General features: G+C 63.9%; 48 protein-coding genes (1 of these 48 running past the window's edge). 31 read left to right on the plus strand and 17 right to left on the minus strand.

Annotated elements, in window-relative coordinates; genetic code table 11:
• Positions 1–2 precede the first annotated feature (2 nt).
• Positions 3–2,210, minus strand: coding sequence for a catalase/peroxidase HPI (katG, locus tag ACTJKX_RS07530; protein ID WP_440724876.1), 2,208 nt, complete (start codon positions 2,208–2,210; stop codon positions 3–5).
• Positions 2,211–2,534: 324 nt separating this feature from the next.
• Between katG and ACTJKX_RS07535 the strand changes: the two genes are divergently transcribed.
• Positions 2,535–3,494 carry a LysR substrate-binding domain-containing protein gene (locus ACTJKX_RS07535; protein WP_440724877.1) on the plus strand — a complete coding sequence of 320 codons (960 nt, stop codon included), beginning with the start codon at positions 2,535–2,537 and terminating at the stop codon, positions 3,492–3,494.
• Between the two features lie 43 nt (positions 3,495–3,537).
• Here ACTJKX_RS07535 and ACTJKX_RS07540 read toward each other — a convergent pair whose 3' ends face one another.
• The gene (locus tag ACTJKX_RS07540) at positions 3,538–4,704 is read right to left on the minus strand and encodes an aminotransferase class V-fold PLP-dependent enzyme (RefSeq protein ID WP_440724878.1); all 1,167 of its coding nucleotides are present in this window, start codon (positions 4,702–4,704) and stop codon (positions 3,538–3,540) included.
• A gap of 309 nt (positions 4,705–5,013) precedes the next feature.
• The gene (locus tag ACTJKX_RS07545) at positions 5,014–5,388 is read right to left on the minus strand and encodes an SPW repeat domain-containing protein (RefSeq protein ID WP_440724879.1); all 375 of its coding nucleotides are present in this window, start codon (positions 5,386–5,388) and stop codon (positions 5,014–5,016) included.
• On the opposite strand from ACTJKX_RS07545, the gene ACTJKX_RS07550 reads away from it, so the two are divergent.
• Positions 5,369–5,647, plus strand: a complete 279-nt coding sequence (locus tag ACTJKX_RS07550) for a hypothetical protein (protein ID WP_440724880.1) — start codon at positions 5,369–5,371, stop codon at positions 5,645–5,647. The two genes, ACTJKX_RS07545 and ACTJKX_RS07550, sit on opposite strands and share 20 nt — an antisense overlap.
• 132 nt (positions 5,648–5,779) lie before the next feature.
• On the opposite strand, the gene ACTJKX_RS07555 is transcribed toward ACTJKX_RS07550, so the two are convergent.
• The 3 genes from ACTJKX_RS07555 to ACTJKX_RS07565 form a co-directional block, all read right to left on the minus strand.
• Positions 5,780–6,583 carry a CDP-diacylglycerol diphosphatase gene (locus tag ACTJKX_RS07555; protein ID WP_440724881.1) on the minus strand — a complete coding sequence of 268 codons (804 nt, stop codon included), beginning with the start codon at positions 6,581–6,583 and terminating at the stop codon, positions 5,780–5,782.
• 85 nt (positions 6,584–6,668) lie between these two features.
• A complete protein-coding gene (locus ACTJKX_RS07560; protein WP_440724882.1) occupies positions 6,669–7,673 on the minus strand; it encodes an alpha/beta hydrolase in 1,005 nt (334 codons plus the stop codon).
• A gap of 14 nt (positions 7,674–7,687) precedes the next feature.
• Complete coding sequence (locus ACTJKX_RS07565) at positions 7,688–8,635, minus strand: MBL fold metallo-hydrolase (protein WP_440724883.1); 948 nt, start codon at positions 8,633–8,635, stop codon at positions 7,688–7,690.
• Between the two features lie 90 nt (positions 8,636–8,725).
• On the opposite strand from ACTJKX_RS07565, the gene ACTJKX_RS07570 reads away from it, so the two are divergent.
• From ACTJKX_RS07570 to ACTJKX_RS07595, 6 genes are all read left to right on the plus strand, one after another.
• Positions 8,726–9,742: a LysR family transcriptional regulator gene (locus ACTJKX_RS07570; protein ID WP_394313645.1), complete on the plus strand. Its 1,017-nt coding sequence runs from the start codon at positions 8,726–8,728 to the stop codon at positions 9,740–9,742.
• Entirely contained in the window at positions 9,739–10,368 is a 630-nt protein-coding gene (locus ACTJKX_RS07575; protein ID WP_394313643.1) for an SCO family protein, read from the plus strand. Before ACTJKX_RS07570 ends, ACTJKX_RS07575 begins: the two co-directional genes overlap by 4 nt.
• Positions 10,369–10,388: 20 nt before the next feature.
• Positions 10,389–10,838: a DUF411 domain-containing protein gene (locus ACTJKX_RS07580; RefSeq protein WP_440724884.1), complete on the plus strand. Its 450-nt coding sequence runs from the start codon at positions 10,389–10,391 to the stop codon at positions 10,836–10,838.
• Positions 10,839–11,258: 420 nt separating this feature from the next.
• Positions 11,259–13,205: a PrkA family serine protein kinase gene (locus ACTJKX_RS07585; RefSeq protein ID WP_311944017.1), complete on the plus strand. Its 1,947-nt coding sequence runs from the start codon at positions 11,259–11,261 to the stop codon at positions 13,203–13,205.
• Between the two features lie 21 nt (positions 13,206–13,226).
• The gene (locus ACTJKX_RS07590; protein ID WP_394313640.1) at positions 13,227–14,534 is read left to right on the plus strand and encodes a YeaH/YhbH family protein; all 1,308 of its coding nucleotides are present in this window, start codon (positions 13,227–13,229) and stop codon (positions 14,532–14,534) included.
• An 11-nt stretch (positions 14,535–14,545) separates the two neighbouring features.
• Entirely contained in the window at positions 14,546–16,108 is a 1,563-nt protein-coding gene (locus ACTJKX_RS07595) for a SpoVR family protein (RefSeq protein WP_367626002.1), read from the plus strand.
• A 32-nt stretch (positions 16,109–16,140) separates the two neighbouring features.
• Here the strand turns inward: ACTJKX_RS07595 and ACTJKX_RS07600 are convergent, their stop codons facing one another.
• The 3 genes from ACTJKX_RS07600 to ACTJKX_RS07610 are packed head-to-tail and all read right to left on the minus strand — an operon-like array spanning position 16,141 to position 18,037.
• Entirely contained in the window at positions 16,141–16,557 is a 417-nt protein-coding gene (locus ACTJKX_RS07600) for a hypothetical protein (protein WP_394313638.1), read from the minus strand.
• Positions 16,544–17,038 (minus strand): homoprotocatechuate degradation operon regulator HpaR, encoded by a 495-nt coding sequence (hpaR, locus tag ACTJKX_RS07605; protein WP_311944012.1) that lies wholly within the window; start codon positions 17,036–17,038, stop codon positions 16,544–16,546. The genes ACTJKX_RS07600 and hpaR overlap by 14 nt, the downstream gene beginning before the upstream one ends.
• Before the next feature lie 60 nt (positions 17,039–17,098).
• Complete coding sequence (locus ACTJKX_RS07610; RefSeq protein WP_440724885.1) at positions 17,099–18,037, minus strand: helix-turn-helix domain-containing protein; 939 nt, start codon at positions 18,035–18,037, stop codon at positions 17,099–17,101.
• A 57-nt stretch (positions 18,038–18,094) separates the two neighbouring features.
• On the opposite strand from ACTJKX_RS07610, the gene ACTJKX_RS07615 reads away from it, so the two are divergent.
• The 4 genes from ACTJKX_RS07615 to ACTJKX_RS07630 all read left to right on the plus strand — a co-directional run bounded on the left by ACTJKX_RS07615 (position 18,095) and on the right by ACTJKX_RS07630 (position 22,009).
• The gene (locus tag ACTJKX_RS07615) at positions 18,095–19,660 is read left to right on the plus strand and encodes a 4-hydroxyphenylacetate 3-hydroxylase N-terminal domain-containing protein (protein ID WP_440724886.1); all 1,566 of its coding nucleotides are present in this window, start codon (positions 18,095–18,097) and stop codon (positions 19,658–19,660) included.
• Positions 19,661–19,670: 10 nt separating this feature from the next.
• The gene (locus tag ACTJKX_RS07620; RefSeq protein ID WP_311944008.1) at positions 19,671–20,183 is read left to right on the plus strand and encodes a flavin reductase; all 513 of its coding nucleotides are present in this window, start codon (positions 19,671–19,673) and stop codon (positions 20,181–20,183) included.
• Positions 20,184–20,695: 512 nt separating this feature from the next.
• The gene (locus tag ACTJKX_RS07625) at positions 20,696–20,920 is read left to right on the plus strand and encodes a hypothetical protein (RefSeq protein WP_440724887.1); all 225 of its coding nucleotides are present in this window, start codon (positions 20,696–20,698) and stop codon (positions 20,918–20,920) included.
• Positions 20,921–20,998: 78 nt separating this feature from the next.
• Positions 20,999–22,009 (plus strand): OmpA family protein, encoded by a 1,011-nt coding sequence (locus tag ACTJKX_RS07630; RefSeq protein ID WP_440724888.1) that lies wholly within the window; start codon positions 20,999–21,001, stop codon positions 22,007–22,009.
• Positions 22,010–22,074: 65 nt separating this feature from the next.
• On the opposite strand, the gene ACTJKX_RS07635 is transcribed toward ACTJKX_RS07630, so the two are convergent.
• Positions 22,075–22,965, minus strand: coding sequence for an adenylate/guanylate cyclase domain-containing protein (locus tag ACTJKX_RS07635; protein WP_440724889.1), 891 nt, complete (start codon positions 22,963–22,965; stop codon positions 22,075–22,077).
• Between the two features lie 240 nt (positions 22,966–23,205).
• Here ACTJKX_RS07635 and ACTJKX_RS07640 point away from each other — a divergent pair, with 240 nt between their 5' ends.
• Positions 23,206–24,102 carry a DUF930 domain-containing protein gene (locus ACTJKX_RS07640; RefSeq protein WP_440724890.1) on the plus strand — a complete coding sequence of 299 codons (897 nt, stop codon included), beginning with the start codon at positions 23,206–23,208 and terminating at the stop codon, positions 24,100–24,102.
• A gap of 248 nt (positions 24,103–24,350) precedes the next feature.
• Positions 24,351–25,061: a L,D-transpeptidase gene (locus ACTJKX_RS07645; protein ID WP_440724891.1), complete on the plus strand. Its 711-nt coding sequence runs from the start codon at positions 24,351–24,353 to the stop codon at positions 25,059–25,061.
• 174 nt (positions 25,062–25,235) lie between these two features.
• On the opposite strand, the gene ACTJKX_RS07650 is transcribed toward ACTJKX_RS07645, so the two are convergent.
• Together ACTJKX_RS07650 and ACTJKX_RS07655 are read right to left on the minus strand one after the other, a co-directional pair.
• Complete coding sequence (locus tag ACTJKX_RS07650; protein WP_440724892.1) at positions 25,236–26,174, minus strand: hypothetical protein; 939 nt, start codon at positions 26,172–26,174, stop codon at positions 25,236–25,238.
• 126 nt (positions 26,175–26,300) lie between these two features.
• Positions 26,301–31,916 carry an autotransporter domain-containing protein gene (locus ACTJKX_RS07655; protein WP_440724893.1) on the minus strand — a complete coding sequence of 1,872 codons (5,616 nt, stop codon included), beginning with the start codon at positions 31,914–31,916 and terminating at the stop codon, positions 26,301–26,303.
• A gap of 407 nt (positions 31,917–32,323) precedes the next feature.
• Between ACTJKX_RS07655 and ACTJKX_RS07660 the strand changes: the two genes are divergently transcribed.
• Both ACTJKX_RS07660 and ACTJKX_RS07665 read left to right on the plus strand, forming a co-directional pair.
• Complete coding sequence (locus tag ACTJKX_RS07660) at positions 32,324–33,184, plus strand: helix-turn-helix transcriptional regulator (protein WP_394313623.1); 861 nt, start codon at positions 32,324–32,326, stop codon at positions 33,182–33,184.
• A gap of 179 nt (positions 33,185–33,363) precedes the next feature.
• Positions 33,364–33,807 (plus strand): SRPBCC family protein, encoded by a 444-nt coding sequence (locus ACTJKX_RS07665; protein WP_187829496.1) that lies wholly within the window; start codon positions 33,364–33,366, stop codon positions 33,805–33,807.
• Between the two features lie 58 nt (positions 33,808–33,865).
• Here the strand turns inward: ACTJKX_RS07665 and ACTJKX_RS07670 are convergent, their stop codons facing one another.
• On the minus strand, positions 33,866–35,344 hold the full coding sequence (locus ACTJKX_RS07670) for an aldehyde dehydrogenase (RefSeq protein ID WP_394313663.1): 1,479 nt from the start codon (positions 35,342–35,344) through the stop codon (positions 33,866–33,868).
• 272 nt (positions 35,345–35,616) lie between these two features.
• Positions 35,617–37,107: an APC family permease gene (locus ACTJKX_RS07675; protein ID WP_440724894.1), complete on the minus strand. Its 1,491-nt coding sequence runs from the start codon at positions 37,105–37,107 to the stop codon at positions 35,617–35,619.
• 286 nt (positions 37,108–37,393) lie between these two features.
• Here ACTJKX_RS07675 and ACTJKX_RS07680 point away from each other — a divergent pair, with 286 nt between their 5' ends.
• The 11 genes from ACTJKX_RS07680 to hpaH all read left to right on the plus strand — a co-directional run bounded on the left by ACTJKX_RS07680 (position 37,394) and on the right by hpaH (position 48,765).
• Positions 37,394–38,194, plus strand: coding sequence for an IclR family transcriptional regulator (locus ACTJKX_RS07680; protein WP_440724895.1), 801 nt, complete (start codon positions 37,394–37,396; stop codon positions 38,192–38,194).
• Positions 38,194–39,447, plus strand: coding sequence for a Tm-1-like ATP-binding domain-containing protein (locus ACTJKX_RS07685; protein ID WP_394313618.1), 1,254 nt, complete (start codon positions 38,194–38,196; stop codon positions 39,445–39,447). The genes ACTJKX_RS07680 and ACTJKX_RS07685 overlap by 1 nt, the downstream gene beginning before the upstream one ends.
• On the plus strand, positions 39,444–40,094 hold the full coding sequence (locus ACTJKX_RS07690) for an HAD-IA family hydrolase (protein ID WP_394313617.1): 651 nt from the start codon (positions 39,444–39,446) through the stop codon (positions 40,092–40,094). The genes ACTJKX_RS07685 and ACTJKX_RS07690 overlap by 4 nt, the downstream gene beginning before the upstream one ends.
• Positions 40,095–40,106: 12 nt before the next feature.
• On the plus strand, positions 40,107–41,465 hold the full coding sequence (locus tag ACTJKX_RS07695; RefSeq protein ID WP_440724896.1) for an aspartate aminotransferase family protein: 1,359 nt from the start codon (positions 40,107–40,109) through the stop codon (positions 41,463–41,465).
• Position 41,466: 1 nt separating this feature from the next.
• Positions 41,467–42,750, plus strand: a complete 1,284-nt coding sequence (locus ACTJKX_RS07700) for an aspartate aminotransferase family protein (RefSeq protein ID WP_394313613.1) — start codon at positions 41,467–41,469, stop codon at positions 42,748–42,750.
• Between the two features lie 162 nt (positions 42,751–42,912).
• A complete protein-coding gene (locus ACTJKX_RS07705) occupies positions 42,913–43,923 on the plus strand; it encodes a phosphotransferase enzyme family protein (RefSeq protein ID WP_394313612.1) in 1,011 nt (336 codons plus the stop codon).
• Between the two features lie 57 nt (positions 43,924–43,980).
• Positions 43,981–44,367 (plus strand): 5-carboxymethyl-2-hydroxymuconate Delta-isomerase, encoded by a 387-nt coding sequence (locus tag ACTJKX_RS07710; protein WP_440724897.1) that lies wholly within the window; start codon positions 43,981–43,983, stop codon positions 44,365–44,367.
• A 44-nt stretch (positions 44,368–44,411) separates the two neighbouring features.
• Positions 44,412–45,929 carry a 5-carboxymethyl-2-hydroxymuconate semialdehyde dehydrogenase gene (hpaE, locus tag ACTJKX_RS07715; protein ID WP_394313610.1) on the plus strand — a complete coding sequence of 506 codons (1,518 nt, stop codon included), beginning with the start codon at positions 44,412–44,414 and terminating at the stop codon, positions 45,927–45,929.
• Positions 45,930–46,014: 85 nt separating this feature from the next.
• Positions 46,015–46,995 carry a 3,4-dihydroxyphenylacetate 2,3-dioxygenase gene (gene hpaD, locus ACTJKX_RS07720; RefSeq protein WP_440724898.1) on the plus strand — a complete coding sequence of 327 codons (981 nt, stop codon included), beginning with the start codon at positions 46,015–46,017 and terminating at the stop codon, positions 46,993–46,995.
• A 92-nt stretch (positions 46,996–47,087) separates the two neighbouring features.
• On the plus strand, positions 47,088–47,960 hold the full coding sequence (locus ACTJKX_RS07725; RefSeq protein ID WP_394313607.1) for a fumarylacetoacetate hydrolase family protein: 873 nt from the start codon (positions 47,088–47,090) through the stop codon (positions 47,958–47,960).
• Between the two features lies 1 nt (position 47,961).
• Positions 47,962–48,765, plus strand: a complete 804-nt coding sequence (gene hpaH, locus ACTJKX_RS07730) for a 2-oxo-hept-4-ene-1,7-dioate hydratase (RefSeq protein WP_440724899.1) — start codon at positions 47,962–47,964, stop codon at positions 48,763–48,765.
• Between the two features lie 184 nt (positions 48,766–48,949).
• Here hpaH and ACTJKX_RS07735 read toward each other — a convergent pair whose 3' ends face one another.
• Positions 48,950–49,729, minus strand: a complete 780-nt coding sequence (locus ACTJKX_RS07735; protein WP_394313605.1) for an HAD-IIA family hydrolase — start codon at positions 49,727–49,729, stop codon at positions 48,950–48,952.
• A gap of 307 nt (positions 49,730–50,036) precedes the next feature.
• Here ACTJKX_RS07735 and ACTJKX_RS07740 point away from each other — a divergent pair, with 307 nt between their 5' ends.
• The 4 genes from ACTJKX_RS07740 (at position 50,037) to ACTJKX_RS07755 (ending at position 55,395) form a co-directional block, all read left to right on the plus strand.
• Positions 50,037–51,599 carry an ABC transporter substrate-binding protein gene (locus tag ACTJKX_RS07740; protein ID WP_440724900.1) on the plus strand — a complete coding sequence of 521 codons (1,563 nt, stop codon included), beginning with the start codon at positions 50,037–50,039 and terminating at the stop codon, positions 51,597–51,599.
• A gap of 79 nt (positions 51,600–51,678) precedes the next feature.
• Positions 51,679–52,659, plus strand: coding sequence for an ABC transporter permease (locus ACTJKX_RS07745; protein ID WP_105860342.1), 981 nt, complete (start codon positions 51,679–51,681; stop codon positions 52,657–52,659).
• Complete coding sequence (locus ACTJKX_RS07750) at positions 52,656–53,570, plus strand: ABC transporter permease (protein WP_440725152.1); 915 nt, start codon at positions 52,656–52,658, stop codon at positions 53,568–53,570. The genes ACTJKX_RS07745 and ACTJKX_RS07750 overlap by 4 nt, the downstream gene beginning before the upstream one ends.
• 1 nt (position 53,571) lies before the next feature.
• Complete coding sequence (locus tag ACTJKX_RS07755) at positions 53,572–55,395, plus strand: ABC transporter ATP-binding protein (protein WP_440724901.1); 1,824 nt, start codon at positions 53,572–53,574, stop codon at positions 55,393–55,395.
• A gap of 207 nt (positions 55,396–55,602) precedes the next feature.
• Here the strand turns inward: ACTJKX_RS07755 and ACTJKX_RS07760 are convergent, their stop codons facing one another.
• Both ACTJKX_RS07760 and ACTJKX_RS07765 read right to left on the minus strand, forming a co-directional pair.
• A complete protein-coding gene (locus ACTJKX_RS07760) occupies positions 55,603–56,829 on the minus strand; it encodes a Zn-dependent hydrolase (RefSeq protein WP_440724902.1) in 1,227 nt (408 codons plus the stop codon).
• Positions 56,830–56,836: 7 nt separating this feature from the next.
• Positions 56,837–57,473, minus strand: the final stretch of a protein-coding gene (locus tag ACTJKX_RS07765) for an amidase (RefSeq protein ID WP_440724903.1). The gene runs 764 nt beyond the window's last position; only the last 637 of its 1,401 coding nucleotides appear in the window; its start codon lies beyond the right edge, outside the window; the stop codon is at positions 56,837–56,839.

The raw sequence follows: 57,473 nt of genomic DNA on the forward strand, positions 1-57,473 counted from the left end.
GATCAGACGAGATCGAAGCGATCGGCGTTCATGACCTTGGTCCAGGCGGCGACGAAGTCGGCGACGAAGCGGGCCTTGGCATCGTCGCTGGCATAGACCTCGGCCAGGGCGCGCAGCTGGGAGTTGGAGCCGAACACCAGGTCGGCGCGGGTGCCGGTCCACTTCACCTCGCCCGTGGCGCGGTCGCGACCCTCGAACACGTCCTCGGCTGCCGAGGTCGCCTTCCAGGCCGTGCCCATGTCGAGCAGGTTGACAAAGAAGTCGGTGGTCAACACCCCCGGCCGGTCGGTCAGCACGCCGTGCTGGCTGCCGCCGGCATTGGCGCCGAGCACCCGAAGGCCGCCGACCAGCACGGTCAGTTCCGGCGCCGTCAGGCCCAGGAGCTGGGCCCTGTCGACCAGCAGCCCCTCGGCCGGCACGCTGTAGGTCGTCTTCAGATAGTTGCGGAAGCCGTCCGCCACCGGCTCCAGCACGGCAAAGGATTCCACATCCGTCTGTTCCTGGCTCGCATCGGTGCGGCCCGGCGCGAAGGGCACCGCCACGTCCTGCCCGGCCTGCCTGGCCGCCTGCTCGACCGCGGCATTGCCGCCCAGCACGATCAGATCGGCCAGCGAGACTTGTCTGCCACCGGCCTGCGCCGCGTTGAAGCCCTGCTGGATCTCCTCCAGCACGCCGAGCACCTTGGCCAGCTGCGCCGGCTGATTGACCGCCCAGTCCTTCTGCGGCGCCAGGCGGATGCGCGCACCATTGGCCCCGCCCCTCTTGTCGGAGCCGCGGAAGGTCGAGGCCGAAGCCCAGGCGGTGGAGACCAGCTCGGCGGTCGACAGGCCCGAAGCCAGGATCCTGGCCTTGAGCTCGGCCGCGTCCTTGTCGTCGATCAGGCCATGGTCGACGACCGGCAGCGGATCCTGCCAGATCAGCTCCTCGGCCGGAACCTCCGGGCCGAGATAGCGGGCGCGCGGACCCATGTCGCGATGGGTCAGCTTGAACCAGGCCCGGGCAAAGGCATCGGCGAAGGCGTCCGGGTTCTCGAAGAAATGCCGGGAGATCTTCTCATAGGCCGGGTCGAAGCGCAGCGCCAGGTCCGTGGTCAGCATGGAAGGAGCATGGCGCTTGGAGCGGTCATGCGCATCCGGCACCGAGCCGGCACCCGCCCCATGCTTGGGCTGCCACTGATGGGCACCGGCCGGGCTCTTGGTCAGCTCCCAGTCATAGCCGAACAGGTTCCAGAAGAAGTTGTTGCTCCATTTGGTCGGCGTCGAGGTCCAGGTCACCTCGAGCCCCGAGCCGATGGTGTCGCCCCCCTTGCCGCTGCCGAACTGGTTGTGCCAGCCAAGGCCCTGCAGCTCGATGCCGGCCGCCTCCGGCTCCGGCCCGACATTGGCGGCATCGCCGGCACCATGGGTCTTGCCGAAGGTGTGGCCGCCGGCAATCAGCGCCACCGTCTCCTCGTCGTTCATCGCCATGCGGGCGAAGGTCTCGCGGATGTCGCGCGCCGCCGCCAGCGGATCGGGATTGCCGTTGGGGCCTTCCGGATTGACATAGATCAGGCCCATCTGCACGGCGGCCAGCGGGTTCTCCAGATTGCGGTCGCCGCTGTAGCGCTTGTCGTCGAGCCAGACGTTCTCGCTGCCCCAGTAGACGTCCTCTTCGGGCTCCCACACGTCCTCGCGGCCGCCGGCAAAGCCGAAGGTCTTGAAGCCCATCGATTCCAGCGCGCAATTGCCGGTCAGGATCATCAAATCGGCCCAGGAGATCGCGTTGCCGTATTTGCGCTTGATCGGCCAGAGCAGGCGGCGGGCCTTGTCGAGATTAACGTTGTCGGGCCAGGAATTGAGCGGGGCGAAGCGCTGCTGGCCCGCACCCGCGCCACCGCGCCCGTCGCCGGTGCGGTAGGTGCCGGCGCTGTGCCAGGCCATGCGGATGAACAGCGGGCCGTAATGGCCGAAATCGGCCGGCCACCATTCCTGCGAATCCGTCATCAGCGCAAAAAGGTCCTGCTTCAGCGCCGCCAAGTCGAGCTTCTTGAATTCCTGCGCATAGTTGAAGCCCTTGCCCATCGGATTGGACAGGCTCGAATGCTGGTGCAGGATCTTCAGGTTCAGCTGGTTCGGCCACCAGTCGCGGTTCGAACGAACCTCAAATCCGGGCCGCGATCCATGCGCGACCGGACACTTGCCGGTGTTCGGCGTATCGCTTCCGTCCATCATTGCCTCCAATGGTTCTTGTGATGAAATTTGCCTGGCCGGGCACTATCGCGTCTGAGAACAACACGCGCGTGTCACGGCCACCGGGACGAATGGCACACGGGGCGCGGCATGATTTCATGCCAGCCGCTCACCGCAATGGAACACCTTGCAAACGACATTAATCGCGGCCACCCGGATTCTGTGCGCCCTCAAGGCGGCATTGGCGGGGTCACATGCGGGATACGAGTCGCCTTCGACTCACATCCCCATCCCCGTTTAGAGCTTTACTAGAGTCCGGCCATCAGTTTAAGTCAGCTTTTCCGATGGTCGCGATAAGGCTAGGTTATGAAAAATCTGACGTTGCGGCAACTGCGCTATGTCGAGGCCCTGGTGCGGCACAGCCATTTCGGCCGGGCGGCTGATGCGTGCGCGATTTCCCAGCCGGCCCTGTCGATGCAGATCAAGGAGTTGGAGGAAGGTTTGGGCCTGGCCCTGTTCGAAAGAGGCGCGCGCCAGATCCGGCTCACCAGTTTCGGCACCGAGTTCGCCTCACGGGCCCGTGACATTCTGCGCGCCGTCGAGGCGCTGGGAGACCTGGCCCAAGCCTGGCAGGACCAGTTGGTCGGGCCGCTGCGCATCGGGGTGATCCCGACCGTCGCGCCCTATCTGCTGCCGACCCTCGTCTCCAATCTCGCCCGCTCGCATGAGGGCCTGGATATCCATGTGCGCGAAACCGTGACCCCCAGACTGATCCAGGAACTCATCGACGGGCGACTCGACACGGCCATCGTCGCCCTGCCGGTATCGGAGCCCTCCTTCAACGAGGTCGCGCTGTTCACCGAAAGCTTCGTGCTGGTGCGCCCAAGCGAGGACGAGGGAAAGCCCGTGCCGGACCGGGAGATGCTCAGCGAAATGCGGCTGCTCCTGCTGGAGGAGGGTCATTGCTTCCGCGATCAGGCCCTGGCCTTCTGCAATGCCCCGTCCCTGCGGACACGCGAATTGCTGGACGGCAGCTCCCTGTCGACTCTCGTCCAGATGGTCGGGGCGGGCATCGGGGTTACCCTGATCCCTGAAATGGCCGTGCCGATGGAAACGCGCTCGGCACAGGTCTCCATCACCCGCTTTGCCAACCCCCAGCCCTCGCGCACCATCGGCATGATCTGGCGCAAGACAAGTCCCCTGGTCAAACAACTGCTCGAGATCTCGAAAGTGGTGCGGGATGCGGCCGAGCTCTTGAAACTACGCCACGACCAGAACACGTCTGATCTGCAGCGCCCGCCTGCCGCTCTTCACCAGCCTTCGTGATCTCTTCGGGGGACGGAGCGCTAGGCATATGCCCGCTTCGCAGCTACCTGATGTTGGCGGTACCCACGACCTCTCCCAAGGCCCGTTCGAGACTGCCCACGGTGCGGTCGATATCGGCCAGCTTGTCGAGGCCGAAAAGGCCGATACGGAAGGTCTGGAAGTCGGCAGGCTCGTCGCACATGAGCGGAACGCCCGCAGCCGCCTGCACGCCGACGGCAACGAACTTGGCGCCGGACTTGATGCCGGGATCGTCTGTATAGCAGACGACCACGCCGGGGGCTCCGAAGCCCGGCGCGGCAACGCTGGCAAAACCCCGCTGGGCGAAGAGCTGGCGCACGCGAGCCCCGAGCTCGAGCTGTGCCGCCTTCACCTTCTCGAAGCCCCTCGCCTCGGTTTCCAGCACGGCGTCGCGGAACCCGCGCAGGGCATCGGTCGGCAAGGTGGCATGATAGGCATGGCCGCCCTTCTCATAGGCCTCCATGATCTCGAGCCACTTCTTCAGATCGCAGGCAAAGGAGGAACTGGTCGTGGCCTTTACCTCGGCTTTCGCGGCTTCGCTCAGCATGACGATGCCGCTGCAGGGCGAAGCGCTCCATCCCTTCTGCGGCGCCGAGATCAGCACGTCGACGCCGACTTCCTTCATGTCGACCCAGACGCAGCCCGAAGCGATGCAGTCGAGGACGAAGAGCGCGCCGACCTTGTGCGCCGCATCGGCGATTGCCTTCATGTATCCGTCCGGCAGCATGATGCCGGAGGCGGTCTCCACATGCGGCGCGAAGACGACATTCGGGCGCTCCGCTTCGATGGTGGCCACGGCCTCCTCGATCGGCACGGGCTGGAAGGGCAGCTGGCGCACGCCCGATTCCGATTGCGTCTGGCGCGCCTTCAGCACGATGCTCTCGGCGGGAATGGCGCCCATCTCGAAAATCTGCGTCCAGCGATAGGAGAACCAGCCATTGCGGATGACCAGCACCTTCTTGCCCTGGGCGAGCTGGCGCGCCACCGCCTCCATCGCATAGGTGCCGCCGCCGGGCACCAGGGCCACGCCGCCGGCCTCTTCCGCGTTGTAGACGCGGCGCAAGGTTTGCGAGATGTCCCGCATGACGCCCTGGAAGACCTGCGACATATGGTTGAGCGCGCGATCGGTAAAGACCACCGAATATTCGAGGAGACCTTCGGGGTCCACATTCGGCAACAAGGCAGTCATCATCTCTTCCCTTCTGGCGCGACTCGCATTCGAAAGCCGAGACACTACAGCAATTGAACCTGCCGCCAAGCGGGCTCGAACTGGCGGCTCGCGGGCTTTCACCAAACACGGCGCGTCTCTTCCGGCATCGACCTCACGCCCGGCTCTTCAGCCTCCATGGACCAAGGACAGAGCCGGCCTTGGCGGTGCACAGCGCTTTCTTCGCTTTCTTGGATGGCGATCGAACTATGTTCGGCATCCGGCCGATGGCTGCCAAGCAAACAGGCCAGGCCTGAGCGAGAGGCCTGGCCATATCCGTCTGGTCAACCCAATCTATGCCGACATGTCGCGATTGCGGTCCTGCCAGAGTTCCAGGATCGCCAGGATCGCCACGAGTGCGCCAAGCACGATGTGCCAGATGCGCAGCGGTTGACCATAGGCGAACACGAATGGCTGGATTGCCAGCCACACGCCGCAGGCGAGCGCCAGGATTTCCTCCCAACGTCGCAGAAATACCACCTCCAGGCTGGCCAGCACCACGACGGCCGCGCCGACCAGCGCCGTGACCAGCATCACGGTCGGCGTTTCGGTGGTGCCGAGCCATAGCGGAGAGATGATGATTGCGGCGCCGAGGATCATCGAGGCGATGTCCTCCCAGCGTCGGTGCTGCAAGAGCCCCAAGGGCCCCATGACTTTGAACGTTGCCATAACGCGCCTCCTCTCAGGCTACGATGAGCTTGGCTCAAACGCCCTTGAGGACCACCGTGCGTTGCTTGAGAACATCCTCAGCCGGGCGTTCTTCGCACTGTCTGCATTATCTCAAGAAAACCTAGTGATTACAATGCGTCTTATCATGCTGAGCAGTTCATTCGACGTAGAGCGCAAGACGTTTGCCGATCGTGACTTGCAATCGGCCGGAGCCAGTCTTCATCGCATGATTTCCATCAGGGCATCGCTGGCTTATTAGCCAGTGTGCCGAAGTGTCGGCGTCTTGCGTCACGGATGACGCCGCATTGATTACCTTCCAAATGGAAGTCCTGTGACGGAACCGGAGCGTGGCCGTCAGCGTAGCAGCCTCCGGCCTCTGCTCCCAGCCAGTCTATTGCGACTGCCTGGCCAATTGGCAGGTCGGATCGATCAGGTCCTCGCCATGAGCCGGTGAGCCATCCTCCCGGCGTCGGCTGAGGATATAGAAGCCCTTGCTCTCGTCCCCGAAGACCGCGCCGACCACGACGACGGTCTGAAGACCCATCGCAGCCCTGGCGCCGGGAATGTCGTCGGCGATCTTTCGGAACGGGTCGAAGCCGGAGAGGCTGTCCTGCCTCAGCTTTAATGCGAGATAGGGACGATCGGAGGTCGGCAGCTCGAGGGGCGACCAGCCTTCCGAGAGCTTCGCTTCGCTGTTTTTCAGCGTATTGCGAATGTCCGGCCTAACGCAGCCGACATGGATATGAAGCTGGTTCTGGGATCGGTCCTTTGCCGAGTTCACGGCCAGCGCAACCATGCTCCAATCCAGGTTGCGCTTGAGGATCGCGCCGAGATGGAAGCGCGCGGCCCAGGCATGCTCGAAATAGTTCTCCGCATCCGGCGCCAGCAGGGCCTCGTCCTCGATGCCGGCTATGCGTTTCGTCGGGATGAGCAGGTAATTATAGGGTTTTGTCGGGGCATTGTCCTTGAGGATGGCAAACCCGCGATCGACACCCTTGCCGAGGTCGACCTCGATGCAATGCCGGCGCTCGGCCTGCTGCTGTTGTTCCGGCACGCATTGCCCGTCGACGATCTTCCACAGGGCATCGGGATCGAGAAAGCGTGCGAGGAAGAAAAACAAGGCGAGCCCGGCGAGTACGGCGGCGATGGCGAGAGCCATCACGGTCCTGCGCCAACCGATCGCGCGTGTCCTCATGCTTTCCTCTCCTTGGCTCCATCGATATCGAGGGTCCGCGCCGTAACCAAGAGCCATCAAAGCTCGGCATGCGCGAGCCCGCCTGCTATCGAGCCACGTAGTCGCCCCGCGTGAAGCCTTCATTAAGGAAGCCGATTACCGTATCGAAAGCCTGCGCCCGGTTCTTCTCCATGAGCACCATATGCGTTGCTTGCCCGATCTCGACGAACCGCTTGTAGGGCACGTTGGTAAGGCGAGTGAACAGATCGTGTGCCATGTCGAACCGGACATCGATATCCCATTCACCGCCGACCAGGAGCACCGGACAGCCTATGCCGGCGGGATCATAGAGCGGCCTGCCGGCGGTCCAATGCGCACGCACATCCTGGACGGCACCCGAAGGGGCCCTGATCGTGCCCGGCACGGGCGAACCCATATCGGTCGCCAGAGTCGCCTTCTCCCAGGCCTCGAACCAGCCCCTGGGTATCAGGGTTTCCCTCGCTTCTTCGGGCGCCGGTGCTTGCCATGCCGCCGAGAAAGCCCGCGGGCTCACCAGGCGATAGGCCCCGAGCGGCCCTCCCGCATCGATGCGCAACGGCTTCTCCGAGAGCCAGAGAGGTGTCACCAGTACCAGTTTCTCGACCGGCGCGTCGGGTTGGCTGGCAAGGATGCCGGCAATTGTCGCGCCCCATGACATGCCGAGCACACCGAGCCGAGCGATGCCACGCTCGCGGCGGATGAAGTCGATCGCCGCGGCAAGATCCCGCGCCGCCGTGAGGGCCGGAGTCAGCGGAACGCCGCCCTCGGGCGGCTGCTCCATCTCGATCATGCGCGTGGAGCCGCCATAGCCCCGCGCATCCACAGCCCAGACATCGTAGCCCGCACGCGCCAGCACATCCATGAACGAGCCCTCGCCGACTGGCACGTCGAACAGACTCGCCGAGGAGAAGGTTGCGCCATGCATCATCACCAGGGTCCTCTCGGGACTGAAGGCATTCATGCCATCCGGCCGTTTGTTGAGGAGCTGCAGCTGGACGTCCGGCGTGTCACTCGCGATCAGCTGGGTCCGGGCAATGATGCGGGGCATCGACAGGGTGTCGGCTAAAGTCATGACGGGCTCCTTGTTCAGACGAATTGCCAGCTGAAGGTCTTGCCGTCGCGACGGACGCGGCCGGCGGAGGTCTCGGCGAAATGCGTGGTCAGCACCAGGGCACCGGTCTCGGCCGCATGGTTCAGTGCCCAAAGGCGCGACGCGGCGGCTGCCTGCGGGAACTCGCAATAGGCCGAGTTCCAGTCCGGCCTGGCAATCTGGAGGGGATGATGCAGCACATCTCCCCAGAACAGGGCATATTCGCCTTCCGAACGAAAACCGATCGAGGCGTGATCGATGCTGTGGCCGGGACTGGGAAAGAAGAAGAAGCCTTCCTCCGCTTCCGAGCCGTCCACCGTGATTTCCCGGGTCAGCCCCGCCTCGATGATGGGATTCATGCTGTCTTCGAACACGCCAGGCAGCGGCAGGCGAGCCATGGCGCCCAGGTCCGCTTCGGCCCGGATCGCGGCGTCCGAGCCTGTCGCTGCCGCGAGCGCCGCATTATAGGCGCGTTCGCGGGCGGAAAAGACATGGCGGGCATTCGGAAAGGTTGGAACCCAGCGTCCTTCTACCCTGCGCGTATTCCATCCGACGTGATCAGCGTGAATATGGGTCAGCAGGACCAGGTCGACGTCATCAGGCCTGGCGCCCGCCACCTTCAGCCGCTCTAGGAACGGCTCGTCGAGGTGATGCAGCACTGCCAGGCCGGGACGCTCCTTGTCGTTGCCGGAAGCCGTGTCGACGAGAATGACCCGATCCGGTGTCATCACCAGCCAGGCGTGAACGCTCTGGCGCAACAGCCCCGTCTGCTCGTCGACCGATCCTCGTCCCAGTTTTCGTGCTTCCTCGGCTGCCGCGCCGGGATCACAATCGGGATAGAGGAGAGCGGCATCGACCCCGTCGAGTGCCAATTCCGGAATCTTGGTGATGGTGGCTGCGCCGACCCGATAGGATCCGAGGGCTTGTTCCGTGTCCTGCTTCATGTCCTGCTCCACATCTGCCGGCTCGAAGAACGGCATTGTTCAGTGCAGGATTTAGCGCTATCGAGACCATATTAGAAATCGATACGGCTCATGTCGCGCATCAACCATTTCGATCTTCGTTCCTTCGACCTCAACCTCCTGGTGGCTTTCGATGCCTTGATGCAGGAGCGCAGCGTCACGCGTGCGGCGACACGCCTCAAGATCGGGCAGCCGGCGATGAGCCATACCCTGTCGACCTTGCGCGCGCTGCTGCTGGATGAGCTCTTCATCCGCGTGGGAACCGTGATGCAGCCGACTGCCTATGCCTTCGCACTGGCCGAACCCGTCCGCGTCGCCCTGGCACAGATTCAGGCTGCCCTCCATGCACCCTCGACCTTCGACCCGGCAACGGAAGAGCGCACGTTCCGCCTGGGCTTCTCCAGCGAAGTGGAGCTCTTGCTGATACCCGAAATCACGGCACGCCTGCGCCAGGCCGCCCCCGGCGTGAGGCTGCTCAGCCGACAGGCGGGAAGCGACGAGGTTCATCGCCTGCTGGATGAAGGCACTCTGGATCTGGCCGTCGGTTGCTTCCAGGCCGTTGCCCAGCGTCACAAGGCGCAATTCCTGTTCGAGCAGGCCTTGAGCTGCGTCTTCAATCCTGGCCGGCTTGATATTGCCATGCCGATCGGCCTGGCCGACTATCTGGCGCTGCCACATGCGCTGGTCACACTGACCGACAGCCTGCAAGGTTGCCTTGAAGCCGCCCTCGATGCCATCGACGCCAAGCTCAACGTGGTGTCGGCATCGTCCGAATTTCTGAGTGTGCTGGCGACGGTGGCCGCCTCCCCGACGATCACGACGATACCGACGCGCATGGCACAGCTTTACGGGCCACGCTTCGGCCTGGCGGCGGGGCCTGCTCCCCTCGACCTCGCGCTGCCGGCCGTCTCGATGGTCTGGTCGGCCCGTCTCGACCAGGATCCGGCTTCGTCCTGGTTCAGGACCGAAGTTGCCGATACGCTCCTTGCCTTCGAGGAAGCGGCCGAGAATCCACCAAAACAAACGAGACGAACGGAATTGACATTGGAATTGGCAGGGCAAGGCCTGCGCAAGGAGCGGGCACGATGATAGCTCTGAAAATCGTCCGTATCGCCGCTTGGAGTGCCATCGCGGTCGCCGCGCTGCTGCTCGCGGCGAACGCCCTGTTGCCGGAGACATGGAAAGGCGCCGCCGGGCCGGCGACCGACAAACCCGTCATCGACATGGCCAGGGTCGGTGGTCCCTTCCGGCTGACCTCCCACAAGGGAGAGACGATCGACAATGCACGTCTTGCCGGCAAGCCCTATCTCGCCTTTTTCGGCTTCACCCATTGTCCAGACGTCTGTCCGACCACCCTGTCCGATCTCACCGATCTGATGAGCACCCTCGGCCCTGCCGCCAATGCTTTCAACGTCCTCTTCATCACTGTCGATCCCGAACGGGACAGCCAGGACCTGTTGGCGCAATACATGAGCTCGTTCGATGCGCGCATCCTCGCCTTGCGCGGCAGCCGGGCGGAAACCGACGCCATGGTGAAGGCCTTCGCCGCCTATGCCCGCAAGGTTCCGATGGAAGGCGGCGAGTACACCATGGATCATACCGCCGGCGTCTATGTGATGGATGCCGATGGCAAGTTTGCCAGTATGCTCGACATGCATGAGCCGCGTGAGACCAAGCTTCAGAAATTACGTCGGATTATCGATACAAAGGCCTGAAGATGAAAATAAACTCAGTCGTGAAAGTCCTTCGCGGCCTTTCGGTTGCGACGCTGGTTTCCCTGCCCGGCCTTGCCCATGCGGCCGGCCCCGTCATCGAGATCCTCACCAATGAGGGGTGCAGTTGCTGCGTCGGCTGGGCCCGTCATCTGCAGGAGCAGGGCTATGCAACCGACGTCCGGCAACTCCCGTCGGACGAATTGCAGCGGCGCAAGCTGCAATTGGGCGTGGAGCAGAGCCTCGCCTCCTGCCATACCGGCCTGATCGGCGGCTACGTCATCGAAGGCCATGTTCCGGCCCGCGAGATCGCGCGCCTGCTCGCCGAACGTCCCGACGCGGTCGGGTTGGCGGTACCCGGCATGCCCATCGGTTCGCCCGGCATGGGTGAAGGCAGAGCCGATGCCGAGCCCCATGACGTCCTCTTGCTGCGTAAGGACGGCACCACCCAGGTCTTCGCTCGCTATCGCTGATCCTCCCTTCGAGAAAACACACATCAGGCGGCCTCGACGCCGGTCGCGTCGCTTTGCCGCGGCTTGCCAGCCATGGCCATGCCCGCCTCCGCATCACGTGCCCTTCCGGGCTGCCGGCAGTGTATTTTGGCTGTGAACGGTGCGCACATGCACGGACGAATCAACGATGATGCGTTAGATTGGTCCTTGTTGATCAGCCGATTCATACTTGCGGCGAGGGCCACAAGCGTGAGGTGGCTGAGCGACGAACATTAATTTTTCGATCGCACTCTAGATAAAAATACTTATCGGCACCAGACTACCATAATCTGCCGCAATCTTAGCGGATGTTCTTTGTGAGTCACTCGGAACTCTACGGGTTTCCTGCAGTTGAGTGAGCAAGGGCGCAGTCAACCCGATCAGCCACCATGGGAGGCTGCCATGACTGAGAGAAGCGACGTTTTCGACCTGTTTGCGGAACATTATACCAGCGCGGCGCAGGAGGAGATGAGCCTCCAGCAATATTTGCTCGCATGCCGCGAGGACCAATCGATGTACGCCTCGGCGGCCGAGCGGATGATTGACGCGATCGGCGAGCCGAGACTGGTCGATACCAGCAAGGACGAGCGCCTCGGGCGGATTTTCGCCAACCGCACGGTCAAGACCTATCCTGCCTTCGCCGATTTTTATGGCATGGAGGATACGATCGAGCGGCTCGTCGGCTATTTCCGCTATGCCTCCCAGGGCCTGGAAGAGCGCAAGCAGATCCTCTACCTCCTCGGTCCCGTCGGCGGTGGCAAGTCTTCCCTAGCGGAACGGCTGAAGAAGTTGATGGAAGAGCGCCCCATCTACACGCTCAAAGTGGGCGGTAAGATAAGCCCGGTTTTTGAGTCGCCGCTCGGCCTGTTCAATCCGGATCGGATGGGCGAGCTCCTGGAAGACAAATACGGCATCGCGCGGCGGCGCCTGAATGGCCTGATCTCCCCATGGGCGGCCAAGCGTCTCGATGAATTGTCCGGCGACATCTCCAAATTCAGTGTCGTCAAGCTGGTGCCCTCGCGGCTGCGCCAGATCGGCATCGCCAAGACCGAGCCTGGCGACGAAAACAACCAGGACGTTTCAGCCCTGGTCGGCAAGGTCGATATCCGCCAACTCGAACATTTCAGCCAGTCGGACCCGGACGCCTATTCCTACAGCGGCGGGCTCAACCGCACGACCCAGGGGCTGCTCGAATTCGTCGAGATGTTCAAGGCACCGATCAAGGTTTTGCATCCCCTGCTGACCGCCACCCAGGAAGGCAGCTATAATGGCACCGAAAATTTCGGCGCCTTCCCCTATCAGGGCATCGTCGTGGCCCATTCCAACGAGTCGGAGTGGCTGCAATTCAAGAGCAACAAGAACAACGAAGCCTTCCTCGACCGCATCCTGGTGGTCAAGGTGCCCTATTGCCTGCGCGTCACCGAGGAAAGGCAGATCTACGAAAAACTGCTGCGCGAAAGCGAACTGGCCAGCAGCCCCTGCGCGCCGGAGGTGCTCGATATCCTCAGCCGCTTCTCGGTGTCGACCCGGCTGGCCGAGTTCGACAATTCGCCGCTCTACACCAAGATGCGCATCTATGACGGCGAAAATCTCAAGGAGCTGGATCCCAAGGCGAAGGCTGTCCAGGAATATCGCGATGCCGCCGGCGTCGATGAGGGCATGACCGGCGTCAGCACGCGCTTTGCCTTCAAGATCCTGTCGCAGACCTTCAACTACGATACCCAGGAACTGGCCGCCGATCCCGTGCACCTGATGTACATCCTGGAGGAGGCGATCAAGCGCGAGCAGTTCGCGAAGGAAACGGAAACCACCTATCTCGACTTCATCAAATCGGAGCTGGCCAGCCGCTACGCCGAGTTCATCGGGCACGAGATCCAGAAGGCCTATCTGGAATCCTACTCGGAATATGGCCAGAACCTGTTCGACCGCTACATCGCCTATGCCGATGCCTGGGTGGAGGATCAGGATTACAAAGATCCCGATACCGGCCAGGTCCTCAACCGCGAGGTGCTCGACAAGGAGCTATCCCAGATTGAAAAACCGGCCGGCATCGCCAATCCCAAGGATTTTCGCAACGAGGTGGTTAAATTCACCCTGCGCGCCAGGGCCAGGAACAACGGCCGCAACCCGGCCTGGACCAGCTATGAGAAGCTGCGGGAAGTCATCGAGAAGCGGATGTTCGGCCAGGTCGAGGATCTCCTGCCGGTGATCAGCTTCGGCTCCAAGCAGGACAGCGTGACCGAGAAGCGGCATACGGAGTTCGTGCAGCGCATGGAGGCGCGCGGCTACACCAAGCGGCAGGTGCGTCGGCTGGTGGATTGGTATATGCGTGTAAACAAGGCGGGTTGATCCCGGCCGGGTGGTGTTCCCATGCCAATCTTTATCGATCGCCGCCTCAATCCCAAGGACAAGAGCCTTGGCAATCGTCAGCGCTTCCTGCGTCGGGCGCGCGCCGAGCTGAAGCAGAGCATCCGCGACCAGATCAAGACGGGCAAGATCGCGGATGTGGATGCCAAGCATTCCGTCTCGATGCCGGTGCACGGCACGAGCGAGCCGACTTTCCGCGAGGCCAGGGACAGCGGCGGTCGCCATCACGTCCTGCCCGGCAACAAGCAGTTTGCGCCGGGCGACAGGGTCTCCAAGCCCAATCAGGGAGCAGGGTCAGGCTCGGCTCCGGGCTTGGCCGACTCGGAAGACGATTTCCGCTTCGTGCTGACCCGCGAGGAGGTACTCGACCTCTTCTTCGAGGATCTCGAGCTGCCCGATATGGTAAAGCTCAACCTCAAGGAGATCCTGATCGTCAAGCCGCGTCGGGCGGGTTTTTCGGTGAGCGGCTCGCCGACCAATATCAATGTCGGGCGCACCATGCGCAACAGCCATGGCCGCCGCATTGCCCTCAAGCGCCCGAAACAGGAGGAGCTGGACGCAATCCTCCGGGAATTGCAGGAGATCGATACCGGCGCGGCGGGTCCCGCAGCGCACCAGCGCATCGCCGAGCTGCGCGCGGAGCTCGACCGGCTGGAACGCCGGCGCCGGGTGATCTCCTATATCGATCCGGTCGACATCCGCTTCAACCGCTTCGACGCACAGCCGCTGCCGAACGCCAATGCGGTGATGTTCTGTCTCATGGACGTGTCCGGTTCGATGGGGGAACGGGAAAAGGACCTGGCCAAGCGCTTCTTCGTCCTGCTGCATCTGTTTCTGAAGAGGCGCTACGAGCGCACCGACATCGTCTTCATTCGCCATACCCATGAGGCGCAGGAAGTTGACGAGGAGACCTTCTTCTACTCGACTCAGAGCGGCGGCACCGTGGTCTCGACCGCCCTTGAGGAGATGCAGCGCATCATCAAGGAGCGCTATCCTTCCAATGAATGGAACATCTACGCCGCCCAGGCTTCGGACGGCGACAACATCGCCACCGATTCCGGGCGTTGCATCGCGCTGCTCGATGGCGAGATCATGCGCCTGTGCCAGTATTTCGCCTATGTCGAGATCATCGACGAGCGCGAGAGTCATATCTTCGGCGGCACCGAGAACGGAACCTCGCTCTGGCAGGCCTATGCGGCCGTTACCGAGCGTTGGCCGAACTTCCAGATGAGCCGCATCGCCAAGGCTTCGGACATCTATCCGGTTTTTCGCCAGCTCTTCACCAGGCAGCCCGCCTCGCAGGGCGGGTGAAAGGAGCGCCGATGCCCAAGCCGACGCCCAAGCATGCGCCCAACGCCGACTTGCTGTTCTCAGGCTCGGACTGGAACTTCAAGACGTTGTCGCGGGCCTATGATGCCATCGAGGCGCTGGCGGTCGAGGAGCTCAATCTCGACACCTATCCCGTGCAGATGGAGATCATCTCCTCCGAACAGATGCTCGACGCCTACTCGTCCGTCGGCATGCCGCTGATGTATCGACATTGGTCGTTCGGCAAGCATTTCCTCCATCAGGAGCTGATGTACCGCAAGGGTGGACGCGGGCTCGCCTATGAAATCGTCATCAACTCCAACCCCTGCGTCGTCTATCTGATGGAAGAAAACACCATGGCCCTGCAGGCCCTGGTGACGGCCCATGCGGCGCTCGGCCACAATCACTTCTTCAAGAACAATTATCTGTTTCAGCAATGGACGGATGCGGGCGCGATCCTGGGCTATCTCGATTTCGCCAAGGGCTTCATCACCCGCTGCGAGGAACGGCATGGCGTCGCTGCAGTGGAGGCCATACTCGATGCCGCCCATGCACTGATGGAACAGGGCGTGTTCCGCTATCGTCGCCCGCCCAAACTATCCTCGGAAAAGCAGCGCGAGGGGGTGCGCGAGCGGCTGGAATATGAAGAGCGCACCTATAATGATCTCTGGCGCACGCTGCCGCCCTCCAAAGGCGGCGACAGGCCCGACGATGCCAAGGACGGCACGCCCGAGCGGAAGAAAGCTCTCAACCTTCCCGAGGAAAACCTGCTCTATTTCCTGGAGAAAAACAGCCTGATCCTCGAGCCATGGCAGCGGGAAATCCTCAGGATCGTGCGTGTCATCGCCCAATATTTCTATCCGCAGCGCCAGACCCAGGTGATGAACGAGGGCTGCGCCACCTTCGTGCATTATACGCTGATGAACGCGCTGTTCGACCGTGGCCGGATCAGCGAGGGCGCCATGCTCGAGATCCTGCGCAACCATTCCAACGTGGTGTTCCAGCCGGGCTATGACGATCCCCGCTTTTCCGGGATCAATCCCTATGCGCTCGGCCTCGACATGATGCAGGACATCCAGCGCATCTCGACCGAGCCGACGCCGGAGGATCGCGACTGGTTTCCGGAATTCGCGGGCAACGGCAATTGGCGCGAAGTCCTGCTCGACGCCTGGGCCAATTACCGCGACGAGTCCTTCATCCGCCAATATCTGAGCCCGACGCTGATCCGCAAATGGCGGATGTTCGTCCTGTCCGATGCCGCCAACGAATCCTTCTACAAGGTCGCCTCGATCCACAATGAGCGCGGCTACGAGAATATTCGCACCGCCCTCGCCCATAGCTACGATATCGGCGCCAACCGCTCGGACATCCAGGTCGTCGACGTGGATCTGCTGGGCGACCGGCATCTGCGCCTCCAGCACAAGGTCAATGACGGCATCGTGCTGGAGCCCAACAGCCGCGACGCGACGCTGCGCCATATCCGCAGCCTCTGGGGCTATGAGGTGAGCCTGGAAGGCATCGACGCCCGCACGGGAAACAGGATCTATGAATGTTCGACCCGCCAGGTAGGCGGGTGAACTGGTCGCGGCCTGACACGCGAGGCATGCCTTCAGGGCCTGCCCGGCTCCAGCGTGATGCGGGCCTGCCGCGCCGTGACGGCACCATCCACGCCATAGCTCGCGCTCCATTCGAAGCGTAGGCCCTCCTCCACCCGCGTGACATCCAGATCGAGGATGATGCCGGGCACCATGTCGAAATCTCTGCACTCGATGGTACTCACACCGTCCAGGGCGAAGGTGACGACGGCATGTCTGTCGGTGATCAGATGGCCTTGGTCATCGACCTTGTCCGTCAGGATCCAGGCATGGATGCGCATGAGCACCTGCCCCTTGCCGAAGAAGGCGATCTCCAGCAAATAGCCATCGCGGAAGCTCGGTACCCGGCCGAACCAGGCGAGCAGTTCCTCCCCACCGGGCAACTCGTGCAGGACTGAAGCGGGTGCGGTCATCGGCTCACGCAAGATCATCGGGCGTTTCGGATTCGTTGCGAAACGTCGCGAGTTCTCCCAGAAGGTCGACCAGCTGATCGATGCGCTCACGGCCGAAACGCTCTTCCAGCACGGCATAGATCTTGCGGCTGTCGGGCAGGACTTCGTGGATGACGTCTTCGCCGGCGGGCGCGAGCTTCAGGAGCACGCGGCGCCCGTCGCCCTTGTCCTTGTGCTTGGAGATGAAGCCGCGCTCCTCCAGCGAACGGATCATGCGGGTCAGGCTGGGCGCCAGGATGAAGGCGCGATCGGCGACCTCGGAGGCATCGAGCGTGCCAGCCTCGTTCAGGACACGCAGCACGCGCCATTGCTGTTCCGTCACGCCGTGATTGGCGAGCATGGGGCGAAAATGGCTCATGACGGCCTCGCGCGCCCGCAGGAGCGCGATCGGCAGGGAACGCCGCGTTTCCTTCAACCTTGCTTCCTCGATCACCGGCAGCGCTTCCTTCACTTCATCCATGCATCGTCCCCCGATAGCGGCTCAGGGAATTGAGCACTACTCGCATACATCGACGTTTGATCAAACCGTCGGCGATGGTTCTTTCGCCGCCCCCAGATGGGAAGGTTGCACCTGCCCGGCGCGCCATTGGCCCGGCGGCGCGCCGGCGTGCTTGCGGAAGAAGCGCGAGAAATAGGCTGGATCACGAAAGCCGATCTCATAGGCGACGTCTTCGACCGAGCGAATGGTGAAGACCAGGAGGCGCTTGGCCTCGATCAGGCGCCGCCTGTCGATGAAGGCCTTGACGGACAGGCCATGGGAGGTGCCGCAAGCCCTGGCGAGCAGATGCGGCGTGGTGCCGAGCGCCGCGACATAGCGCTCGACCGGCCAGGCATCCCGGAAATGCCGGTCCACCAGGCGCCGGAAGGCGAAAGCAAGGTCATGGCCCTCGCGTTCGCCGGTACGGCCGGTCCGGCCGAGCAGGGCGATGTCGTTCATCGCCACGGCCAGCAAGGCTGCCAGGGGTGCCCCCTGCCCCAGCTGATACTCCTCGAGCAGCCGCTGCATGGTCGCGGCCAGAGAAGGCCAGAAACGGCTCTCGGCCTGTCCGCGCACCATGAGCGGCTCCTCGATCGGCAGGGCCGAAAGCGCAGCGATCGGCGGCAGCGCACTGTCGGCAATCGAGGCGACGACGGCATCGCTTTCATCCGGCGCGACAGTGAAACCATGCACCACGCCGCTGGGAATGAAGCTGACAGCTGGTGCGATAAAGTCCAGCCGCCGATCTTCGATGAAATATTCGCCCCGGCCCCTGCTCCAGAAGGTGATCTGAGCCATCCTGTCATGTTTATGAGCGGAAACCTGGCCTGAATGCAGTGATCTGCGCTCCATCACCGTTTCCACATGCAAAAACCCAAGATCGATCGGGCGATCGGGCTCGCCATAGACGAAGAAACTGGGAACCTGATGAGCCATCAGCGCCGCCGAAAAAAGTACAAGCGATTTTGCCATTCTGTCCATGGCACACGCCGCCGGCAAGGCCTAGCCTCACCTCAACGAACATCAGGGAGGACGGCGATGCGATCAGAAGATTTTCGCGCCGATACAAAACGACCCTTCACGGGTGCCGAATATCTCGCTTCGCTGCGCGACGGGCGCGAGCTCTACATCAATGGCGAACGGGTAGCCGATGTCACCGCCCATCCGGCCATGCGCAATTCGGCGCGCTCGCTGGCCCGGCTCTACGACGCCCTGCATGACGAGAAGACCAAGCCGATCCTGACCGCGCCGACCGACACGGGCTCGGGCGGCTACACCCACAAATATTTCCGCGTCGCGCGCTCTTCGGCCGAATTGGTGGCGCAGAAGGACGCCATCACCCACTGGGCCCGCATGACCTATGGTTGGATGGGCCGCACCGCCGACTACAAGGCGGCGCTGATGAACACGCTCGGCGCCAATGCCGACTGGTACGGCCCCTTCAGGGACAATGCGCTGGCCTGGCACAAGCGCGCCCAGGAAGCCGTGCTGTTCATGAACCATGCCATCGTCAACCCGCCGATCGACCGCCACAAGCCGGCCGACGCGGTGAAGGACGTCTTCGTCCACATCACCAAGGAGACCGATGCGGGCATCTACGTCTCCGGCGCCAAGGTGGTCGCCACCTCCTCCGCCCTCACCCACTACAATTTCCTCGCCCAGAGCTCGGCCACCGTCACCGAGGACCCGTCCTTGTCCGTGATGTTCATCCTGGCGATGAACGCGCCAGGGGTGAAGATGTTCTGCCGGACCTCCTATGAGGAAACCGCCAACCGCACCGCCCAGCCCTTCGACTATCCGCTCTCCTCCCGTTTTGACGAGAACGACGCCATCCTGGTGCTCGACAATGTCTTCGTCCCCTGGGAGGACGTGCTGGTGCTGCGCGATGCCGGCAAGATCCTGTCCTTCCATCCCGCCTCCGGCTTCATGCATGGCTATTGCTTTCAGGGCTGCATCCGCTTCGGCGTGAAGCTCGATTTCCTCGCCGGCCTGCTCGCCAAGGCCCTGCGCGCCACCGGCGGCGATGCCTTCCGCGGCAACCAGGCCATGCTCGGCGAAGTCATCGCCATCCGCCACCAGTTCTGGTCCTTCGCCAATGCCATGGCCCACAACCCCATTCCCTGGGCTGATGGTGCCGTGCTGCCGAACCTGGAAGCGGCGCTCGCTTACCGCACCTTCATGTCGGAAGCCTATCCCAGGGTGATCGACATCGTCAGGCGCACCATCGCCTCCGGCCTGATCTATCTGCCCTCTTCGGCCCGGGATTTCGCCAACCCCGAGATCGACCGCTACCTCGCCCAATATGTGCGCGGCTCCAACGACATGGGCCATATCGAGCGCATCAAGATCATGAAGCTCTTATGGGACGCGACGGGCACGGAATTCGCCGGCCGCCACGCTTTGTACGAGCTCAATTATGCCGGCGCACCCGAGGAAGTCCGCTTGCAGGTGCTCAAGGGCGCCGAGCGTGGCGGACGCCTTCGGGAGATGGAAGCCCTGGTCGACCAATGCATGGCCGATTACGACGAGAAGGGCTGGACCGGGCAGACCTGGCTGCCGCCGCTCGGCGAGGTCAGCCCGGCACGCGCCGCCGCGGCCGAGTGAGGCCGCCGCCATGCCCGATCCCGTCTCCCGGACCCACTTTCGCGACGCCATGGCGCGGGTCTGCGCCAGCGTCAACGTGGTCACCACCAATGGCAGCGCCGGGCGCGGCGGCTTCACCGCCACCGCCATGTGCTCGGTGACCGACGAGCCGCCGACCCTGCTGGTATGCATGAACAGCCGCTCGGCCCAGACCGGCGTCTTCATCGAGAACGCCCGGTTCTGCGTCAACGTGCTGACACCGGACCACCAGGACCTCGCCGGCTATTTCGCCGGCCAGCGCGCCGACATGGACGCCCGCTACGCCGCCGCCGACTGGATCGACCTCCCCTCCGGCAACCAGGCGCTGGCCGACGCCATCGTCTCCTTCGACTGCCACCTGATCGACCGGCATCTGGTGGGCAGCCACCACATCTTCATCGGCGAGGTCGTCGACATCCGCAGCCGCAAGGACGGCCACGCCCTGCTCTATTTCGACAGAGGCTACGCGCATGTGTTGGGACAGGCGGGGAGCTTTGGAGGCTAGAATATCGTCGACAAAAAATGTAATTACTTTTAATTTGGATTGAATTTCAAGAAAAAATCACGAATACTATATATCCAAATATCGAATCTTACTCTCATATTGACATGACAGTCTCGGCTCTTTGCGTCATAACCCGTCAAATTTGATAATTTCCTTTTGGAAATTTTGAAAATAAACATCAATTGTATTAATTGTTATTTTCTATAATAATAATACATTTTCAGAAATTCTATTCTCTTTTTCAATGAACATCCTAATCCGGCGATACTTATTGGGGGTCCCATCTTTGGGGGATATACTGATCAGCGCCTTGGCATAATATAGCGGGATCCGGCAATGAGCTGCCGGGCAAGGATCCCTGAGCCATCCGCCTTTGGCTGCATGCAAGAGCTGACGGCGAATGACTTGAAACAGGGCACGGTGTCAGGTCGCGCGGACGTTGGCAACTTGCCGTTCGCGGCGAGCTGTTCTTCCGGGATGTGCGTGCGAGCGCAAAATATAGAGGCACAATCATGCCCGCGTTTTTCCAGGAGGTTTTTGCACGTGCCGGCGTCGACGACGACGCCAAGCCGCATCCTGATGCGATCGCGGCCCTGGGCAATTCGAGTTTCGTGCGACTGGTCGGTGGAAGCGGCCTGCGCCTGGATACACCTCGAACACTGAGTGTGGAGGGCTTCGTGCAGGCACTGCACTCGCTGTCCGCCACCCGCGTTCTCGGTTTCTTCAACCCGCATTAGAACGATTGTTCCCGCCCGCTCGCCGAGCGACGGGCAAGGACCGATCGTTCTGCACAGCAACGCATTTGTGGAGCGAACATGACCGAACAATACATACCCGGCGTCTGGTCGAAGCGTTACGAACAACTGTCCACACCTCAGCGCGACTATGTGTCTGGAGAGGCCGATCGGCGGTTTCGAGCGCGCACCGGCATCTCGCGCAAGCTCGACCCGAAGGCGGACCACAATCTGGTCGTCCAATGGCTTCGCATCCGCGACGAGGTCCTGGCGCAGCTCGTGGGCAAGGGAACCGATCCGAACAAGACAGGCGACGGCCTGGCCCTCTGGCTGCCAGCGCCGATGAAGAACTTCGCGTTCTTCCTCCTCTATAATTACGACGTGGGCAGCGACGCGCCCAAGCCGCTGCACCTGAAGGCGATCGACGGCGTGATGCGCCTGTTCATCAAGGCGCATGCCGAGCTCAGGATCGGCGTCGAAGGCCATGCCAGCCGGACCGGCGGAGAGAGCTATGACAACAATGGCCTCTCCGAACGACGCGCGGCAAACATCGACAAATATTTGCGCAAGCTCGCCGGCTCATCGGCAAAATTCTTCACGTCCGGCGGCTCCGGCGCCAAGCAGCAGGTGTCCGCCAATCCGTTCTATCGCGATAGCTGGCCGCACCTGGAGTCTCTCGACGAGGACGAACGCGACCGCTCGGTGGTCGTCACCTTCCAGTGGCAACCGCCCGGTGTCCTGGATGCCCTCGATCAACCCAATATCGATTGGGACAAGGCGTTCGATCAGGCCGCACCCTACGCAGCCTTTGCCTATGTCAGCACCATGGGGCTCAAGATCGCCTCCGACAATCTGTCGCCCATTCAGCTGGGCGGCGTTCCGGTGCCTTGGAACCCCTATACAGGCTGGCCGACGAGCTGGACGACCGGCAATCCCGACGCCGATCAGGTGATGCAGGCGATGGGCAAGATGATGATCGACAACATCGAGGCAGCCGCCGCCAGGAAGGGCTACAAGATTACACGCGACGACATCATCGGGCACTATCAGGATTGGCTGAAAAACCCGAAGAATAAATGGGTCAATCCGTGAGGCGGCACCTATCCTTTTTGGGAGACCGGCGAACCGCCGGTCTTGCTGAGTTGCGTGAGCAGCGGTCAGCCGGAGATGATTTCGTAGTATAGAATCTGGGCCTCGCTGAGGGATGATCGCACACCGGGCGATATCAAGCCGGAGCCGAAGAGCAGAACGTCTTCGCGGCGCACGAAGACTTCAAGATCCGTCCCCGTCGACATGAAGGTGCCCGACGAGCTTCGCTCGGCAAGCTTGGCCCTGCCGTTCGAAATGGTGAAGGTCGCGTGATGCCTGGAGACCCAGGGCCGCGGCACGACGATATCGCACTCCGGGGACCGGCCGATGGTCACGGATTCGTTGTTGCGGCAGGATCGCAGCTGATCGCCATATCGGATGACGAGGTTGAGGTGCCGTACCGGGCCGGCAAGCCTGTCGAAAACCATGCTCTGGCGGGCAAGCTGCGTGCTGAGCGCCACATCGTCCTCCCGCAGGGTATAGACATCGAAGGGCTCCTGCTTTCCCTTGAAGGCCATGCTGTCGAGGAGCCGCAAGGCATTGCGGCTTTCCGGAATAAGCGCTTCGAAGAAGCTCTGGCTGACCAGCACTTCCCCGGGGTTTGCCGTGGTGGACAATCGCGCTGTGACATTGACGACGTCGCCGAAGATGTCGCCCCGCATTCGAATGACTGCGCCGAAATGCAATCCGATCCTGGTCCTCAACGCCCCATTCGTCAGCTGGCTGCTGATCTGGCGGACAGCCTTCAGTGCCGCCTCCGGCCTTTTGAACAGGCTTAGGACGTCATCGCCCTTCGAGTGAATGAATTCGCCGCCATATCGGGCGGTGATCGCGCGTACCGCATCCAGGCAGTCCGAGATTTGCCGCAAGGCGCCGACATCGCCGACGCGTTCATAGAGCGGCGTGCTCCCCACGACATCGACCAAGAGCACTGCAGCTAGAATTCTCTCCTGATCCATCACGCGCATCCGCCCCGAGAACGCAGCACCACATAGTATACCAAAATCGACCCTGGTTTCATTCCTTGAAGTCCATGAGGCTGCTGTTGGCAAGTGGCGGAAGGACTTCATCGCACGATGAGCCGTTGCCGAGCTGCAGGTGTGGCGGTGGCGACTATCCGCCCTAGCTGCCGAAGGATATTTCGACCCGGCAGGCCCTCGTGCTTGATACTGCCGATATTTGGTTCCACATCTTCCGGGATGAGAAACGATCAGCAGGATCAGCGATGGTGGAAGTGGAGCCTGCTGGCCTCCCTTCTCCTCAATTTGCTGGTCGCCGCGCTCATCCTGCCGAGATCGCTGGTGTCACCCCTGAAGGAAGAACAGACGGTAACGGTCGACTTGGTACAATCGGTCGATCCGCCCCCAAAACCAAAGCCGAAAGCCGAAGCTCCGCCGCCGGCCAGCCCCGCACAGCCGCCGGCCGAAAGTGAGGCGAAACCACCGTCATCCAAAGCGACGAGCGAGCGGCAGGCGACGCAGCCGGTCATGAAGCCGGTGTTTCTTTTTGGCGACAAGGATCGTGGACCTCGAAGGGCTAGGGATGGCAACAGCTCCGCAAACGGTTCTGCCTCGCCTCCGGGCCGCCCCGATCCGGCGCAAACAAGTGAGCCGAAACCGCTGCCCGTGATGACGGCTACGGCCGATCCCGCTCCCCAGGATGTCGCGACAAAGACACCGGCCGCGCCAGCCCAGATCAACGCTCAAGCCCAAAATCAAGCTCAACCAAATTCCAGGCTTCCTGAAGCCAAGACCTTGTTTTCGCAGGAGACAACCAACGACATCAACGCAATGCTCGCGATGGGAAGCATGTCTCGCGGCGAGCGGGCGGGCCAGCTTTGCGTGACGGAACTCCACGAGCAATTGCTGCATGCTTCGCCCTCCTATGTCCCCGATATGCTGCCTCGCGAACTGCTCGAGCAAGGGAGCGTGCTCGAGGACTCCAAGGCGGCGTTCGCCGCCAATTCGCAATGGTACGATCTGAGCTATCGCTGCGAAGTCGATGCCAAGGCGACGAAGGTAATCGCCTTCGCCTTCCGGGTCGGCAATCCGGTCCCGCGCAGCGACTGGAAAAGCCGCGGGCTCCCTTCGCCATAAGCGAGGCATGAAGCGCGCGGCTTGGCCCCGGACGCCGCTGCCATGATCTGCAGAACTTTCTCGGAGTTCGGCGAAAGTCGATTGCGGGCCCGCGAGAGATCACCGATTTTGGTGCATGGCAACCGGCCGCGCGAAGGCCCGAGCTTGCCAATCGGACCATGTAAGGGCAATTTCAGCCCAGCGAGACATTCGGCGGCCATGCCGCTGTCTTCTCTGGTCGGGCAATGGGACAAGGGAACGCGAAGATCATGATCATGGACGGTGGGATTGCCGATACCGGCGAGATGGACGAGGCCGCCAAGCCCGGGCTCGGATCGGGACTTCTCAGCCGCCGGTCGTTTCTGGTCGGCTCGGCTGCCGGTCTCGGCGCGCTGGGGCTGGCCGGCTGTGCGACGTCAGGCGGCATGAGCCGGGCCGAGGCGGCGAGGCTCTATGCGGCAGTGCCCGAGGAGAAATTCCCGATCCCGGCGGTCGATGTCAGCAAGATCGACCCGAAATATTATCGCCGAAAAGTGCAGTACCCCAGCAAGGAAGCGGTCGGCACGATCATCGTCGATCCGAGCAAATATTATGTCTACCGCATCGAGGGAGAGGGGATCGCCACCCGCTACGGCGCCAATGTCGGCCGCCAGGGCTTCCTCTGGCATGGGGATGCCTATGTCGGGCGCAAGGCCGAATGGCCGGTGTGGACGCCGCCCAAGGAGATGATCGCGCGCCAGCCGGAGGCCGCTAAATATGCCGGCGGTATGCCGCCCGGCCTCAACAACCCGCTCGGCGCCCGCACGCTCTATCTCTATCAGAACGGCAAATACACGCTCTACACTCTCTACAGCACCATCATTCCCCAGTCGATCGGCTCCGGCGTTACGAGCGGCTGTACCGGCCTGCTCACCCAGGACATGCTCCACCTCTACGGCCAGACGCCGGTGGGGACGAAGGTGGTCGTGTTGCCGGCCTGAGGCGGGAAGCTGCTGCCTGCAGCAGAGTTCTGATATGCGCGAACCTTGTCATTGCCGGGCTTGACCCGGCAATCCAGCCTCTTGCCGGTGTTTGTGGATGGCCGGGTCAAACCCGGCATGACAAATCGCAGAACCTGCCGAAAACACGCCGGAGCGCCCCCGCAAAACCGGGCGCTATGTCCAGGCGTTGAGGTCGCTGACGAGTTGCCTGTCCAGCTCCAGGCTTTCCAGGCCGCTGGAAAGCAGGATGCCGCCGCGATTATGGTGGCCGCTGCCGCCCAGATTGCGCTTGTGGTGCAGGAAGTGACCGACCTCGTGCGCCATCACGCCGATGAAGGCCTCGCCATAGTCGAACACCCCCGGATTGCCCCGGTCGACGACCACGCAGACCTGCTCGTCCGGCAGGAACTGCCCCGCCGCCTCGCTCGCCATGGCATCGTAATCGCCGACGAGAAAGCAGGTGAGATCGGCGCCATCCTGCTTGAGCGGCACGATGTCCTGGCGGAAGACATCCCGCATGATCTTCGGCCCCAGGGCCTTTTCCACCATGATCCAGTCGGCGCCGGCCGGGGTGAAGAAGATGTTGGTCTGGGCCCCGAAGATCCAGTTCAGCCGGGTGAGGAACCAGGGCGCGTCATCCGGCTTGAACTTCGTGGCGTTGACGACCTTGCCCGCCTGGTCGAAATGCCTGAGGAACTTGAAGGCGAGCGAGTAGCTCTTGCGTGGCATGATGGCGACGTCGAGCTTGATGACCGTGCTGCCGCGCGTGCCCGTCAGCGGGGGAATGCCGGTCCCCTTGGCCTGAACCTTGAGGGCGCGTGCCCCGGCCTGCGGCCGTATGGTGCCATAGAGCGCGGTGCGCAGGCGCAGCAACTGATCGTCGCGCTCCTGGCTTTGCTGCTTGCCGTAGCGGGTGTCGACATAATCCTGGGCAATGCGCTCGACCTGCTCGACGCTGATATCGTCGATCTGCAGCCGGGCCTTGTCGTAGGCCAGGTGAACGCCTTGGGCATCGCGCAGGCAAACCAGATTGAAGCCGCCCTCCGGGACCACCAGGAAGTTTTGGGCGGCAAACACACCGGAATATTGCAGGAACTGCACGAAACTCGCCATGACGTTCCCCAGCCTCGATCCGCGATGATGCCGCGCCCGGCATGACTATGAGCCATCATTGCTGTCGGGCCTGGTGAACAATATAACGGAAGTCAGCTTTGCGAGGCAATCGACTGGCGCCGGGCGTCAGAACCGCCAGTTGAAATTCGCCTTGAAGGCATGCTGCTGGGCTGAAGCGGCGAGCTGCCCATCATAGGAAAGACCGAGGGTTGCGGCGCGCGAAAGCGCCACGTCGATGCCGGCTTCCACCACTGCCGCATCGCGGGCAATCGGCACGGCCGCCACAGTGAAGGCGTTGCCGACGGAGAAGGCTTGGGTCGAGAGCGGCGTGGTGGTGCCGAAGGCGTGGCGCCAACCGAGCGAGCCGCGCAGCGTGGCGGTGGTGCCGCCGACATCGATATTCGTCGCGGCCCTCAAGCCGAGGGTCGAGAAATAGGTATCGGTGGCCTGGCCATCGGCATGGAGCGCGGCCGCCCCGCCCTGCTCGGTGAAGGAGCCCGTGTCGAGGCTGACATAAGCGAGATTGGCGAACGGCTCCAGCGACGCATAGGATGTATCCACCCGATAGCCAAGATCGCCGAAGGCCTGGAAGGTGCCGGCGCGATAATCGCCCTTCAGGCTGTCGACGAGGCCGGGAATGACGACCGAGCGGCTGGTGTCGATGTCGTGCCAAGTGTAAGCGAGGCCGGTGCGCAGGCCGAGCCGACCGCCCGGCACGCTCCAGCTCGTGCCGCCATAGAGGCCAAAATGGTAATTGTCGCTGGTGCCGGAAGAGGCACGATCCCGGGCCTTGAAGTCGCTGCGGCTGTAGCCGGCGAGCACGCCGAAGCGCCAGGTCTCGAAAACCGGCATGTCGGCGCCGACGAGGAAGCCGCCGGTCGAGGTCGAGAGCTTGGCGGCATTGCCGTTGCTGTCGATCCGGCCCCAGGCGCCGAAGCCCTGGCCCCAGACGGCAAGCCGATCGGCGGTGGGCGAAGCCGCCTGCGGACCGCCCGCGCCATAGACGGTGACTGGCAAGGACGAAGCGCCGACATCGCCGAAGGCGGCGCGGATACGGCCGGTGGCGGCATCGCGAATGAAGCGGCTGTCCTCGATCAGCACGCTCTTGGCGGAAGCATGGATCTCGCCGGAAAGCTGGTCGAAAGCCGCGCGGATCAGCGCCTTGTCGTCGGGCAGAAGGGCGATGGCATCGTAGACCGGGTGACCTGCGGCCAGCCCGATGCTCTCGATGCCGCCGGCCGTCGCCCGCTGGTTGCGGGTCTGGCCGACGCTGCTGAAGTCGATGAAATTGCGCTTGAGGTTGAGATCGACGGTGCCCGCCCCATAATCATAGGCGAGTTCCGGGGTCAGGAAGGCGAAATCGGTGGTGACGCTGTCAAAGCTGCCCGACAAGGTGCCGTCGGCGGACAGGATCGTGTAGCTTGAGCGCAGTTTGTAGGCACCGTCAGCGCCGATATGGGCGACGGAGCCCCCCTTCAGCGTGGCATTGCCGGTGACATGGACGAGATCGGCATCCGTGCCGGCGGGATCGACCTCCACGGCAAGATGCGAGCCCGCGTCGAAGACGAGATTGCCGTTGACGGTGAAAGTACCGATGGAGTTGCCCGGCGCGAGCGTGCCGCCGGAAGCGATGGTGATGACGGAACCGACGCCGGAACCGACAGTGCCATGGCCGCCGAGCAAGGCGCCATCCTCGACGTTGAGCGAACCGCCGAGCACGGCACTGGCATGGCCGGCGTCCGAGCCGACGATCAGCTCGCCGGCGGTGACGTCCGTCGTCCCGGCGAAGGTCGAACTGTCGCCGTCATAGAGGAGCGTGCCCGAGCCGGCCTTGATGAATTTGCCGTTGCCCAGGAGGGAGCCGCCATAGAAGGCGTTCGCCGTCTGGTCGAAGGTGAGGGAAGCGCCGGTGACGATCTGCGCCCTACCGCCGAAGCGTTCGGCGGCGCTGGTGAGGTTGCCGGCCTCAATCGCCCAGTCGAGGCTGGAAACGCCCGTGAGGGTGAGGCTGCCGGTTCCCCGCTTATCCATGACACCGGAGGTCCCATCGAGGCCGACGATATCGCCGGCAAAGCTGGCATCGGTGGTCTGGTCGAACACGACGATCCCCGCATTGCCGATATTGCCCGAGATCGAGGCGGCATTGCCGATCAGCCCGCCCTCGCGCACTAGGGTGTTGCCATAGGCATTGCCGGCATTGTCGAGACGCAGGATCCCGCCTCCGGTCTTGAGCAGGTCGCCCGGTCCCGAGACGGCACCGGTCAGGCCCAGCACGGTATGGCCGCCGACATTGAACTCGCCGACCTGCGCCAGCGTGATGGCGCGAGCCATGTCGAAGGTCTGCGTCGTCGCCAGCTTGCCACCGTTGAAAATCAGGCTGCCGGAAGTCGCGCCGAGATTGGCGTCAGCCGAGATCTGCAGCGTACCGTTTCCGATCTCGGTGCCGCCCGTATAGGTGTTGGTGCCGGCCAGGATGGTCGTACCGCTGCCGGTCTGCCAGAGCCCGCCAGAACCGGAGATCACGCCGGACAGGGTCAAGGCGTTGGAGCGGTTGACGGCGAGCAGGCCGTCATTGGCGATATCGCCGAGAACCGAGCCGGTGGTGCCGCCATTGCCGAGTTGCAGCGTGCCGTCCTCGATCCGGGTCCCGCCGCTGTAGCTGTTGTCGGCAGCGAGGATCAACCGGCCATAATCGGTCTTGACCAGCTTGTTGGAGCCGGTGAGCTCGGAGGCGATGGTCGCCGTCATGGCACTCGCCGGATTGCCGTCGCCGACGCGGATGATGCTCTCGCCCTGGGGCGCCGCGAGGGCGATGGCATCGCCCTCGATACGATAGCCGTCCACGGCGAAATTCATGCCGGCGGACGCGATCGCGCCGGCGCTGGCGTCGACGCGGATAGTGCCGGCCGTGCCCTGGAAGACCGCGAAAGTCGGGTTGGGCTGATAGGGGCCATTGATAGAGCCGTCCTTGTCGGTCCAGTTGCGCCCGTCGGCGCGCCAGACGCCGCCGCCACCGTCCACAGCGCCATTGTTGCGCTGGCCGGCATTCTCGCCGTCCCAGAAACCGAGCGCCAGACCGGCGGTGGAGATGAGGTTGACCTGACCGGCGACCGAGGTCTGGATGGTCAGGTTGTCCGGGACGACACTGGCCGGCAACGTGCCGATTTCCAGCCCGTTGTCGGTCAAGCTGCCGCCGTAACCGATGAGGGTGTAGACGCCGGGGCCGAAGCCGCCCTGGTTGGTGACGTTGAGCGTGCCGTCGAGCGTGAGGTTGCCGCCGACCTGGAAGAGCGGTGTCGCCGAGGCCGAACCCAGGGCAACATTGACGTTCGTGCTGGAGGCGAGGTCGAGATTGCCGTCGATGGTCAGAGTCTTGCCGGCCGCGCCCGTCAGAACGCCGCCGGAGAAAACGAGATCGCCTTCGATCGTGCCCCGGCCGGTCACCGTACCAGAGCCGTAGACATCGACCCGACCGCCGAGCACGCCGTCCACGGTGAGGGTCCCGCCCGTGACTGAAGTGGGCGCGCCGAGCTGGCCGGCGATCACGAGATTGCCGCCGACCACACTGGCGCGGCCTGTGAAAGCGCTGCTGTCGCCCGTCAGCCGCGTCGTGCCCTGGCCGCGCTGCAGGATCCCGCCGCTGCCCGACAGGGTGCCATCCAAGGTCAGGTTGTCGGATCGATTGAGAATGAGAGCGCCGTTGACCGCCACATTCCCGACGATCGAGCCACCCGTGCCGCCATTGCCGAGCTGGAGACTCGTGCCGACGGCGATCGTCGTACCGCCTGTGTAGGTGTTGGTACCGGTAAGGATCTGGATACCCGCCCCCTGCACGACGAGGCCGCCCTGGCCGGTGATCCCGCCGCCGAAATCGACCGATGCGGCGGTGTTCAGGATCAGGGAGTTGCTACCCAGAGATACCGCGGTGCCGGAGACACCTGCGAGCGCGCCGATGGCCTGATCACCAGATCCAAGGCTGATATCAAAGGCCGCGCCAGGGCCCGACAGTGTCACGGTGCCATTGGCAGCAAGCCTGCCCGCGCCCGTAAGGGCTAGCGTACCTCCGGCTACGGTGGTGCCGCCGCCATAGGTGTTCTGCCCGGACAGACTCAATGTTCCGGTGCCTTGCTTCACGAGCCCGCCTGTACCGCCGATGGCCCCGCCATAGGTCGTGTTCAAGGCAGTGTTCGAGGTCAGGCTATTCGAGCCGAGCATGATCGTGGTGCCCCCATTGCCGGCGAAGGCGCCGATGGTCTGGTTGCCGCCCGAAGTGCTGATATCGAAGCTGCCGCCCGCTCCGGTGACGAACACATTGCCGTTCGCCGCGAGGCTGCCTCCGGCGCCGAGCGCGAGCGTGCCTTTCTCGATGGTGGTCCCGCCGCTATAGGTATTCGCGCCCGTCAGGATGGTGGTGCCGGTGCCCCTCTGCACGAGCGCCCCACTACCCGAGACGACACCGGACAGCGTCGAGGTGTCAGAACGATTGACGACCAATAGGCCGTTGTCCGTCACGTTCCCCACGATCGAGCCCGAGGTGCCGCCGACGCCGAGCTGCAATGTCCCGGCAGAGATGCTGGTGCCGCCTGTATAGCTGTTGTCGCCTGACAGCACGACCGTGCCGCCGCCCGTAGCCGTGACCTGTCCTGCGCCGGATATCACGCCTGAAATCGAAATATCGCCGTCGGTCGTGTCGAACGTCACCGAGGAGCCGGTGCCGAGTGTGATCGCATTGCTCACCACCGGCACACCGGCCTCCTGTGCGGCTATTGTCGCAGCAGCGTTGGTGATCAGCTGGATGTCGCCCACCAGCATCGAGGTGGACCACAGTTTCAGCGTATTGCCGATCCCGCCGAAGCGAATGGAGGCGCCATATGTCAGGCCATTGGCCTCGAGCCCACCACTGATCTTCCCATGATTTTGGATGGTGCTGTTGCCATTGGTCATCACACCGATGCCGGCTTCGGCGCCATTGGCGGCCCCACCGACAATATCCGTCCAGTTTACAAGGTTGACGCCGCCGCCGACCAGGTTGACGCCGGCGCCACTGTTGCCTCCGATCGATCCGCCCGTGCCGCTTCCGCCACCGCCCCCGACGATCGTTCCCAGGTTGACGATGTTTGTAGCGTTGCCGAAAACCAGCAGCCCGTCGCCACCGCCACCGCCGCCGCCCGGGTTTCCGCCACCACCACCATCGCCGCCATTGCCTCCCTGGATCAGCCCTTGGTTGCCGATGACGGTATTCGGCTGAATGGAGACCACGCCTGCGCCACCGCCGCCACCGCCACCGCCATTGCTTGCCGAGCCCGACGTTCCGAAACCGCCGGTGCCGCCATTGCCGCCACGGAGAGCCCCAATGCCCGAAACGCTGAGATTCGTTCCGATAATGTAGTTGCCGCCGCCGCCACCACCGCCGGATGAAAAATTGAATCCATTCGATCCCGGCGAGCCGTCGTCGGCTTTGACAGGAGTAGCCACAACCACGCCGTAAATAACCTGGCGCCCGCCGCCGGTTCCTCCCGCGCCGTCCCCTGCCCCACCGGCCCCGCCCTCGCCAGCATCCCCGAGCGTGCCGGGGATTTGCACCGTGGCGTCACCCGGCCCGAAGGCGGTGGCGTTGCCGCCACCGCCATTACCGGCCCCGCCGATGCCGCCACGATCATAGCCCGCACCGCCGGCAGCGTCGCAGGCGGTGGAGTCGACTGTACAGGCTCCGGCCCGAGCGGGGGCCGCCAGGCCGGTCACACCGAGCATCATTGCGAGAGGAGAAACCGTGGCCAACGCCCATAGACGGCGTCTGCTCGATGCAATTTTGGAGCGACCGCCACGCCGGCCGCCAGATTGCCCTGCAGCGGAACCCGCCGCCGCGCCTTCCCATATCGTCACCACAATGCCCCCGGCGGCCGTCGATAGAATATCGAAGGGTCAGGACCGATCACGGCAACGCCGGCCACTGACGAATCCAACGCGCTGCGCCACGGTGGATAGAACAGCAACATTCCCAATAAATCTTCGTCTGACTATTACCCGAAGGGGTATGATTGTGCTGATATGGGTGTCGATCGCGGAGCGTTACTGCGGCAGGTAGGTTCTGCAATCGGTGAAACGACGCAAAAACTGAAATCGCACCCCAGATTTTTCCGCAGGATCCCATGGACAGGGACAACAAACTCGATACTGAGATCATTCGCCTCTACGAAGCGGAGCCGGATCTGCAAACGCTTCCCGCTCTTCTATTCGCCGCCATTGGCCGCCTGGTCGAGGCGGAAGTGGTGAGCTTCACCGAATTTCACCATCCCAGCCGCGACTTTCGCGCTCTGGTGTCCGTCGGCGACGATCCGGGCCGGCGGGCGACTGCCATGCAGGCCTTTGCGCGGCACATGCACTCCCATCCGTTCTGGCAGCATGACCCAGCCTTCTATGGCGAGCGGGCCTTGCGCGAGTCCGACTTCTTCAGCGACGAGGAATTCGTCGAACTTCCGATCGCAAGGGAGGCGTTCCTGCCATCCGGAGCCCGCCGGATGATCGGGATCGTGATGGAGCACTCAGGTTATGCCGTTTCGATCGTCGGCCATCGCATCGTGGGCCGGCCGGCTTTCAGCGATGATGATCGCGATCGGCTGCAGGCCTTCCGCACCCATATCCTACGATGCTACCGCCAGGCTCAGGAACGTACCCTGGCCAAGCTCACGCCGGCCCACCGGCTGCGGCTGGCATTTCCCACGCTGACGCCGCGCCAGGTCGAGGTGGCATCCTGGATCGCCCAGGGCAAGTCGAACCAGGAGATCGCGGGTATCCTCGAGATCGGGCTCGACGCCATCAAGGCCCATGTCAAGGCGATCAATTTGAAAGTCGATTCCGACAGCCGGCGCGCGGCGATCGTGATCGCCCATACCACGCCTCCCTTCGCAAAGCTGCCGCCGCTGTGGAAGCTCGACCTGGAAAGCTGGAGCGGCGGCGGCGAAGCCAGGCAGATCCGCTTACCGGAGGGCCTGCCTTCCGGAGGGATGTGAACGCCGCCATCGACCGAGCTGTGCCTCGATGGAATCCCCGCGAGGCCTTGGCCGATGGAGGCGGGTGCCAAAAAAATCTGTGCCGCTCTGTCGGACGGGCGGAGCGGTGTTCGTCCTCGGGGCATGGCAAATGCCTTCGCCCATGACTTTCCGCTCTCTCAGTCAAGAGGACAATGACCATGCCCAGCACCATCCGCCTGCACCGCGTTCTCGCCACCAGCCCCGAAAAGGTCTATCGGGCCTTCCTCGAAGCGGATGCCCTTGCAAAATGGCTGCCGCCGAACGGCTTCACCTGCACGGTGCATCATTCCGAGCCGACCGTCGGCGGCACGTTCAAGATGTCGTTCCGCAACTTCACCACGGGCCATAGCCATTCGTTCGGCGGCGAATATCTCGAACTCGTGCCAGGCGAGCGGCTGCGCTATACGGACAAGTTCGACGATCCCAATCTGGCAGGCGAGATCGTGGTGACCGTGGCGCTGAAGAAAGTGTCCTGCGGCACCGAGCTGAACATCGAGCAGGCCGGCATTCCCGACCTCATCCCGCCCGAGGCCTGCTATCTCGGCTGGCAGGACTCGCTGCGCAACCTGGCGCGGCTGGTCGAGCCCGAGATCAATCAATAGTTTTGGCCCACCCACCAGGGCGCCAGGCCTGGCGCCCTGGTGATGACCACGCGTTCAGTCAAAGCTGGATCCAGGCCGTCTTGAGATCGCTGTATTTGTCCAAAGCGTGCAGCGACTTGTCATGGCCGTTGCCGGACTGCTTTACGCCGCCGAGAGGCACGGTATTGTCGGCACCACCATAGGTGTTGACATGCACCACACCGGCACGCAGGGCGCGAACCATGCGATGGGCGCGCGAGAGGTCGGCGGTCCAAACAGCGGAAGCGAGGCCGTAATCGCTGGCATTGGCGATGGCGATCGCCTCGGCCTCCGTCTCGAAGGGAATGATCGACAGGATCGGGCCGAAGACTTCCTCCCGCGCAAGCGTCATGCCGGGCGTGACATCGAAGATCGTCGGCTGCATGTAGAAGCCGCCGCTTTCCTGGAGAATCTGCCGGCCGCCGGTGCGCAGGCGCGCGCCCTCGCCGAGGGCCTGCTCGGCATAGGCCAGGTCCTTCTTCAGCTGCGCCTCGCTGGAGACGGCGCCGATCTCGGTTGAGAGCTCCAGCGGATCGCCGACTTTCATGGTGGAAGCGATGGCGGCGAGCTTTTCGGAAAAGGCCTCGTGAATGGAACGATGCACCAGCAGGCGCGAACCGGCGACGCAGACCTGGCCGGCATTGCGGAAGATGCCCTGGGCCGAGAGCTTTGCCGCCCGATCGAGATCGGGCGCGTCGGCGAACACGATGTTGGGGGACTTGCCGCCGAGCTCGAGATAGACACGCTTGAGGTTGGAGCGGGCCGAATATTCGAGCAGCCTGCGCCCGACGACGCCCGAACCGGTGAAGGCTATGACGTCGATATCGCCATGCAAGCCGAGCGCCTCGCCTGTCACCGCCCCCCTGCCCGTGACCACGTTGAGTACGCCTTCCGGCAGGCCGGCCTCGGCGCACAGGGCAGCCAGTTTGAGAAGGCTCAGCGAAGCTCCCTCCGCCGGCTTCAGCACCACGCAATTGCCGGCCGCCAGCGCCGGTGCGATCTTCCAGGCCCCGATCATCATCGGGAAGTTCCACGGCACGATGGCGGCGACGACGCCGACCGGCTCGCGATGGACGAGCCCGAGCACATCGCTGGCCGTGGGCGCGATCTCCCCGTAGACCTTGTCGATCGCTTCGGCGTAGTAGCGGAAGGTCGCCGCCGCACTGCCCGGCTCGGCCTTCAGCGCCATGGCCATTTCCGTGCCGTTGTCGCGTACGCCCAGCACGGCAAGATCGAGGGCATCTCGCTCGATCAGTTCGGCGATGCGCAGCAGCACCTTCTTGCGCAGTGAGGGCGCCGCCTTCGACCAGGAGCCTTTCTCGAAAGCGAGGCGGGCGGCGCGCACGGCGCGGTCGACATCGCCAGCCCCGGCATCGCCGATCGTGGTCAACTTCTGCCCATCGATCGGCGAGATGACGTCGAGGACGGCGTCATCCTGCGGCTCGCTCCAATTGCCACCAATGAACAGCGATTGCGGGGCGATGGGACTATGTCGAAGGCGGTCGATCTGGTCCTGCATTTCTGAACTCTCGCGGATGGGGACGGTGGGCGTATGTCCACCGTCAGGATTGGAGCGATCGCCCATCTTCAACCCACGACCACAGTCGCTCATTGAGAAAAGCTCCGTTGTTGTCATGCCCGGGCTTTGTCCCGGGCATCCAGTCCTCGCTGTTTCAGGTCGCGTTGCCCTCTGGATTGCCGGGACAAAGCCCGGCAATGACAAAGGTCGTGTTTCCCGATCCTTCAGGCAGCCTCTCGCGAAAGGCCAGATTTGCTCTTGCGGCTGTCAGGCTACACCTCCTGGCCGACGCCCAGCCTGGCAAAGGCAGTAGCGTCGGCGGATTTCAGCCGGGCAGCCGCAAGGAAGCCGATGATGCCAGCAATCGGCACCAGGCCCGGCAGCAACACGGCGAGCACGCCATTGGCGCCCGCCAATGCCCCGAAATTCACCGCGATGAAATAGACCAGGGCCAGCAGGATCAGGCCGGTCACCACCGGCAGGATCTTGGTCACCAGCACATTGCCTTCGAGCCCTGGATTGCGGGTGAAGAAGGCAACGATCGCCAACGCCGTGAAGGCCATCAGCAGGATGATCGCCAGGGTCGCGACATTGGTGAGCCAGGAGAACAGCGCCAGCACCGGATCCTGGCCGGTGGCGGCAAAGAGCGCGACCACCAGCACGGCGATGACGGTCTGGATCATCGAGCCGACATGGGGGCTCTGGAACAGGGGATGCGTCACGCCGATCGAGCGCGGCAGAAGCCCCTCGCGGCCGGCGACATAGATGTAGCGCGCCACGCCATTGTGGAAGGCGAGCACGCCCGCGAACAGGCTGGTGATGAACAGAAGGCTCATCACCACGGTGATCCAGTGTCCGACATAGCGTTCGGCGAGGCCGAAGAGGAAGGTCGTCGGATCGGCAAGGCCCTGCAGTTGCGGCACGAGCTTGTCGACGCCGGCACCGTTCACCATCAGCCATGAGGTCAGCATGTAGAACACGCCGATGATCAGCACGGAGATGTAGGTCGCCCGCGGCACGGTCCTGTGCGGTTCGCGCGCCTCCTCGCTGTAGATCGTGGTCGCCTCGAAGCCGATGAAGGCGGCAAAGCAGAACAGGATGCCGATGGCGGGCGTGCCGCTCCAGAACGCCGCCGGCGTGAAAGGCGTGAGGGAGAGGCCGGCATCGCCGCCCTTGAAGAAGATCGCCGCATCGATGACCAGCACGACCAGATATTCCAGGGCGACGAGCACGGTGAGGATCCTGGCCGACAGATCGACGCGGCGATAGCCGAAGACAGCCACCGCGGCGATGCCGACATAAGTCCACACCCACCAGGGCAGGTCCAGGCCGAACTGTTCGGCGAAGAAGCCCTTGGTCGTCGCGCCGAACATGCCGAACACGCCGATCTGCATGCAATTATAGGCGAGAATGGCGATGAGGGCCGCCGCGCCGCCCATCAGGCCGCCAAGCCCCTGGGCTGTATAGGCATAGAAGGCGCCGGCGTTGCGGATATGGCGGGCCATGGCGACATAGCCGACGGCAAAGAGCAGCAGGATCAGGGTGACCAGTACGAAGGTCAGCGGGATGCCGGGGCCATTGCCCAGCAACATGGACAGGGGCACACCGCCGGCGACCGCCGTCAGCGGCGCTGCGGCCGAGACCACCAGAAAGGTGATCGCCCCCACGCCGAGGCTGTTCTTGCGGAGCTGGTTGGATGGTTGGCTTTGCGAGTCGTGTCGCGTGTCTTGCCGCGAATCTTGCCGCGAATCTTGCACGGTCATGGGTGTTCGTTCCCCTGGTTGAAGGCGCCGGCATGCATGGGGAAGCCCGCCCGCCGTTTCGTCTGAAACGGCATGAACGATGCTGCCCCTTATTCTTGTTGGCCGTCTGTATTGATGCGCAAACTTCGGTTCAATATTTGAACCGTTACTTCAAATATAGACTTGCAAAGAACCGCGGCAGCTGTCAAGTTATTTCGCATGTTAATTATCTTGGGTCCCGGCAGAAGAACCCGCAAGGCTCCCGGTGCACCGGAAGCCGACACGAACCGACCCCGGTGGAGGAAGAATGAGCACGATCGGCAAGGCCCTTTCATTGCTGGACACCGTGTCGCGCCTTGAGGAGGAGGCGGGGCTGACCGACATCGCCCGGCTCTGCGCCCTCGATAAGGCCACCACACGGCGTTTCCTGGTGGAGCTCACCAAGCATGGCTTCGTCGAGCAGGACCCGGTGACACGCAAATACCGCATCGGAGCGGCGCCGGTGCGCCTCGCCCGCATTCGCGAGGCCCGCTATCCCTTCCTGCGCATCGCCCTGCCCCATATTAAGGCACTGGCGGAGGCCTCGGCCGAGACGGTGCATCTTTCCGAATTTTCGGGCGGCCAGCTCGCCACCATCCACGTCGAGGATTCACCACGAGCTCATCGGGTCATCGTCGATGTCGGGGGCAACCTGCCCTTCCACGCGACGGCGTCGGGGCTCGCCTTCCTGGCCTTCCGCCCCGCGGCGGAGATCGCGGCTGCCCTGGCATCGCCGCTGGAACGCTTCACCGAGTATACGATCACCGATCCGGCCAGGATTGGCGAATCGCTCGGAGAAACCAGGGCCCGCGGCTTCTCGATCGGCCATCAGGGCTTCGAGATCGGCGTGGTCAGCGTGGCCGCCCCGATCCTTGCACCCAGCGGCCATCCGATCGGATGCATCGCGATCGCGGCTCCGACGGCGCGTGTCGGCAAGACGGCCCTGCAGGCTTTGGGCGCGGAGGCCGTCGCCACTGCCGAGGCCATTTCGGAAAAATATTACGGTCTGGAACGCCCCGCTGAAGCCAAGGCTCGTCTTGGTACCGCTCGTCTTGGGAGGACTGCCTGATGAGCACGGTGGTCTCGGTGCCCAGAATACTCGTCATCGGAACGGGCGACACCAAATCGGACGAACTGCAGTTCATGGCCTCCGTCATCCGGGAAGCGGGCGGACGCCCCGTCATGGTCGATGTCAGCATCCTGGGTAATCCGCCCTATCTCCCCGATCACTCCAGGCACGATGTCGCCGCGGCTGCCCGAACCTCCATCGATGCCATCATCACCAGCGGGGATGAGAACAGCGCGATGGCCCTGATGGCACAGGGAGCGTCGGCCCTCGTCCTCGACCTCTACCGGGCCGGCAAGGTGGATGGCATCATCGCGCTCGGCGGCTCGATGGGCACCGACCTCGCCCTTGACGTATCGGCCGTCCTGCCAGTGGGCATCCCCAAATTCGTCGTCTCGACGATCGCTTATTCCCACCTCGTTCCGCCCGAGCGCATCGCGCCCGACCTGATGATGATTCTGTGGGCCGGCGGCCTTTATGGCCTCAGCGGCATTTGCTGCGCCGTGCTGTCGCAGGCCTGCGGTGCCGTGGTGGGTGCAGCCCGGCATAGCCGCAAGCCGGATACAGCCCGCCCCCTGATCGGCATGACTTCCCTTGGCTCCACCTGCCTCAAATATATGAAGCATCTCAAACCCGAGCTGGAACGGCGGGGCTATGACGTCGCGGTCTTTCATGCCACCGGCATGGGCGGGCGCGCCTTCGAGGCAGTAGCCGAGAAGGGCGGCTTTGCGGCAGTGTTCGATTTCTGCATCCAGGAAGTCAGCAACCACCATTATGGCAGCATCGTCACCTCCGGTCCCGACCGCCTGGAGAATGCCGGACGCGCCGGCGTTCCCCAGATCGTCGCCCCGGGTGCCGTCGATATGGTCGACCTGCCATCCTGGCGCGAGCCGCCGCCCGTTCTGGCGGACCGCCCCTACCACGCCCATAACCGCCTGATCGGCTCGGTGACCGCTTCGCCCGAGGGCCGCCGCGAAATCGCCCGGGTCGTCGCCGCCAAGCTCGGGCGGGCCGCCGGCAAGACTGCCTTCCTGCTGCCGATCGAGGGATTGCAGGAATGGGACAAGCAGGGCGAACCCCTGCACGATCCGGCCGGCCATGCCGCCTTCGTGGACGAGATCCGCAAGTCCCTGCCGCCGAACGTCGCCCTGCGGGAGATCGACGCGCACATCAACGCGCCGCACTTCTCGGATGCCGCGCTCGCGCTCTTCGACGCATGGGTGGCCGAGGGCATCGTCCCGGAGGGACGGCCATGACCGGCGAACGCGCCCTCATCCTCGATTTCGGCGGTGTCGTCACCCGCACCCTGTTCGAAACGCATGACGTCACCGAGCGCACGCTCGGCCTGAAGCCTGATACCCTTACCTGGCGCGGCCCCTTCGCCCCGGAAACCGATCCGCTCTGGGTCTCGATGCAGCGCCAGGAGATCAGCGAGCGCGACTACTGGCTCACCCGGGCCCGCGAGGTCGGCCAGATGGTCGGCGAGGACTGGACGGATATGCAGACCTTCGTGCGCCGGGCCCGCGGCGCCGAGCCCGGACTGGTGCTGCGCCCGGAAGCGCGCGATGCCATCCTGCAGGTGAAGGCGGCGGGGCTGAAGCTCGCCATCCTCTCCAACGAACTCGACCTGTTCTACGGCGCCGAATTCCGCCGGCGTTTTCCCCTGATCGACCGTTTCGACGTGATCGTCGATGCCACCCATACCGGCATCCTGAAGCCTGACCCGCGCGCCTATGAGCAGGTGCTCGCCGAGCTCGGGATCGCCCGGGAGGCTTGTGTCTTCGTCGACGACCAGTTGAAGAACATCGAGGGCGCCAGAGCGGTGCGCCTGCCTTTTGTCCATTTCGACGTCACCCGGCCAGCCGAGGGTTATGCCCAGGCCCTGGCCATGCTCGGCCTTTGAGAGGAATGAACGATGCGTGAGACCAATTTCCTGATCGAGAACAATGCCCGTCAGCTCTGGCATCCAATGGCGCATCCGGCCGACATGCAGGCCAATCCGCCGCGCATCATCACCTCCGCCAGGGGCGTCGAGATCACCGACATCCACGGCAAGACAGTGCTGGACGGCGTCGGCGGGTTGTGGAACGTCAATCTGGGCTATTCCTGCGACCCGATCAAACAGGCGATCAAGGACCAGCTCGATGAACTGCCCTATTACTCGACCTTCCGGGGCACCACCAACGCGCCCTCGATCGAGCTCGCCTATGAGCTGGCGGAGTGGTTCAAGTCGGACGGACTCAGCCGCGCCTTCTTCACCTCCGGCGGCTCGGATTCGGTGGAAACCTGCCTGCGGCTGGCGCGCCAATATCACCGGGTCAACGGCCAGCCCGAGCGCACCAAGTTCATCGCGCTGAAGAAGGGCTATCACGGCACCCATTTCGGCGGCGCCTCCGTCAACGGCAACCAGCATTTCCGCCGCAACTACGAGCCCTTGTTGCCGGGCGTCTACCATCTGCCGGCACCCTGGCCCTACCGCAATCCGTTCGGCACCGAGGACGGCGCCGAGATCGCGGCGGCGATCGGCCGGCTCTTCGAAGAGGAAATCGCCTTCCAGGGTGCCGATACCATCGCGGCCCTGATCCTCGAGCCGGTGCTCGGCTCGGGCGGCATCATCGTGCCGCATGAGAGCTTCCTGCCGCTGATGCGCGAGATCTGCGACCGGCACGGCATCCTGCTGATCGCCGACGAGGTGATCACCGCCTTCGGCCGCACCGGCGCCTGGACCGGATCGCGCCTGTGGGGCATCAAGCCCGATCTGATGTCGACGGCCAAGGCGATCACCAACGGCTATTTCCCCTTCGGCGTGGCGATGATCTCGGAGACGATCGCCCAGGCCTTCGAGGGTAACAAGAACACGCTCGCCACCATCAGCCATGGCTACACCTATTCCGGCCATCCCATCGGCGCGGCGGCGGCGATCGCCACGCTGAAGGAAATCCGCCGGCTCGACGTGGCCACCAACGCTGCCGCCCGTGGCGCCGAGCTCGGCCAGGGTCTCGACGGGCTCAAGGCCCGGCACGAACTCGTCGGCGACGTGCGCGGCATTGGCCTGATGTGGGCGCTCGAACTGGTCGGCGACCGCGCCAAGAAGACGCCTGCCGCCAAGGATGTGGTGCAGAAGGTGCAGGACGTCGCCTATGAGGCAGGTGTGCTGGTGCGTACCTCGGGGGCCAATGTCATCATCTCACCGCCGCTGGTGATCACGGCCGGGGACGTGGCGCGCATCGTCGCCGCCCTCGATGCCGGGCTGAGCGCCGCGGGAGGGCGCTGAGATGGCCGGCAACGCCGCTCTGCTCGCCCGCCGCGAAAGGCTGCTCGGGCGCAACATGTCGCTGTTCTACGAGGAGCCGGTACATCTCACCCGCGGCGAAGGCGTCTGGCTCTGGGATGACGAGGGCCGGCGCTATCTCGACTGCTACAACAACGTACCGCATGTCGGTCACTGCCATCCTCGCGTGGTCGAGGCAATCACGCGCCAGGCTTCGACCCTCAACACCCATACGCGCTACCTGCATGAGGGCATCCTCGATTATGTCGAGCGCCTGACCGCGACCTTCGACGCCAGCCTGAACGCCGCCATCCTCACCTGCACCGGCAGCGAGGCCAATGACGTCGCACTGCGCATGGCGCAGGCGGTGACCGGACGGACCGGCGTGATCGCCACCGATCATACCTATCACGGCAACACCGCCGCCGTGTCGCAGCTCTCCACCCGGATGCCGCCGGTCGGCGGCTTTGGCGGCCATGTCCGCCATGTGCCGGCGCCGGACAGCTACCGCCCGCTGGGCGGGGTGCCGGGCGATGCCTTCGCGACGGCCTTCGCCGCCAAGGTCGAGGAGGCGATCGCCTCGCTGGAGGCGAGCCCGTACGGCTTTTCTGCCCTGATCATCGATCCCTTCTTCGCCAATGAGGGCTTTCCCGACCTGCCATCGGGCTTTTTGGACCGAGCGGTCTCGGCCGTGCACAAGGCCGGCGGCCTCGTCATCGCCGACGAGGTGCAGCCCGGCTTCGGCCGCACCGGCAGCCATATGTGGGGCCACCAGCGCGCCGGCTTCGTTCCCGATATCGTCACGCTGGGCAAGCCGATGGCCAATGGCCACCCGGTCGGCGGCGTGGTCGCCAACATCGATACGCTGAACGCCTTCCGCAAGGCCTTCCGCTACTTCAACACCTTCGGCGGCAACCCGGTCTCCTGCGCCGCTGCGATGGCCGTCCTCGACGTGATCGAGGAAGAGAAGCTGATCGAGAATGCCCGCACCGTCGGCGCCCATGCGCGGGCCGGCTTCGAGCGGCTCGCCGGCAAGCACGCCCTCATCGGCGACATCCGCGGCAGCGGCCTGTTCATGGGCACCGAATTCGTGCTGGACCGGGCAACCAGGGAACCGGCCCCGGATCTGGCCACCCGCATCGTCAACGCCATGCGCGAGCGCGGCGTGCTGATGGGCAAGATCGGCGTGCATCAATGCGCCACCAAGATCCGCCCGCCCATGCCGTTCTCGACGGAGCATGCCGACCTGATGCTCTCCACCCTCGACGACGTGTTGTCCAGCCTGTGAGACTTAACCCTCCCCTGAAGGGGGAGGGTCGGCCTGAAAGGCCGGGGTGGGGTGAAAAATGCGACGGTTGAGACAATCACCCCACCCCGCCGCTACGCGTCGACCCTCCCCCTCCAGGGGAGAGTAAGAATACCAACCGGCGAGCCGTTTCATGAGGCGACAATGGCCGACAATCTCACGCAAGAGCTGAAGAACGCGTTGCTGGAACGGGCCGGCGAAGCGCTCCGGCATTGGCCGGTGCCGGCCCAGCAGCCGCAGTTCCTCAAATACCGGGAGAATGCGGTTTTCCGCATCGTCCTCGCCGACGGTCGACCGGCCGCCCTGCGGCTGCACCGCGCCGGCTATCACGACGAGGCGGCACTGCAGTCCGAGCTTGCCTGGATGACGGCTCTCAAGCGGGGCGGACTGGCCGTGCCGGCGTCCATTCCGGCTGCCGACGGGCGCAGCCTCGTGCCCCTGGCAGGCAATGCCCGCTTTGCTGCCCAGCATGCCGATGTCGTCAGCTGGATCGAGGGTATGCCGCTCGGCCAGACGGGAACGCCCCTGTCGCAACCGCCGGAAAAACAGGCCGAACTCTTCTTCAGGATCGGTCAGGCCATGGCCACCATGCATGATCTCGCCGATGCCTGGCAGCAGCCACCCGGTTTCCACCGGCCGGCCTGGGATGCTGAGGGGCTCGTGGGCGGGCGACCGCTCTGGGGACGGTTCTGGGAGTGTCCGGGCCTTTCGCCACAAGAAAGCGAAGCGCTTGCCGCGCTCCGAGTCCGGCTCAGCCAGGCCCTCGACAGCCATGCCCCTCGCCTCGACTACGGCCTCATCCATGCCGACCTCGTGCGCGAGAACGTCTTCATCACCAATGGCGGCGTGGCCTTCATCGATTTCGATGATTGCGGCCCTGGCTACCGCCTGTTCGACATAGCCACCACGCTTTTGAAGAACCGGGGCGAACCCACCTATCCCGCCATCGAGCGCGCGCTGATCGCCGGCTATCGCAGTCGTCGCAGCCTGAGCGATGAAACCCTTGCGGCGTTGCCGCTGTTCCTGACGCTGCGGAGCCTGACCTATATCGGCTGGCTTGCGCAAAGGCCCGAGACCCCGAATGCGGCCGGTCGTCTGTCGCGTTATCTGAAGGAAAGCCTCCAGCTCGCCGATGCCCTGCAAATCGAGGCTTGACATCGTCGGTTAAATTATTAACATGTTAATTAAATAGATCGGGAAACGCTGGGAAACATGCCGCATCTCACCATCGAATATTCCGGCAATCTCGAAGGCCGCGCCGATATCGGCGAACTCTGCGACCGGCTGCACGCCGCAATCCTGGCTACCGGCCTGTTCGAACTCGGTGCCATCCGCGTCCGGGCCTTGAAGGCGGAGCATTTCGCCATTGCCGACCGATTGCCGGAGAATGCCTTCGTCGACCTCAATTTTCGCATCGGCAAGGGCCGCAGCGCGGACGAAAAGAGGCGGACCGGCGAGGCCCTTTTTGCAGTCGCGGGCGAAGTCCTCGCTCCCCTGTTCGAAACTCCTCACTTCGCGCTTTCGCTGGAAATCCGGGAAATCGATTCCGAATTGAGCTGGAAACGCAACGCCATCCACCCACGCCTCGGCGGACAATAGGGCCTGAGCCCTGGTACCCGCCGCCGATTTGCGAGAGATTTGTCATGTCCAGACTGCAGGAAAACCTAACCAAAGCCGAGGGTTATCTCGACCGCTTCAAGCGTGGCGTGGTTGCCAACCGCATTGGCGGCGAGGACGTCGCAGCCGCTGATGGCGCGACCTTCGAGACGCTCTCGCCGATCGATCTCAAGCCGCTCGCTCGTATCGCACGCGGCACGGCCGCCGATGTCGACCGTGCCGCCAAGGCGGCGAAATCGGCCTTCGCCGAATGGGCGGCCATGCCGGGCGCGACGCGCAAGAAACTCCTGCACAAGATCGCCGATGCCATCGTGGCGCGCGCCGAAGAGATCGCCTTCGTCGAATGCATGGATACCGGCCAGGCCCTGAAGTTCATGGCCAAGGCAGCGCTACGCGGCGCCGAGAATTTCCGCTTCTTCGCCGACCGGGCCCCCGAGGCGCGTGACGGCAAGTCGCTGCGCGCCGAGGGCCAGTTCAACGTCACCACGCGCGTGCCGATCGGGCCGGTGGGGATCATCACCCCCTGGAACACGCCCTTCATGCTGTCGACCTGGAAGATCGCCCCGGCCCTCGCCGCCGGCTGCACCGTCGTGCACAAGCCGGCCGAGTTCTCGCCGCTGACGGCAAGGCTGCTGGTCGAGATCGCCGAGGAAGCCGGCCTGCCCAAGGGCGTGTGGAACCTCGTCAACGGCTTTGGCGAGGATGCCGGCCGCGCCCTCACCGAGCACCCCCTGATCAAGGCGATCGGTTTCGTGGGCGAAAGCCGCACCGGCGCGATGATCATGCGGCAGGGTGCCGAGACCCTGAAGCGCGTGCATTTCGAGCTGGGCGGCAAGAACCCCGTGATCGTCTTCGCCGATGCCGATCTCGAACGGGCGGCCGACGCCGCCGTCTTCATGATCTATTCTCTGAACGGCGAGCGCTGCACCTCCTCCTCGCGCCTGCTCGTCGAGGCAAGCATCTACGAAAAGTTCACCGCGCTGATCGCCGAGAAGGCCAGCCGGATCAAGGTCGGCCATCCGCTCGATCCGGAAACCGTGGTCGGTCCGCTGATCCATCCCGAGCATGAGAAGAAGGTGCTCGACTATATCGCCATCGGTCAGGCCGAGGGCGCCAAGGTTGCCGCGGGGGGCACCAAGGTCGAGGGGCCGGGTGGCGGCTGCTATGTCGCGCCAACCTTGTTTACGGCTGCCAACAACCGTATGCGCATCGCCCAGGAAGAGATCTTCGGACCGGTGCTGACGGCGATCCCCTTCGCCGACGAGGACGAGGCCCTGTCGCTGGCCAACGACGTCCAATATGGCCTGGCGGGCTATCTGTGGACCTCTGACCTCGGCCGGGCCCTGCGTTTCACCGATGCGCTGGAGGCCGGGATGATCTGGGTCAATTCGGAGAATGTGCGCCACCTGCCGACGCCCTTCGGCGGGGTCAAGAATTCCGGCATCGGCCGTGACGGCGGCGACTGGTCCTTCGACTTCTACATGGAGACCAAGAACATCGCCTTCGCCACCACGCCCCACGCCATCACGAAGCTGGGCGGCTGATTGACCGCTCGAAGGAATAAGCCCCAGGCCTGGCCGCCATAGAAGACAGCCCGCCCCTCAAGGGAGCGGGCGGGAGGAAGATCCGATGCCCATACCCCAACCCGTTCTGCATCCACCCTTCAACATCGTCAGGCTCAGCCATGTCGAGCTGGCGGTGACCGACCTTGCCAAGTCGCGTGCCTTCTATGTCGACATTCTCGGCCTGCAGGTGACCGACGAGACCTCGGACACCATCTATCTGAGAGCCATGGAGGAACGCGGCCATCACTGCATCATCCTCAAAAAGGCCGATGCCGCCGAAGCGCGCGACCTCGGCTTCAAGGTCTTTTCGGAGGACGACCTCGACAAGGCCGCGCATTTCTTCAGGGGCAAGGACCTGCCTGTGGAATGGATCGAGCGGCCCTACCAGAACAGGACCTTCCGCACCCGCGATCCGCAGGGCATTCCGCTGGAATTCTATTCGAAGATGGACCGCCTGCCGCCGATCCATCAGAAATATGCGCTCTATCGCGGCGTGAAACCGCTGCGCATCGACCACTTCAACTGCTTTTCGCCCAATGTCGACGCATCCGTGGCCTTCTACAACGAGATCGGCTTTCGCGTCACCGAATATACCGAGGACGAGGAGACCGGCCGGCTCTGGGCAGCCTGGACCCATCGCAAGGGCGGCGTGCACGACATCGCCTTCACCAATGGCCGCGGGCCGCGCCTGCATCACACCGCCTTCTGGGTGCCGACGCCCCTCAACATCATCGACCTGCTCGATTTGATGGCGACCTCGGGCTGGGTTGCCAATATCGAGCGCGGCCCCGGGCGCCACGGCATCTCCAACGCCTTCTTCCTTTATATCCTCGACCCGGACGGCCATCGCATCGAGATCTACTGCTCGGACTACCAGACGGTCGATCCCGACCTCGAGCCGATCAAATGGGACCTCAAGGACCCGCAACGCCAGACGCTGTGGGGCGCTCCCGCCCCCAAATCCTGGTTCGAGCATGGCAGCCAGTTCGCCGGCACGCCCGTCATCGACTCCATCCTCAAGGCCCAGCCGATCATCGCTCCCTGATCGCCAGCCTGGATATCGCTGCCCCCGGAAACACCGAAACGGCGCGTGTTCGGTCCTGAATGCGCCCCGCCCAGATCTTCAAGGAGACGATCGTGACCGACAGGCCCCGTTTTGCCGCCTTCTCCCATCAGGGAACCCTGAAATACGGCCTTGCGGAGGGCGAGAGCATCATCGACCTGTCGAAGCGCCATGGCGAACGCTGGCCAAGCCTGCGCGAGGTGATCACAGCCGGCGCCCTGGCACGACTCGCCGAGGAAGCGTCATCGCTGCCCCCCGACTATGCCCTGTCGGACATCACCTTCGAAATTCCGATCCCCGCGCCGGAGAAGCTGATCTGCGTGGGCGTGAACTTTCCCGACCGCAATGAGGAATACAAGGACGGCCAGGCCGCGCCGGCCAATCCGTCGCTCTTCATCCGCTTCCCGCGCTCCTTCACCGGCCACGGCCAGCCATTGATCCGGCCGCCCGAAAGCCCGCAGCTCGACTATGAGGGCGAGATCGTCATCGTCATCGGCAAGGGCGGCCGGCGCATCGCCGAGGCTGAGGCGCTCAGTCACATCGCCGCGCTGTCTCTGTGCAACGAGGGCACCATCCGAGACTGGGTGCGCCATGCCAAGTTCAACGTCACCCAAGGCAAGAACTTCGACCGCACCGGCTCGATCGGCCCCTGGCTCGTTCCCTATACGGACAGCGCCCAGCTCGCCGACATCGAGCTCACCACCCGCGTCAACGGCGAGCTTCGCCAGCAGGACCGGACCAGCCGGATGATCTTCCCCTTCACCAGGATCATCGCCTATATCTCGACCTTCACCACGCTGGTGCCCGGCGACGTCATCGTCACGGGCACGCCGACCGGCGCCGGCGCGCGCTTCGATCCGCCGATCTGGCTCAAGCCCGGCGACGTCGTCGAAGTCAGCGCTCAGGGTATCGGCACGCTCACCAATACCATCGCCGACGAGGCCTGAGATGCTGACGCCAGACGAAATCGCCGCCGCCGCCGCAAGCCTGGACGAGGCCGAACGCACCCGCAGCCAGACCGGCCTCCTCTCCCTCAGACATCCCGGCATGGACATGGCCGATGCCTATGCGATCCAGGGCGCCTGGGTGAGGAAGAAGATCGATCGCGGTGCCAGGGTGATCGGCTGGAAGATCGGCCTCACCTCCAAGGCGATGCAGTCGGCGCTGAACATCGACATCCCCGATTCCGGCGTGCTGTTCGACGACATGGTGTTCGAGGACGGCGCGACCGTGCCTGCGGATCGCTTCATCCAGCCGCGCATCGAGGCCGAACTCGCCTTCGTGATGAAGGCGCCGCTCCGGGGACCACGCGTCAGCGTCTTCGACGTCCTGAATGCCACCGACTATGTGACGCCCGCCCTCGAAATCCTCGATACGCGCATTCTTCGCGTCGACCCCGAGACGAAGAAGACCCGAACCATCTTCGATACCATCTCGGACAACGCCGCCAATGCCGGCATCGTCACGGGCGGGCGGGCGATGCGGCCTGATAGTGTCGATCTCCGCTGGATCGGCGCCATCGTCTCGCGCAATGCCGAGGTCGAGGAAACCGGACTCGGCGCCGGCGTGCTCAACCAGCCGGCACGCGGCATCGCCTGGCTCGCCAACCGGCTGGCCGAGTATGGCCAGGGCATCGAGGCCGGGCAGATCGTGTTCGCCGGCTCCTTCATCCGCCCCATCGAGGCGCGGCACGGCGATACCATCGTGGCGGATTTTGGTCCCTACGGCACTGTGAGCACTTATTTCGCCTGAGGATGGGAAGGGCGAGGGTCGGAGGGCGAGTCCCCGCAGCTTGACTCAGAGACCGAGGCTGGGCCGAGAAATGCTCCATTTTGTCATGCCCGGGTTTCGTCCCGGGCATCCATTCACCGCAGTTCTATGAGTTCGTGGCTTTTGGATCACCGGGACGAAGCCCGGTGATGACAAAGGTCGAGGTTCAGCTCCCAATCAATTCCAGCAGGCTCGACACCTCGATATCGGGGGTGACGTCCGGCCTGGCGACCGGGGCCACGCCGGTCGTCACCAGCACGGAACGCAGGCCCGCCCGCTGGCCGGCCAGTATGTCGGTAGCGATCTGATCGCCGATCATGATCGTCCCCTCACGCGGCGTGCCGAGAAAGCCGAGCGCCTCCTCGATCATCAGCGGCTCGGGCTTGCCCACCACGATCGGCTGGCAGGACGGCACCGCCGCCTGCACCGCCGCCGCCAGCACGCCGACACAGGGCTCATAGCCGTTCTCGACGGGCACCAGCAGGTCGGGATTGGTCACTACCACCGCCGCACCACCCAGCGCCGCGCGCACCGCCGTGCTCAATTTCGCGTAGTTCAGCTGATAGTCGAAGCCGAGCACCACGACCTCGGCATCGTCCCCCGCCAGGGTGAAGCCCGCTGCCTCCAGGGCCTCGAACAGGGGCCGCTCGCCGATGGCGAAGACCTGCGCTCCCGCGGGCCAGCGCCGGCGCATCAGGCTGGCCGTGGCCGAGACCGCGCAGAAGACCTGCTCCGGTTCGGCGACAATCCCCATCTGCGTGAGCTTGGCCGCGAAATCCGCAGCCGATTTCGTGGCATTGTTGGTGACGAACGCATAGGGAATGCCGTCCGCACGCCAGCGCCGGAAGGCCTCGACGGCATCGGCAATCGGGCTGTCGCCGCGATAGGCCACTCCGTCGAGATCCGAAACGATCCCCTTCAGATTCATGGATTGGAATGACGGCATCGGCGAGGTTCCCTGACACGATTCGGCTGGGATCATAGGCCGGCCGGGCACGCAGCGCCTATTGCCTGAACTCCTGCATTCCTGTGCCGGCAGCCGCCCGATGCATGGCCCTGTTTCCATGCCTCTTGATTGGGCATGGCGCGAGAAGGGTCAGCAATGGAATCGTGGAGCTGCAGGCATCAGGCTCCGGCGCCATCTGGTCTAGAGTTTCATCACCCGCCAACCACAAGACGGGACGGCTCGGCACTGCGTCGGATCGGAAGGCGAGCCCGAAAAACTTCTGCGCCCCCATTCAGAGGAACGAGAGATGATCAACCGCAGAGACCTTATGCTGGGCGCGCTGGCCGGAGCCGGCGCCTTCGGCTTCGGCCGCGTCAACCCCGACTTCCTGGTCAACTCGGCCTTCGCCGCCGAAGGCCGGCCCCTGCGCTTCCTCGGTGCCGAGGCGCTGACCGGCAATTGGGATCCGACCACCCATACCAATCTCGGCCAGCTCATCGTCGAGGGTTTCGTGTTCGGTTATCTGACCCGGGCACCGATGAAGCCCGACAATCCGGAAGAGCTGGTGTTCGAGCTGGCGGAGTCCCTCAAGCCGATCGACACCTACACGCTCGAGGTGAAGCTGCGCAAAGGCGTGAAGTTCCATGACGGCACGCCCTTCACCTCGGCCGACGTCAAGGCCACCTATGAATATGGCTCCCAAGCCGACAGGCCGGCGCAATGGTATCCGGGCCAGGTCAAGGTCGACATCGTCGACGACCACACCTGCCATATCAACACCAAGGACTATGGCTATCCGGCCGCGCTCTATTATTACCTTTCGTCCTTCCTGCCGATCATGGCGGCCAAGGACGTCGCCAACAAGGCGCAGCTCTCGGCCCGCATGAACGGCACCGGCCCGTTCAAATATGTCGACCAGAAGGGCGACACCACCATCCTCGCCGCCAATACCGATTTCATATTCGGCGCGCCCAAGATCCCCGGCGTCGAGTATCATTTCGTCGGCGACACCACCACGCGCACGCTGTCCCTGCTCAACGGCCAGGCCGACATCATCGAGCGGCTGGAGCAGGAGCAGGTCGATACGATCGCCAAGGACGACCGCTTCGCCATCCACAAGGCGGTGTCGGTGGAGAACAAATATCTCTTCTTCCGCTGCTCCAAGAAGCCCTTCGACGATCCGCGCATCCGCCTTGCCGCCTGTCACTCGATCGACCGCAAGCAGGTGCTGGAAGTCCTCGGCGTCTCCGGCACCTTCTCCAAGGCCCATATCTCGCCGGTGAAGTTCGGCTACACCGAAGTTGCGGACTACCCCGAATATGATCCGGACAAGGCCCAGGCGTTGCTCGCCGAGGCGGGCTTCCCCAAGGGCGAGGGCTTGCCGGAGCTGACCTATTATTCCTCGGTCGGCTTCTATCCCAAGACCAAGGAATATGCCGAGCTGATCACCGGCATGCTGGAGGAGCAGGGCTTCAAGGTGAACCTGCAGACCCTGGAAGTCGCGGCCTGGGGCAATCTGCTCTACGACAAGCCGGGCGGCGGCGAAGGCAACATGATCGATTGCGGCTGGTGCACGGGCTCGCCCGAGCCGGACCTGGTGATCCGCACCCACTTCCATTCCTCCTCCAAGCGCATCACCGGCATCGTCGACAAGGAGATCGACGCGGTGCTGGACAAGGAGCGCAATGCCTCGTCGATCGAGGAGCGCAAGAAGATCCTGCAGACGGAAACCCTGCCGACCATCGCGCGCAAGGCGCCGGCGCTGGCCCTGTTCACCTCGGTGTTCATCCACGCCTACTCCAAGAAGCTCGACGGTCTCTACATCTATCCCAACGGCATGCAGGACATGAGCAAGGCAAACCTGGCCTGAGCCGCGAGGGACTGGAGCCGGTCCCCCCGGCCGGCTCCACTTTTTTCCAGCGGTTGTTTGGACGCGAGACCGTTTGCCGATGCTGATTGTCGAATTCCTGATCAAGCGGATCGCCCAGGGCCTGCTCATCGTGGCCCTGACGTCGCTGATCATCTTCACCCTGCTGCGCGTGGTCCCCGGCGACCCCGTCCGCCTGATCGTGGGCGGCATGGCGCCGGACAATGTCGTCGAGGAAGTCGCCACCAAGATGGGGCTGCGCGATCCGATCATCGTGCAATATGGCCGCTACATGATGGGCCTGGCCAAGGGCGATCTCGGTCAATCCTATATCAGGCCGCGCAGCGGCGGCGTCGCGGCGGGCGGGCAATATGTCGATCCGACCAAGGCCGAGATGGCGCCGGTGGCAGACCTCATCCTCGAGCGCCTGCCGCTGACCCTGCAGCTGGCCGGCGTCGCCCTGGTCTTCGCCTTGCTGATCTCCTTTCCGATCGGGCTCGCGGGCGGGCTCAACCAGCATGGCTGGCCCAATGCCCTGGCCTTCGGCGTGCAGTCGCTCTTCGTCTCCATCCCGAATTTCTGGCTCGCCATCGTGCTGATCCTGTTCCTGTCGGTGAAGCTCGATTGGTTGCCGGCACTCGGCTACAAGGGCTTCAGCTACGTGCTGCTGCCGGCCTTCGTGCTGGCGGTCGAGATCTCGCCCTTCATCATCCGCACCCTGACCACCTCCCTGGGCGAGGTGATGCAGGCGCCCTTCATCGACGAAGCCCGCGTGCGCGGCCTGTCGCGCCGGCGCATCGTCTATTCCCACGCTTTGCGCAACGCCTCGGTGCCCCTGGTCAACCTGCTCGGCATCCAGCTCTCCACCCTGATCGGCGGCGTCCTGGTGATCGAATACATCTTCGACTATCCGGGCCTGGGCAATCTCACCGTGGTCTCCGTGCTCGGCCGCGACTTTCCGGTGATCCAGGGCATTGCCATCACCACCAGCGCCGTCTTCGTCTTCATCAACATCCTGGTCGATCTCGTGGCCTATCTCATCGACCCCCGCGTGGAGATCTGAGCATGAGCACCGTGATCAGCGACGCCGCGCCCACCTATGAACGGGCCCAGTCGATCAGCCGCCGCATCCTGGCCAGCGCCTGGGCCATGCCGAGCTTTCGCGTCGGCCTGTTCGTCTTCCTGGCACTGCTCCTCACCTCGGCGATATATCCGGAGCTCTCCTCGATCTCCGCCACCAAGATGGTGGTGAAGGACAAGTTCCTTCCACCGCTGTTCCTGGGCGAGAAATGGACCTGGCTGCATCCACTCGGCACCGACCAGCTCGGCCGCGACATGCTGCTGCGTTGCCTGATCGGCCTGCGCTATTCGCTGCTGATCGGCGTGGTCACCGTGGCGCTTGTCTTCCTGATCGGCTGCGGACTCGGCCTGCTCGCCGGCTTCAAGGGCGGCTGGTGGGACACCATCATCATGCGCATCACCGACGCGCAGCTCTCGATCCCGATGATCATCCTGGCCATCACCATCCTGGGCGTGACCAAGCCTGAGGTGCACACCATCATCATCGTGCTGGCCCTGTCCGGCTGGCCGCTCTATGCCCGCGTCGCCCGCAGCGCCGCCGTTACCGAGCGCGGCAAGGAATATGTGCGCGGCCTGCGCGTGCTGGGCGCCGGCGACTGGCGCATCCTGCTGCTCTATGCGGCGCCGAACATCCTGCCCCCGATCGCCTTCGTCGCCGTGCTGGACGTCGCCCGCATGATGATCTTCGAGGCGATCCTCGGCTTCCTCGGCCTCGGCATCCAGCCGCCGACGCCGAGCTTCGGCTCGATCATTTCCGACAGCCGCAAATATCTCATCAATGCCTGGTGGATCGCCACCAGCCCCGGCGTGTTCCTGGCCCTGGCGCTGACATCGATCAACCTGATGGGATCCGCCCTCGAAAAGGCGCGCAACAAGATCTATGGAGGCGCCTGAGATGGACAATTCCCCGATCCTGGAAACCCGTCATCTCACCGTCGGCTCGCCGCGCGACGAGGCGCCGGTGCTCGACGACATCGCCCTCACCCTCCATACCGGCGAAATCCTCGGCATCTACGGCGAGAGCGGCGCCGGCAAGACGGTGCTGAGCCGTGCCCTCGCCAACTGGCTGCCCGAGAGCCTCACCTATCGCCGGGGCTCCGTGCTGTTCGCCGGCAAGGACATCACCGGAGACGCCGCCGGCGATAATTTCATCGTCGGCCGCGACATCGCCTATATCGGTTCCAAGCCCCAGAGCTCGCTCGACCCGACCCAGCCGGTCGGCGTGCAGATCTGCGAGAAGCTGCGCAGCGTACGCCCGGCCTGGAGCCGGAAGGAATGCGAGGAGCGCGTCATCCAGCTGCTCGGCGAGGTGCGCATTCCCTCCCCCAAGGAGCGCTATTTCGAATATCCGGCCAAATTCTCCGGCGGCATGATGCAGCGCGCCATGATCGTCGACGCCATCTGCGCGGAACCCGCCGTGCTGATCGCCGACAACATCACCCAGCCCCTCGACGTCACCATCGCCGCCCAGATCGTGGCGCTGCTGCATGACCTCTGCCAACGCCACAACACGGCGACGATTTACCTGTCGTCCTCGCTGGCGACGCTCGGCCAGTTCGGCGGCCGCACCGCCGTGCTGCATCAGGGCCGTCTGGTGGAGGAACAGCCCTTTGCTGCGCTGATGCAGGCCCCCGGTGACGACTATACCCGCCGCGCCATCGCCAGCGTGCCCCGCATCTGGTCGACGCGCGAACGACCACTCTCGCGCCGCAACGACGCCGATGCGCCACTGATGCGGGTGGCCGAGGCCCATCGCACCTATCTTGCCCGCAAGCGCGGCACCTTCAACACCTACCGCCATATCCAGGCGGTGCGCGGCGTCAGCTTCGACATCCTGCCGCGCGAGAATTTCGGCATTGTCGGCGAATCCGGCTGCGGCAAGTCGACCCTGACCCGCCTGCTCGCCTGGTTGGAGGCGCCGGACAAGGGCGACATCATCCTCGGCGGGGTCTCGCTGCGCACGCTCTCCGCCCAGCAATTGCTGGCCAAGCGCGGCGAGTTCCAGCTGCTGCTGCAGGATCCCTACAATGCCCTGCCGCCACGCACCACGGTGGGCCGCATGATCGAGGAAAGCCTGCTGATCCGCGGCAGCCATTCCGGCAAGGCCCTGCGCGAGCGCGTGATCGCGGCCATGCAGGAGGTCGGCCTGTCGCCCCGGCTCTACGATGAATTGCCGAACGCCCTGTCCACCGGCGAGCGCCAGCGCATCTCGATCGCCCGCGCCCTTGTGCTCTCGCCCAAGCTCCTGATCCTCGACGAGACCCTGTCCGCCCTCGACCAGCGCGAACAGGCCAAGCTCATCGAGCTGTTCTCCAGCCTGCAGGAGAAGAACGATCTTACCTATGTCTTCATCTCCCACGACCTCGCCATGGTCCGGAAAGTGTGTACCCGCATCGCGGTGATGTATCTGGGCGAAATGGTCGAGATCGCCGATAATCACGATCTCTTCTTCGAGCCGCAGCATCCCTATACCAAGGCCCTGCTCTCGGCGGCCCCGACGCTGGAAGAAAAGCCCTTCGATCCCAAGGACTACCTGCTCGAAGGCGAGCCGCCGAGCCCGATCGACATCCCGCCCGGCTGCAGCTTCGCCTCCCGCTGCCCCAAGGCTTTCGCGCGCTGCCGCACCGAGACGCCCGCCTTAAGGGAACACCGCCCGGGCAGCTTCGCCGCTTGCCATTTGCTCGATGCCGAAGCGGGGGAGAAATCGGCAGCGGCTTGAATGGACTAAGCGGTCCAAAATAAAGCACGAATAACCTTCTCCCCTTGCGGGAGAAGGTGCCCCAACGGGGCGGATGAGGGGTGGCAGCGAATAGCCTGCAAGGCTGCGTTTCACCCCTCATCCGACCTCGCACGCTCGGCCACCTTCTCCCACAAGGGGAGAAGGCTGATTGCACCTCTCCCGGTCGGGTTTCAAGCACCCCGAACCCTACTCCTCCGTCACCAGCTGCCAGAGCACTTCCGTCAGCACTGCCAGCCCCTTGTCGAGCGCGGCTTCGTCGGTGAATTCGGCGGGGTTGTGGCTGAGGCCGCCTTGGCTCGGCACGAAGATCAGCGACGCCGGCATGCGCTTGTTGAGGGCGAGCGCATCATGGCCTGCGATCGTCTTCATTTCCATAGAAGACAGATCCAGTTCCCGGGCGACCGCAGTGGTCAATGCCGCACCGTGCGGATCGAGGCTCGCCGTGCCGCGCTGCTCATCGACCGCGATCTCGATGTCGACACCCAGAGGCGCCACCGCAGGCCGCGCCTCAGCCAGAAAAGCATCGCCCAGCGCAACGGCCACAGCCGCCTTCTCATGGCGGAACTCGAACCAGACCTGGACCCGGCTCGGCGTCACATTGGGCGAATTGGGATCGACGGTGATGCGGGCCGCCGAAGCATGGGCACCGCTGCCGCTCGCCTCGATCAGCTGATGATGCAGTTCGATCGCCCTGGCGGCGGCTCGCAGCGCATCGCGGCGACGCGCCATACGCGTCGGGCCGGTATGCGAGGGCTCGCCGTGAAAGACCAGAGACAGCTTGCGCGCAGCCCAGCAGCCGGTGACGACGCCGATCTCGATACCTTCCACTTCCAGCAGAGGGCCCTGTTCGACATGAAGCTCGACATAGCGCCGGGGCTGCAGGGGCAAGTCTGCCGTACCGCGATAGCCGATGGCGGCCAGCGCCTCGCCCAGGGCAACGCCAGCCCCGTCGATAAGGCCGAGCGCAGCGTCGAGCGCCAGCGTCCCGGCAAAGACCGAGCTGCCGGTCAGGCTCGGCTGGAAGCGGGCGCCTTCCTCGTTGGTCCAGTTGGCCAGGACGAGATTGCGCCTGGCCTTGCCCGGCTCCGCCGCCGCGCGTGCGACGACGGCTTCGACGGCCAGCAGGCCCGCCAGCACGCCATAGACGCCGTCGTAGCGCCCGCCGGTCGGCTGGCTGTCGAGATGGGAACCGACGAGCACCGCCTCCTGCGACGATGGGGCAAGGGTGGCGATGCCGAACATGTTGCCGATGGGGTCGACATGCAGGCCGAATTGACGGCTGAGGATCTCGGCGGCGAGCCGCACCCGCGCCCCACCATCCTCAGGCGTTCCGGTCAGCCGACAGACCCCGCCATCCGGTGTGGCGCCAATCCTTGCAAAGGTCTCCAGGAGGCGGTTCAGTATCGAAGCCATGCGCGCCTCATGCCCTCGGCTGGAGCGGCCAGTCCATGGTAACAGGCCTGAGGTCCTCCAGTGCCTTGGTCACCTGCAGGACGCCGAGATCGTCACAGCGATGGCCGATGATTTGGATGCCGATCGGCAGATGCCGGTCATCGAAGGCGGTGCAGATGGTGGACGCGGGCTGGCCGGTCTGGTTGAACAGGGCGGTGAACACGGTATGGGCCAGCGGCACCTCCCGCGAGACGCCTGGCTCCTCGGCCGGAAAGTTCACCACCGGCAGGGTCGGGGCGATCACATAGTCCCAGCCTTCGAAGGCAGCGAGCAGGGCCGCCTTCATCCTGGTGATGGCGCCGAGGCTGCGGAAGAGATCCTCGCCCGAATGCGAAGCCCCCTGCAGGGCCCAGTCCCGCACATAGTGGTTGATGCCGTTGCTGTCATGCGGCGGCAAATCGCTGTATTCGACGAAGCCGCGGACCTGCAGATAGAGGTCGATGGGCGCATAGGCGTCGTGATCGAGTGGCGAGACGAAGGGCTCGACGATGGCGCCTGCGCTTTCCAGCAGCCGGCCCGCTGCTTCCACCGCCGCGCGCACGGCAGGTTCCGGCTTCGGCCCGAACCCCATATCGGTAAGGACGCCGATGCGCAGTCCCTTGAGG

Source organism: Labrys sp. 22185, assembly GCF_052045555.1.
Taxonomy (GTDB): Bacteria; Pseudomonadota; Alphaproteobacteria; order Rhizobiales; family Labraceae; genus Labrys; species Labrys neptuniae.

Excerpts from the sequence above, each read along its gene's own strand:
- ACTJKX_RS07620 (WP_311944008.1), top strand. The coding sequence starts at position 19,671 with ATGCCCGATCCCGTCTCCCGGACCCACTTTCGCGACGCCATGGCGCGG.
- ACTJKX_RS07600 (WP_394313638.1), bottom strand. The coding sequence starts at position 16,557 with ATGATCTTGCGTGAGCCGATGACCGCACCCGCTTCAGTCCTGCACGAG.
- ACTJKX_RS07685 (WP_394313618.1), top strand. The coding sequence starts at position 38,194 with ATGAGCACGGTGGTCTCGGTGCCCAGAATACTCGTCATCGGAACGGGC.
- hpaR (WP_311944012.1), bottom strand. The coding sequence starts at position 17,038 with ATGGATGAAGTGAAGGAAGCGCTGCCGGTGATCGAGGAAGCAAGGTTG.
- ACTJKX_RS07585 (WP_311944017.1), top strand. The coding sequence starts at position 11,259 with ATGACTGAGAGAAGCGACGTTTTCGACCTGTTTGCGGAACATTATACC.
- ACTJKX_RS07680 (WP_440724895.1), top strand. The coding sequence starts at position 37,394 with ATGAGCACGATCGGCAAGGCCCTTTCATTGCTGGACACCGTGTCGCGC.
- ACTJKX_RS07615 (WP_440724886.1), top strand. The coding sequence starts at position 18,095 with ATGCGATCAGAAGATTTTCGCGCCGATACAAAACGACCCTTCACGGGT.
- hpaH (WP_440724899.1), top strand. The coding sequence starts at position 47,962 with ATGCTGACGCCAGACGAAATCGCCGCCGCCGCCGCAAGCCTGGACGAG.
- ACTJKX_RS07735 (WP_394313605.1), bottom strand. The coding sequence starts at position 49,729 with ATGCCGTCATTCCAATCCATGAATCTGAAGGGGATCGTTTCGGATCTC.
- ACTJKX_RS07665 (WP_187829496.1), top strand. The coding sequence starts at position 33,364 with ATGCCCAGCACCATCCGCCTGCACCGCGTTCTCGCCACCAGCCCCGAA.
- ACTJKX_RS07595 (WP_367626002.1), top strand. The coding sequence starts at position 14,546 with ATGCCCAAGCCGACGCCCAAGCATGCGCCCAACGCCGACTTGCTGTTC.
- ACTJKX_RS07550 (WP_440724880.1), top strand. The coding sequence starts at position 5,369 with ATGACTTTGAACGTTGCCATAACGCGCCTCCTCTCAGGCTACGATGAG.
- ACTJKX_RS07700 (WP_394313613.1), top strand. The coding sequence starts at position 41,467 with ATGGCCGGCAACGCCGCTCTGCTCGCCCGCCGCGAAAGGCTGCTCGGG.
- ACTJKX_RS07540 (WP_440724878.1), bottom strand. The coding sequence starts at position 4,704 with ATGATGACTGCCTTGTTGCCGAATGTGGACCCCGAAGGTCTCCTCGAA.
- ACTJKX_RS07670 (WP_394313663.1), bottom strand. The coding sequence starts at position 35,344 with ATGCAGGACCAGATCGACCGCCTTCGACATAGTCCCATCGCCCCGCAA.
- ACTJKX_RS07745 (WP_105860342.1), top strand. The coding sequence starts at position 51,679 with ATGCTGATTGTCGAATTCCTGATCAAGCGGATCGCCCAGGGCCTGCTC.
- ACTJKX_RS07625 (WP_440724887.1), top strand. The coding sequence starts at position 20,696 with ATGCCCGCGTTTTTCCAGGAGGTTTTTGCACGTGCCGGCGTCGACGAC.
- ACTJKX_RS07590 (WP_394313640.1), top strand. The coding sequence starts at position 13,227 with ATGCCAATCTTTATCGATCGCCGCCTCAATCCCAAGGACAAGAGCCTT.
- ACTJKX_RS07675 (WP_440724894.1), bottom strand. The coding sequence starts at position 37,107 with ATGACCGTGCAAGATTCGCGGCAAGATTCGCGGCAAGACACGCGACAC.
- ACTJKX_RS07630 (WP_440724888.1), top strand. The coding sequence starts at position 20,999 with ATGACCGAACAATACATACCCGGCGTCTGGTCGAAGCGTTACGAACAA.
- ACTJKX_RS07690 (WP_394313617.1), top strand. The coding sequence starts at position 39,444 with ATGACCGGCGAACGCGCCCTCATCCTCGATTTCGGCGGTGTCGTCACC.
- ACTJKX_RS07565 (WP_440724883.1), bottom strand. The coding sequence starts at position 8,635 with ATGAAGCAGGACACGGAACAAGCCCTCGGATCCTATCGGGTCGGCGCA.
- ACTJKX_RS07645 (WP_440724891.1), top strand. The coding sequence starts at position 24,351 with ATGATCATGGACGGTGGGATTGCCGATACCGGCGAGATGGACGAGGCC.
- ACTJKX_RS07710 (WP_440724897.1), top strand. The coding sequence starts at position 43,981 with ATGCCGCATCTCACCATCGAATATTCCGGCAATCTCGAAGGCCGCGCC.
- ACTJKX_RS07640 (WP_440724890.1), top strand. The coding sequence starts at position 23,206 with ATGAGAAACGATCAGCAGGATCAGCGATGGTGGAAGTGGAGCCTGCTG.
- ACTJKX_RS07660 (WP_394313623.1), top strand. The coding sequence starts at position 32,324 with ATGGACAGGGACAACAAACTCGATACTGAGATCATTCGCCTCTACGAA.
- katG (WP_440724876.1), bottom strand. The coding sequence starts at position 2,210 with ATGATGGACGGAAGCGATACGCCGAACACCGGCAAGTGTCCGGTCGCG.
- ACTJKX_RS07740 (WP_440724900.1), top strand. The coding sequence starts at position 50,037 with ATGATCAACCGCAGAGACCTTATGCTGGGCGCGCTGGCCGGAGCCGGC.
- ACTJKX_RS07555 (WP_440724881.1), bottom strand. The coding sequence starts at position 6,583 with ATGAGGACACGCGCGATCGGTTGGCGCAGGACCGTGATGGCTCTCGCC.
- hpaD (WP_440724898.1), top strand. The coding sequence starts at position 46,015 with ATGCCCATACCCCAACCCGTTCTGCATCCACCCTTCAACATCGTCAGG.
- ACTJKX_RS07535 (WP_440724877.1), top strand. The coding sequence starts at position 2,535 with ATGAAAAATCTGACGTTGCGGCAACTGCGCTATGTCGAGGCCCTGGTG.
- ACTJKX_RS07705 (WP_394313612.1), top strand. The coding sequence starts at position 42,913 with ATGGCCGACAATCTCACGCAAGAGCTGAAGAACGCGTTGCTGGAACGG.
- ACTJKX_RS07610 (WP_440724885.1), bottom strand. The coding sequence starts at position 18,037 with ATGGACAGAATGGCAAAATCGCTTGTACTTTTTTCGGCGGCGCTGATG.
- ACTJKX_RS07560 (WP_440724882.1), bottom strand. The coding sequence starts at position 7,673 with ATGACTTTAGCCGACACCCTGTCGATGCCCCGCATCATTGCCCGGACC.
- ACTJKX_RS07755 (WP_440724901.1), top strand. The coding sequence starts at position 53,572 with ATGGACAATTCCCCGATCCTGGAAACCCGTCATCTCACCGTCGGCTCG.
- ACTJKX_RS07575 (WP_394313643.1), top strand. The coding sequence starts at position 9,739 with ATGATAGCTCTGAAAATCGTCCGTATCGCCGCTTGGAGTGCCATCGCG.
- ACTJKX_RS07635 (WP_440724889.1), bottom strand. The coding sequence starts at position 22,965 with ATGGATCAGGAGAGAATTCTAGCTGCAGTGCTCTTGGTCGATGTCGTG.
- hpaE (WP_394313610.1), top strand. The coding sequence starts at position 44,412 with ATGTCCAGACTGCAGGAAAACCTAACCAAAGCCGAGGGTTATCTCGAC.
- ACTJKX_RS07695 (WP_440724896.1), top strand. The coding sequence starts at position 40,107 with ATGCGTGAGACCAATTTCCTGATCGAGAACAATGCCCGTCAGCTCTGG.
- ACTJKX_RS07545 (WP_440724879.1), bottom strand. The coding sequence starts at position 5,388 with ATGGCAACGTTCAAAGTCATGGGGCCCTTGGGGCTCTTGCAGCACCGA.
- ACTJKX_RS07650 (WP_440724892.1), bottom strand. The coding sequence starts at position 26,174 with ATGGCGAGTTTCGTGCAGTTCCTGCAATATTCCGGTGTGTTTGCCGCC.
- ACTJKX_RS07570 (WP_394313645.1), top strand. The coding sequence starts at position 8,726 with ATGTCGCGCATCAACCATTTCGATCTTCGTTCCTTCGACCTCAACCTC.
- ACTJKX_RS07760 (WP_440724902.1), bottom strand. The coding sequence starts at position 56,829 with ATGGCTTCGATACTGAACCGCCTCCTGGAGACCTTTGCAAGGATTGGC.